The organism is Corynebacterium sp. NML 120412, assembly GCF_002285155.1.
Lineage (GTDB): Bacteria > Actinomycetota > Actinomycetes > Mycobacteriales > Mycobacteriaceae > Corynebacterium > Corynebacterium gottingense.
In genome coordinates this window covers 1-56,108 of the sequence record NZ_NSGL01000008.1, presented here as the reverse complement: position 1 = coordinate 56,108, position 56,108 = coordinate 1, and the positions used below count along the sequence as shown (strand labels likewise).

The window sequence follows — 56,108 nt, the reverse complement described above, 5'->3', positions numbered from 1 at the left end:
GTGCCGGTGGAGCGCATGGTGTTCAACGAGATCACCGAGTCCGCGATCCGCGAGGCCGCCGAAAACACCCGCGAGCTGGACATGGACTTGGTGGAGGCACAGGAGACCCGCCGCATCCTGGACCGCCTGTACGGCTACGAGGTCTCGCCGGTGCTGTGGAAGAAGGTCATGCCGCGCCTGTCCGCCGGCCGTGTCCAGTCCGTGGCCACCCGCGTCATCGTGGAGCGCGAGCGCGAGCGCATGGCGTTCATCGCCGCCGAGTACTGGGACATCACCGCGTCGCTCCTGCCGCAGCAGGGCGAGAAGACCGAGTTTGACGCGAAGCTGGCCACGCTCGACGGCCAGCGCGTGGCGCAGGGCCGCGATTTTGATGATCGGGGGCGGCTGAAGGGCGAGGCGGTGGTCGTCGATAAGCAAAAGGCCAATTCGCTTGCCGACGGCCTCCGTGACCGCCCCATGCGCGTCACCGCAGTGGAGGAAAAGCCGTACACCCGGCGTCCGCACGCGCCGTTTATGACCTCGACCCTGCAGCAAGAGGCGGGGCGCAAGCTGCACTTCACGTCCGCGCGCACCATGCGTATTGCGCAGCGGCTGTACGAAAACGGCCACATTACGTATATGCGTACGGACTCGACCTCCCTGTCCAAGCAAGGCCTGCAGGCCGCGCGCTCCGCGGCCACCGAACTGTACGGCGACAGCTTCGTGTCCAAGTCCCCGCGCACCTACGACCGCAAGGTGAAGAACTCGCAGGAGGCGCACGAGGCGATCCGCCCCGCCGGCGAGCGCTTCGCCACCCCCGGCCAGCTCGGCGGGTCGCTGGACGCGGAGGAGTTCAAGCTCTACGAGATGATCTGGCAGCGCACCGTGGCCTCGCAGATGGCGGACGCGCGCGGCAACTCCACCAAGGTCACCGTCGCCGGCGAGGCGGCAAGTGGCGAGCGCGCCGAGTTCACCGCCACCGGCCGCACCATTACCTTCCCGGGCTGGCTGCGCGCGTACTCCGACACCAACGACAAGGAGACGCACCTGCCGCAGCTGGCCAAGGGCGACGCGCTGGACGCGACGAAGCTGAGTGCCGACGAGCACACCACCAACCCGCCGTCGCGCTACAACGAGGCCAGCCTGGTCAAAAAGATGGAGGACCTGGGCATCGGCCGCCCGTCTACCTACGCCAGCATCATCAAGACCATCCAGGACCGCGGTTACGTGGTCACCCGTGGCAACGCGCTCGTGCCCACCTGGGTGGCGTTCTCCGTCATCGGGCTCATGGAGAACAACTTCGACGCGCTGGTGGACTACGACTTCACCTCCTCCATGGAGGACGAGCTGGACGAGATCGCGCACGGCAACGAGGACCGCACCGAGTGGCTCACCGGCTTCTACTTCGGCGATGCCGATGCGGACGAGAACATGGCCGAGGCAGTCGCGCGCCGCGGCGGGCTCAAGCACATCATCGAGGCCAACCTGGAAAGCATCGACGCACGCCAGGTCAACTCGCTGAAACTCTTCGAGGACGCCGAGGGACGCGACATTAACGTGCGCGTCGGCCGCTACGGCCCCTACATTGAGCGCCAGGTGGGCGTGACCGCCGACGGCGAGCCGGACTACCAGCGCGCCAACCTGCCGGAGGCCTCCACCCCGGACGGCATCACGCTCGAGATGGCCGAGAAGCTCTTCGCCACCCCACAGTCCGGCCGCGAGCTGGGGGAGAACCCGGCGAACGGCCGCACCGTGGTGGCCAAGGAGGGCCGCTACGGCCCGTACGTCACCGAGCTCGTGCGTGATGACGAACGCGCCACCGCCGAGGCCCACGCCGAGGAAGTCATCGCGGCCGAGCGCGCCGAGGAGGACGCCCAGCGCGCCGAGGAGGGCAAGCGCAAGAAGAACTGGGAGACCAAGACGGCGGCGAAGCAGAAGGAAAAGCGCCTGGCCGAGTTGGTGGACGAGCAGCTCAAGCCGGCCACGGCGTCCCTGTTCCAGGACATGGAGCCGGCCTCGGTCACGCTCGAGGACGCGCTGAAGCTGCTGAGCCTCCCTCGCGAGGTGGGCACCGACCCGGCCGACGGCGAGGTCATTACCGCGCAGAACGGTCGCTACGGCCCGTACCTGAAGAAGGGGACGGATTCGCGTTCCCTGGCCAGCGAGGACCAGATCTTCAACATCACGCTCGACGAGGCCCGCCGCATATACGCGGAGCCGAAGCGTCGCGGTCGCGCCGCCGCGAAGCCGCCGCTGAAGATGCTGGGCGACAACGATGTCTCCGGCAAGCCGATGACCATCAAGGACGGTCGCTTCGGCCCGTACGTCACCGACGGTGAGACCAACGCGTCGCTGCAGCGTGGCGATACTCCGGAGACAGTCACCGACCAGCGCGCGAACGAGCTGCTCTCCGCCCGTCGCGCCCGCGAGGCCGAGGAGGGCCCGAAGAAGGCCACCAAGAAGAAGGCCACGAAGAAAAAGGCGACCAAGAAGAAGGCGACTAAGCGCGCGAAGAAGACGGTGAAGAAACCCACGCAGACCACCAAGCGCGTGGTCAAGGCCGGCTCCAGGAAGAAGTAGATGCTCACCCGCACGCTCCGGGGCGCCGAGGCGCTTATCGACGCCCTGCTTCCCCACTCCAACCCCACCCCAGCCCGCCTCGCGTGGGCCGGGTGCGCGGACGCCGCCGGCATCGCCCACCTCGCCGATTCGCGGGCCTCCCGGCGTGGCTTGGCGAGCGCGGCACGCGCGCCGCGGTCTCCTGGGCGGGGTCGATCGGCCAGCTGCTGCTCGTCCACGGGCTCACTGCGCCGGACCGACAGTGACAGATTTCCTTGGCGCGGGGGTGCCGGGAGGGCGCGACCTGGGTGAATAGGGTTGGGCGCGGGAAATTTTACGCACTCTCGTCATTTGGGAGGCCACGGAGGCCCCAAGCAACAACCTGCCTAGTACCGGTCCGCCATGGTGGAGCGCACTGGGCGCGCCAGCTGCGTCATCTTGTTACGGCCGCGCAGCTCGACCGACTTCATGAGGGTCCAGCGCTGCTGCTCGACCTCGTTGGCGGCGCGCAGGGTCGATGCGTTGGTGAGCACCCGGCCCTGGACGCCCTTGGCTAGCTCGGTGAGGCGGGCGGCGGCGTTGACGGCGTCGCCGATCACGGTGTACTCGAAGCGGTCGTGGCCGCCGATGTGGCCCGCCACGACGTGCCCGGAGGCGACGCCCACGCCGGCTTCGAGCTCCAGCCCGCCGAGCTCCTGGCGGAGTTCCCGGGCTGCTTGGAGGGCGTGCGAGGTGGCGTCGTGAAGCGAAACTGGGGCCCCGAAGACGGCGAGCGCCGCATCGCCCTGAAACTTGTTGATCACGCCCTTGTTGCGGTGGACGACCTCGACGACGATTTCGAAGAACTTGTTCAGCGCCGCGACGACCTCCTCCGGGGTGTGGTCGACGGCGAAGGTGGTGGAGCCGACGACGTCGACAAACACGACGGCAACCTTGCGGTCCTCGCCGCCTAGTTCCGGCTTTTCCTCGAGCGCCTTCTGGGCGACCTCGCTGCCCACGTAGCGGCCGAAGATGTCGCGGACGCGCTGGCGTTCGCGCAGGCCGCGCATCATTTCGTTGAACCCGGCCTGGAGAACGCCGATTTCGGAGCCGTCGTAGATGTCCACCTGCGTATTTGTCTCGCCGCGGCGCACGCGGTTGATGGCGTCCTGCAGCTCCTTGATCGGGTCGACCACGCTCATGATCACAAACGCGGTGCCGAACGCACCCGTGACCAGGGCGGAGATGGCGAGCGCGAAGACGGCTGGCCCGAGCTCGCCCGGGGTATCGGTGAAGAAGCCGCGCGCCTGCGCGACAAAGAGCAGCACGATGCCCAGGATTGGCACCGCGGAGGTGGTGAACCACGTCATGTACAGGCGCTGCTTGATCGGCGGCTCCAGCGTGGAGTCCTCGAAGCGGCGCGCGAGCGCGGTGGCGGCGATCGGCCGCACGAGGCGCTCAGCCTGCAGGTAGGTGAGCACGGCGGTCACGAAGCAGGCCATGGAGGTCGCGATGAAAATGACCAGCGCAAACGGGCCACTCGTGCGCGCGGTGATTACGGCGAGGATGGCGATACCGATGAGCCACACCACCACCACGATCATCGTCTGCAACACCGGCAGACGAAGCACCAGGTGGCGCACCATGTTGGGGTCGTGGTCCTCGGGGCTTCGCTGCCACTCCAGCACGGGCCGGAAGAGGAAGAACGTGACCACCATGCCCACGATCACGGCGAACACCACGTACAACAGCCCGATCAGGCCGAGCGTGGAGCTGTGCAGCGCCAGTTCATCGGTCTCCGGCATGGGGATGAAGTACCTGATGAACAGCATGATTGCGGCGGCGCCGAGCACGTTGGTGCCAAGCACGGTTGCGGCGTACAGGGGCCATGAGGTGCCCCACACCCAACGCAGTCCGTGCCAGAATCTCTCCATGACCTATCACCTTAGCGTTCATCGTGGTTGTGGGGGCGAACTAGTAGGCTAGAGCAGCGTGACTCAGCCAGCCAATCCACGCAGTGTCGCAGAGCGCCTCGCCGACGCACCCCACGTGCGCGACGTCATCTTGTCCGCCGCGGCGTCTGCGCGCGAGCAGTTGCTTATCGACGCCCCCGCGGACCAATACGCAATGACCCACTCCTGGCTGTTCACGGGCCCGCCGGGCTCAGGGCGCTCGCAGGCCGCGATGGCGTTCGCCGCGGCACTGGTGTGTACGGACCCGCACGAGGTGGGCTGCGGCCGCTGCGCCGGGTGCCGCGACGCGCTGGCGGACCAGCACGCCGACGTGGTGCACGTGGTGCCCAAGGAACTGATCATCAAAACCGAGTACATCCGGGACATCGTCGCGCAGGCGGCCCGGATGCCCACGGTGGCCGCGCACCGCGTCCTGATCATTGAGAACGCGGATCGCCTCCACCCGGCCGCCGCGGACGCCCTGCTCAAGACGGTGGAGGAGCCGCCGGAGCGCACCGTGATCATCATGCTCGCGCCGTCGACGGACCCCGAGGACTTCTCGCAAACCCTGCGCTCTCGTTGCAGGCACCTCTATATCCCGTCGCCGTCCGAGTCGGAGCTCGTGCGCATCCTTATGGACGAGGAGGGCGCGAGCGAGCACGACGCGCGCCTGGCCGCGGCGACCTCGCTGCGCCACGTGGGCCGCGCGCGCCTGCTGGTGCGCAACCCGGACATCCAGCAGCGCCGCGCCCGCGCGATCAACCTGGCCGAGCTGATTTTCCACGGTGCGCAGGCGTTCCAAGCGGTGGGGGCGCTGGTCAAGGCGACGGAGAAAGAGGCTGTCGACGCTTACGCGGAGGAAGATGCCGCCGAGCGCGCCAAACTCGAGCAGGCCCTGGGCATGGGCGCGAAAGGGAAGGGCGCGGCGAAGGCGCTGCGCGGGGCGGCCAGCTCCATCAAGGAGCTTGAGTCGCGGCAAAAAGCGCGCGGTACCCGGCGTAAGCGCGACGTCTTCGACCTGGTCCTGGTGGACCTCGCCGGCGTGTACCGGGATGCGCTGGTGGTGCAGTCGGGTGCCGACGTCCCGCTGACGCACCCCGACTTCGAGCCACTTGCCCGCGCGGTAGCGGACCGCGTGCCCGCCGCCGGCTTGGTCGCCTGCCAGGACGCGATCGCGCAGTGTCGCGCCCGCCTGCACCAGTCGGTGACGCCGACCGTGGCGTTCAACGGCATGATCGGTCACCTGCGCATCGCCTGCGGCGTGCGCTGACCTGCTGGTTTATTATTTGCTGGTTTCTGCACTACAATCGTGTTCCGGTACAGCGTCGCTATGTGCGTTGTCCGGCCGCCTTAGCTCAGTCGGCAGAGCGTTTCACTCGTAATGAAAAGGTCGCGAGTTCGATTCTCGCAGGCGGCTCCACCAAAAGCCCAGCTAGAACACCGTTTTGGCTGGGGTTTCGGCGTGGGTCTGGCGCGCCGAGTTGTCCCAGGTTATGGTGGACACCCCCGGGATGAATTCAGGGAGAAATATGATCTATGTGGTCTTTGGCGCAGCGGTCGCGCTATTCATCTCCTTATGCATCATGGCAATGGGGTACCTCGTCCACCTTTCAGTGAAGCGAAAGGTGCTTTCTCCATTCCGTTTCTTAGTCGTGATGGTTTTACTAGCCCCGGTTTTCCTGATCTACGACATACTCAACGATGAGATGTGTAGCGGACTTTTCAATTATGCGGTCAGCGGTTACTTAGTTACCGCAGTCGTTATCGGATCTCTAGGGCGCATCATCGCGGATGGCTCCAGTGAAGCGCGGGAATAGGAGCGACTCCTGGGCAAGAGAACGCCTGCAGTACCGGATACACGGAACTACGGTGTGGCCATGACAGTCTCGGTTGAATGCGTCGTGGACTCACCTGACCCCAAACGTCTCATCAACACCTAACTCGGCAGGAACAACATGAGTTCATATAAAGACATCACGACCTTCTCTGCCTCCATGCTTGTCAAGTCTTTGAATGTGTTGCAGATTTCTGCGGGAGAGGACAACGGCGAGTGGGGTGCCCAATTTCCGCAAGGTGTTGCCATCTTCGTTCCCGAGGGTGAATATTTCAGTGTCCGCATTGAGTCCTCTCGAACAATCCCGTCAGACGAACAGCTAGTGGCAATGAACGCCATCAATGCGACGAACGACAACCTCGCTTTCGGCAAAGTGGTTCCTAATCTCATCGAGGGACGCAGGACGGTTGTCTTTCGCAATCACTTCAACTTCACCCAAGGTGTGTCCCAATTCCAGCTGGACACGCTTATCGACGCCAGCTTGCAGGTCGGGTTCGACGCGCTGGGAAAGATCGAAGCTCTTTTTGAAGGAGCGGAGTAAGGCCATGGGATTGTTTGGAAAGAAGAAGCCGGCGTTGCGTGAAGCATCCGTCGAATCTATTGGGGAGGCACTCTCCTCTCAGGGGCTTAGCTGCTCGCAGCTGTCGACTGGTGGGTTGCTTACTAAAGTCAATGGGGTTCCTATCTACATCGTTGATCAGGACACGAACATTGGTATTGGTGGGATGGTCCAGGCGCGTCAGCCTAAAGCAGCGGACCTCAATTGGATCAGCGACTTTAATAATCGTGCGCTGTGGCCGGTTGTCTTCCGCGTAGACCAGGAGACTGCGAGTGTTATCCACGCTGAGCATCGAATCATCAAGGGCGTTGAGTACTCCGAAGCACAGCTGCGTGACGAAGCTGAGCTTGGAGTCTTGATTGTTGCGGATACTTTGCTGCGTTACAGCGAGGAGCATCCGCAGTAGGCCACTACCCAATAAGACTCTCGGTATGCGCAAGCGAGTTCGGACAGGCACCCACGGTATCCTACGCAGTCGATTTGAATGATCCGCAGGAACAGGAACGCGTCAATCCATATGGATTGTTTCCGTAGACATTCAGATTCAAAGCTCGTTCCGACCGCCCGCATATTTCTACATCTGAAGGACCTAGGGCTGCCAGTGTCCACGGATGGTGGGATCAGGTTTCTGGCCCCGCAAGAACTGCTACGGTACGTATTGAGCTTTGGGCGAAAGGACCCCATGACCAGGGGTTCCGAAGCGTAGGGACGGGTACAAAAAATCCAATCCTGGTGGGGGCGGTCGCGGAAATAGGGCTACCGCACGTGCTGTCTGCAAGAATCACGATCAAACGGTATTTCGAGGCAACGTCGATGTGGACATCAATGATTACGCTGATGCCCCTGGCATGGTTCGGGGCGTAGAAGTGACGCTACCCTGCTTCAGTGTGACCTACACCGTGTACGAGGACAATTACATCATTCTTGAGGCTTCTGCCCCAGCCGGCGCGGAAGTAGATTTAGACCTACTTTTTGATCGCTTTAGGTGGGCAGAGTTATCGCTTGGCTTCGCCAGCACCGGGAGTTCCTTGAACGAGGAGGTCTCTTCGGGTCTCTGGGAACTCAATGACGTCACACGCAACATGAACAAAGAGCTACAAGCTATCCAAGTACATGTGAATGTCCGCTCTGTGGAGGGCCGATTGCCCCTTCGACAGCTCTTCGCTGTGTGGGACTTGGCGCTCCCCGTAGCTATCATTTCGAACCTTCGGTCGGTCGCCATGAAGAGAGTTTCACGTCCTGGAATCTCTCCAGTACAGAGGGATCCCTTTCCTGACTTCTATTCGCGGCATTGCCTTGAAGATATGGGCAAGGAATCATGGGCAAGCGCTGTAGCCCTAATCGATCATGTCGTAGTTCGGCACCGCACACCTGAGCAAGGGAAAATCGCGTTGAGTGTTGGAGGGGAGAAGACTAAAGAAGCAACGTTCTATGCAGAAGGATTCCGCCCCACAGTAGTTTCCAGCGATTTTGAATCGATCTTAGGTGGTCTTTCTCTGGAGGGAGAATGGTCTATCGCAGCTCAGCTATCCGGATATGAGTAGGGGTAATGATTCTCGGCACTAGCGACGCGATTCATCACACGCGAATCCGTGGGACTGCATTGTCCAAACGTAGCTAGCTCCATTTGCATCCAGTCACGCTGTAAAACCCCGGGTCGCCGTCTCCCGCATCGGCCAAACGGAGCTAGCTCCATCTAGGACGTCACGCCCAGGACACCACACCGACGAAACCTCAACTCCCAACAACCCCGCGCACCAGGTACCCGCGGCGAATCTGCGCGGCGCGGATGAGCGCGGAGCACCCGGCCAGCGCGGCGAGCACCACGAACGGCAGGCTCGGCCCGACGCGCGGCGTGATCCACGCGATCAGCGGCGAGATCCCAAACCCGATGTAGGTGGCCACGTAGTACAGCCCGATGACGCGGCCGCGTTTTTCGGGTGGGGTGTACTCGTCGACGTCGAGAAGCCCCTCGCGCAGGCACAGCCCGTACGCCAGCCCGAGCAGCGCGGTCGCCGCCACAAACACCCAAGCAGACGGCCGTGCCCCACCAACCGCGATGAGCGCCATGCCGCCGGTCGCGCCGAGTGCCCCGACCACACCCGCGCGCGGTCCCCACTGCCCGCGCCTGGCGAGCGCCTGCACGGCCAGCGCCACGCTAAAGCCCAGTACCGCGGCCACACCAGGCATGAACGCGGCGCCGATGGCAAAGTCGGTGCGCCCAGCCAGCACCACCATCGCGGTCGTGATCGAGGCGAAGACCCATATCCCCATCGGCACCGCAGTCGCGAGCGCCTTGACCTCGCTGTGGCCCGGGCGAGTCTCAGCAGTCTTCGTCACCGTTGGCGCGCCATCGTCGCGCATGCGTATCGACGCCACCATCACCCCCACAGCCATCACAATCGGCACCACGAACGGGACCTTCACCGCGTCGGCGGCCAGGTGGGCGACCACACCGGAGGAGACCGGGCCGAGCATGAACCCGGTGGTCAGCGCGATGCCCGCGAGCGTGGACCCGCCCGCGCCGCGGAGCCTGCCCGCCCAGGTAGTACCGGCGCTGACCACCAGCCCCACCCCGAGCCCGACGACGAAGCGGCCGAGGAGCAACCCGTGCCCGGGGATACCCAGCATGAGGTAGACATTGCCCGCGGCCGCGATGACTGTGCCCGCAACGACGGCGGGGCGCGAACCGAAGCGGTCGGCGACCCACCCGCCGATGAGCAGGCTGGGGAAGAGCCCAACCGCGTAGATGCCGTAAGCGCTGTTGGCTAACACTGCGGAGATGTCGTGGTCGCGGCGCAGGAGAACCAGCACCGACGCGAAGTGGTTCGCCGACCACCCGGCGGTGATGAGGAACGCGAGGGCGAGGAGGAATGGCGCGCGGGCGTTGTCGCGTGTGCCGGGGGCAGCGGCTCCCATGGGGTTCCTTCCTCCCGGGGATAAGAGCTGGCGCCCTGGTCCTCGGGACTTATGTGTCGCGGCGGCTTTCCGGCAGGAGGCGGGGGACAACCTTGCCCGTCGCGTTGCGCGGAAGCTTGTCCACGAAGTTTACGTCGCGGGGGATGGAGTGGTCAGCCAAATGGGCTCGGACCCAGTCGCGAATTGCCTGGGGAGTCAGGCGAGCGCCGGCGTCGGAGCGTTCGCGCACGACCCACACCGCGATGCGCTTGAAGGTGTCGGGGTCATCGACGCCGCCGGAGTGGAGCTCGTCCACTCCGGGCATCTTCTCCAGGACCTCGGTGACGGACTGCGGGTGCACGTTCTCGCCGCCGACGATGATCATGTCGTCGTTGCGGCTTAAGACGTGGAGGTAGCCGTGCTCGTCGAAGTAGCCGAGGTCGCCCATCTCGACGAGGCCGTCGATGGTGACCAGCGGGGTGTCCGGGTTGGTGTAGCCGCGCAGGGCCGTTTCGTTGTTGAGGAAGATGCGGCCGACTTCGCCTTGGGGGACTTCCTGGTCGTTGGCGTCGTAAAGCTTGAGCACCGTGCCCGGCGGGACGCGGCCGGCGACGGAGAAGTCGCTGGCCAGCAGTTCCGGGTCGGCGGCCGCGGCGAGGGCGAGTTCGGTGGAGCCGTAGATATTGGCCAGGATGGGGCCGAAGCGGTCGTGCATGCGCTCAATGATGGCGGGGGTGAGCGCGTTGCCGGCCGAGCCGATGAACTTCAGGTGCGAGGTGTCGTAGCGCTCGTTGCCGGGGACGTCCAGCATCTGTTTGAAGAAGACGGGGGAGGAGACGAGCCCGTCACAGCGGAAGTTCTGGATCTGGCGGAACACGTTCTCGGGATCGAAGACGCGCTGGGTCACTACGGTGCCGCGCACGCCGAGCGTGATGTTGAGTGCGGACCACCCCCAGGTGTGGAAGATGGACGCCGTCATCTGGATGGTGTGGCCGGAGCGGAACGGCATGGCTTCGAGGTAGCCGGCTGCCACGATCGGCAGCTTCGGCTCGGGGCGGAGGATGCCTTTGGGGATGCCGGAGGTGCCCGATGACATGAGCACCATGTCGCCGTGCGCGGGGAAGGTGGGGAGTGCGGGGAGGTCGCGGGTGCCGCGGGCGATGATGCCGGCCTGGGTCAGCTCGTCGCCGTGGTCGCGGGAAGTGTGCGCCCACACCGTGGTGACGTGGTCGATCCCCTCGGGGATGCGGTCGGCGAACTCGTCGTCGATGAACAGGATGTTGATGTCGTTTTCCGCGATGATGCCGGCCAGCTGCTCGGGGGAGGAACCGATGTTGAGCAGGAAGATCGTGCCGCCGGTGTAGCCCTTCGCCGCGAGGGGCAGGATGATGCCACGGCCGTTGCGCGCCATCACGCCGATGCGCAGCGCGTCGAGGGCCTGCGTGCGCTGGACGTCAAGCATCCAGCGGCCGAGGGCGCGCGAGTGGTCGCGGAGCTGGCGGTAGGTGAGGAGGCCGTCGTCGTCGATAAGCGCGGTGCGCTCGGGCACTGCCGCGGCGCCCTGCTCGACCTCGCGCGCGGTGGTGAAGTGGTAGCGCGCGAGCGCGGGCGCGAGGGTGAACAGGGCTTTCGGCCCGCCTTCGGCGCTGATGAAGCCGGCGCGGGTGGCGGCGCGGAGGAAGCGGACCGCGGAGCGCGCGGTGAACGCGGCGCGGCCCACGGGAGAGAGTGCGGGGTGCGGCATGGCGCGAGGTCCTTCTTTCCCTGAAAAGCTGGCAGACACAGCATATCTGCTTAGTTACACAAAAAGAGTTGGGATGTTAATTCAGTAAACGTATGTGACTTATGTTGTGGTGAAAGTATGGCACGGGTAACGTTTGTCCACGACTTGGGGATACACATCCTGTACATAATGCCGCCACAAGGAGCATACGGAACATGACGCGCACTTCACTTCGTACCAAGGTTGCCGCCACCTGCGCAGCGGTCCTGGCCACCATCGGCTCCGTCGGGGCTGCCGGCACGGCCGTCGCACCGGCCGCGCAGGCGCAGGAGCGAAACCTGGTCATCCTCGGCGACTCCGTTATCGCGGACCCGAGCGGCCCGCAGTGGGCGGCGGGCAAGCTCGGGCTGGACCCGCGCGGTTCCTCTTCCGTGACCACGTGGTGCCCGACCTCGCCAACCAGCTGGGGCAAGCAGGCGGCCGGCCGACTCGGGCTGCCCGCCTGGGACTACTCCTGCACGGGCACGGTTTCCATCCAGAAGGGGCCGCAGTTCGCCTCCCAGGTCACCCGCGCCGTCAACGAGGGCGGCCTGACCCCCAGCACGGCCCGCGTGATCATCTCCACCGGTTTCAACGACACTTACCACAACGACGGGCGCGATCGAGCCGCTTTTCGACGCGACTTTGTCGCCGCCATGGTGCCGCAGATCAACCGCATTCGCGCCGCCGCCCCTAATGCGCGCATCCAGATCGTCGGCTACCCCAAGATCACGCAGGGTGATCGCGTCTGCCTCTTCCATGTAGCGCCGAACGTGTCGGACTACACCCCGTTCGCGGCGGTGCAGGAGTGGGAGGACTCCGCGCAGTGGGCGCAGGTTGACCTTGCGCGCGCGACCGGTGTGGAGTTCCTGGACATGAAGCCGTCCACCTGGAACAACAACATGTGCTCGCCGGATAACCAGCGCATGTGGGCCGGCCTGGTGGACTTCTACGGCGGGCCGGGCAACCTGCCCATCCACGTCAACCAGCGTGGCCATGCCCACGTCGCGGCTAGGATCGCCGCATCTTAAACCACAATTGGATCGCCGCGGCGCCGGAGCATAACGCGGCAAATCCGAACAAACCGACGCCGACCATGTTTGGCCCGTCCTCGCTGGAGTAGTTGAGCGCCATGTTGGCGAGCGTGAGCAAGAATACGCCGGCGTTGATGTTGGCTGCGCGCTGCAGCTTGCGCTTCGGGCGCGACGGGAGGCTGTGCGCATAGCGCTTCGCGTCACCGAATTCTTCCTCCACCGTCGTGCCGTTTTCCTCGGCGAACGCGTGGGCCTCCGCAAGCACTTCGCGGATCTCGCGCTCGCGGTACTCACCACGGGCGCGTAACTCCCCGGCGACCGTGCTGTCCCAATCGCCGGCGGCAGGAGTGGTGTATGTGGCGTCGTCGGGCGTCTGCTTCTTTCACGGCAAGAAGAACGCCGCGGCCGACATGATAAGCGCGAGGATCAGGCTCCACCCGTTGCCAAACGGCAGCGAGATCGCGTCCAGCGCCATGATGGCCCACGCGCCGAGGAGGCTGAGCGCCACGAGCGGGACGGTCGCGATGGCAGCAGCTTTCCACTTCGCCATGCGGGTATAGAGCCTCCAGTAGGTGGCGAGCGTGAAGCTCAGCCCGAGCGCGAGGACCGCCGGGGTGATCGCCATGCCAAGGGTGACGTCTTCGTTCCAGGTGGCGACGGTGAGTCCGATGGCGAAGCCTGCCGTGGCGACGAAGAAGATCCAGGCCAGGCGCGGTGGGCGCGCCAGTCCCTGACTCATGAATGGGTCCGTGCCACCGTGTGCCAGGTCGTCGCGGACCTCGGCGGCGTGGGATTCTGCCCACTCGTCGGCCTTGCCAAAGGCGGCCTCGGGCGTGAGCCCGTCGGCGTCTGCGTGCGCTGCGGCATCGGCGGCGGCTTGCTCGGCCGCGTCGCGGGAAAAGCCGTGGTTGAGGGTGAGGACGAGGGTTGCGCGGTCGGTCCAGAAGCTCATTTCGTGTCCTTTCGGGGGGTAGTGGGGTTCGCGGAATTGGTGGGGTCGGTGCGCGCCGGGCCGTCGCGTAGCGCCGTTCTGAGCTGATCGAGCTGGGTGCCGTAGTCGAAGAGCTCGGCCTTGCCCTTGCTGGTGATGGAGTAGGTCTTGCGGCCGGGCCCGCTTTCGCTGGGGGCCCAGTGGGCTTCGATGAGGTCGGCGTCCTCGAGCTTGCCCAGGACGGGGTAGAGGGAGCCGCCCTTTGGTCTGCCGAAGCCGAGGGGCTCGAGCGATTGCGCAATGGCGTAGCCGTGCGCGGGCCCGTCGGCGAGGCATCGGAGGACCGCAGCCGGCATGAACGCGCGTATCCAAGGTTGGGGGAATGTCATGTACCTAAGTATGAAACGTATCTAGGTATGTGTCAAGATTTTGGTTGGTGTGAGGGGTGCAGTGCTTGGATCAATGCTCGGATAAGTGACAGATCTCCAAAATCCGGTACGGTAGGGCCCTATGAGTATTCAAAAGGTCCAAGGTGTCATCGCCCGCGAAAAAGGTGCAGACGTTGAAGTCACCACCATCGTCATCCCGGAGCCGGGCCCCAACGATGTCGTGGTGAAAGTCCAGGCCACCGGTGTGTGCCACACCGACCTGGCATACCGTGACGGCGACATCGAGGACGCCTTCCCCTTCCTCCTCGGCCACGAGACCGCTGGCGTGGTCGACACTGTCGGCGAGGACGTCACCCACGTGGCGCCCGGCGATTTTGTCGTGCTGAACTGGCGCGCAGTCTGTGGCGAGTGCCGCGCCTGCCGCAAGGGCGACACGAAGAACTGCTTTAACACCCACAACGCCTCCAAGGGCATGACCTTGGAGGACGGCACCGAGCTCACCCCGGCGCTGGGCATCGGCTCGTTCGCGGAGAAGACCCTGGTCCACGAGCTGCAGTGCACCAAGGTGAACCCGGACGAGGATCCGGCGGCCGCGGGCCTGCTCGGCTGCGGCATCATGGCCGGCCTCGGTGCGGCCGTGAACACCGGCGACATCCAGCGCGGCGATTCCGTCGCCGTCTTCGGCCTGGGCGGCGTTGGCCTGGCCGCAGTGGCGGGTGCTGCACTCGCGGGCGCATCGAAGATCATCGCGGTGGACATTGACCAGCGCAAGTGCGACGCCGCCACAGAGACCTTCGGCGCCACCCACGCCGTGTGCGCGAAGGACCTCAGCGAGCAGGAGGTCATTGATAAGGTCCGCGAGCTCACCGACGGCTTCGGCACCGACGTCGCCATCGACGCCGTGGGTATCCAGCCCACCTGGCGCCAGGCCTTCTACTCGCGCGACCTGGCCGGCCGCATGGTCATGGTGGGCGTGCCCAACCAGACCGACCACATCGACGTGCCGGCTATCGACGTCTACGGTCGCGGCGGCTCCATCAAGCCGGCCTGGTACGGCGACTGCCTGCCGGAGCGCGACTTCCCCACCTACGTGGACCTGCACCTGCAGGGCCGCTTCCCGCTCGGCGAGTTCGTCTCCGAGCGTATCGGCGTAGGCGACGTGGAGGACGCCCTTGCCAAGATGAAGCGTGGCGACGTGCTGCGCAGCGTCGTCGAGTTCTAGTCAGACCGAGCCCGAAAGGACCACCATGACATTCCGCGTAGAAAACGTTGTCACCTCCGGCCTGTTCAAGCTGGACGGCGGCGAGTGGGAGGTGGACAACAACGTCTGGATCGTCGGCGACGACAGTGAGGTCTACATCATCGACGCCGCCCACGACGCCAACGCCATCGCCGCCGCGGTGGGCGACCGCCGCGTCAAGGGCATCATCGCCACCCACGGGCACTCGGACCACATCGACGCCGCACCAGAGCTCTCTCGCCTGGTCAACGCGCCGGTGTACCTGCACCCCACCGACGGTTTCCTGTGGCAGCGCGAGAACCCCAACGCGCAGTATGAGCAGCTTGTCGACGGCACCACGTTCCAGATCGCCGGCACCGACCTCAAGGTGCTGTCCACCCCGGGCCACTCGCCCGGCTCCGTGGTCGTCTACGCGCAGGAGGCCGGCGAGCTGTTCTCGGGCGACACCCTGTTCCAGGGCGGCCCGGGCGCTACAGGTCGCTCGTTCTCGTCCTTTGACACCATCATCCACTCCCTGCAGACGTCCGTACTGGACCTGCCCGCGGAGACGGTGGTGCGCACCGGCCACGGCGACCACACCACCATCGGTGCGGAGGCCCCGCACCTGGAGGAGTGGATCCGCCGCGGCTTCTAGCCCGGCGAGCCCGGGTTAGGCGTCGGCCTTCTCCAGCTCGGCGTCGATGACCTCGGCGAACTTCTCAAAAGGTAGCGCGCCCTCGAGCACCTGGCCGTTGATGATAAAGGTCGGGGTGGCGGTGACCTCGGACTGCTGGGCGAGCGTGTTCGCCTCCGAAAGCGCCTGGTCGTACTTGTCACTTTCCGCGTCCGAGCGGAACTGCTCAAGGTCCGGCACGCCGGCCTCCTTGGCAAAGCCGGCGAGCTCGTCGAGGGAGAAGTCCGGGTGGCCCTCTACCTTGGAGGCAGCCGCGACGTAGGCCTCCTGGAACTCGAAGAACTTGCCCTGGTCCGCGGCGGCGCGGCCGGCGCGCGCCCCGTTGAGGGCGCCTTGTCCGTTGATGACAAAGTCGTTCATCTCGAAGCGGACCTTGCCGGTGTCCACGTACTGCTTCACAATCTCCGGCATCGTTTGCGCGGCGAAGCGCATGCAGTAGGGGCAGGCCCAGTCGGAGAACTCGGAGATGACGACGGGGGCGTCGACGTCGCCAAGCGCCATGGCGTCGTCGGACTCGCGGCGAGCAACATCCACCTTCGGGGCCTCTGCCTGGGTAGACTGCTGAGCGGTCTCCGTCGCGGCGGGCGGCGTCGCGGTCTGGTTGCCAATGAGATATCCGCCCACGCCGGTGCCGATGGCGAGCACGGCCGTAAAGGCCCACATCAGGGGTGGGATCTTCGTATCGCTCACGGTAAAAATACTCCTATTCAGGTTGCGATGCTTGAGTCGCTGCGCCGTACGGATCTTCCGGGCGCACCGCATTCTGTAAGGCTACCGCGCGGGCCAAGCGGGCATAACGCAGCTCCTGTTCGCGGAACCGGGTCCACGTGGAGATGGTGGTGAAGAAGAACGCGAAGATGAGCGCGTACAGCATGAGATCTGTGCCGCGAGACACCCCGAGCCAGTTGGCCAGCACCGTGACGTCGTCGGGGCGCAGGATCGCCCAGATTGCCGCGAAGACGAGCACCACGAAACCGAGTTTGACCCACGCCTTCGCGTTCGCCTTCTTGCGGTGAGTGAAGAAGTAGATGACCAGCACCAGGGTCGCCAGGATGAGGAACAGCTGGATCATGGGAGCCTCCTTGCCACAATGCCGTCCGCGAGGATGTTCACACCGTTGATCAGGGACTGGCCCTTGCTCATGGAGTACTCGGTGTACAGGATGTCCACCGGCTCCTCAGCCACGCGCCACCCCTGCGCATCAATCATGCTGACAATTTCGGAGGCGTGCGACATCCCATTCATACGGATGTTCATCTCGTGTGCCACTTTGGCATTGAAGGCGCGCAGGCCGTTGTGCGCGTCGGTCAGCCCAAGTCTGCGGGTGCGAGGAGAGAGGAGCACCACCGTTCTCAGCACGAGGCGCTTGATCCACGGCACCTGCGTCTCCTCCTGGCCTGCGAAGCGGGTGCCCACGACGATGTCAATCGGCTCGGTGCGCAGCCGGTGGATCATGCGCTTCACGTCTTTGACCTGGTGCTGGCCGTCGGCGTCGAAGGTAACAAAGTACTTCGCGCCAGGCTGAGTACGCGCGTACTCAACACCCGTCTGGATCGCGGCGCCCTGGCCAAGATTCACCGGGTGGTTGACCAGGTGCGCGCCCGCGGCGTGGATCGACTCGGCGGAGTTGTCGTGCGAGCCGTCATTGACCGCCACGATATTGGGAAACGTTTCCCGCGCGTGCTCCAACACGTCCTGGATGACCTGACCCTCGTTGTAGCAGGGGACGATGAGCCAGGTGTCGGTGAAAGACTCGTGCGCGCCCTGTTCGCGCCCTAGGTATTGCGCCGAATGCTTATCGACGCCGCGAGATTGGTTCATAGCGCTCAATACGTTACCGGTCTCGATGGAAAAGTAGGGCGTACACGCGCGTGAGCAGTCTGTGAGGAATAGTCAGCGAAAACGGTGTTCACTTACTTCGATGGAACAGCACGCCATATGCGCGCTGCATGAGGTGTAGTGGGAGCGCGCGGTAGAGGTTTCGGAGGACGAAGTTGAGGCGCGCGCGCACCGGCGAGACTAGGCCATACTGAACCAGCGCGGTTTGAAGTTCTCTTTCAGCCTCGCGTACGTTGTTCGCGGAACGGCGTCTGAACTGGTCTTGATCCACTCGAAAATATGTTAGAGGTTCTGGGAGATTATAAAGTTTCTTCCCCTGCGAGATCATGCGTGCCCATAAATCGTAGTCCTCCATGCCACGTAGATCGCGGTAACCTCCTACGGCAAGTACGTCGGCGGTGCGAAACATTACCGAAGGGTGGTTCATTGGGGAGTTGAGTCGGACGTATTTTGCAATCGCCGAGGGAGATTCCGGCAGTTTTCTAATATTGCCGTGACCCGCTTCGTTGAACTCCCTCATCGAGGAGCCGACTACCGAGATGTCAGGGTGCTTATTGAGGAAACTGAGCTGAGTCTCAATGCGGTGTGGGAAAGCGGCATCGTCCGAGTCAAGGCGTGCGACAAATTCGGTGTCGACTGCACGAAGTCCAGCTGCCAGAGCTTTCCCGAGGCCAACATTTTCTTCCAACGGTAGCGTATCGACGTTGTTGAGAAGCGAATGGACGTCCTGGGCGATTGGGCCGTCGAGAACTACGAGAATGCGTTCGGGCGGCCGAGTCTGTGCTTGTAGGCTCTTCAGGGCGAAGGCGAGATCTTCAGCTTTCGTATTTGCGTATACGGACATGAGTACTGTGACTTCGCCTACGCGCAATGACTTGACCTGCTTTTCTTCGAATTGTGAACGTGTGATCTCAGGGCAAATTTCTCTGAAGCCCTGAGATTTCACATCTGGCTAGTTCAAGGTTTTTAAAATACCATTCCCCGACCATGTGTGGCGGAATTGAACTAATTTTGTAGCACAAAGTAGGGTAAAAAAGTATATTGCGGAGTGTCTCCTAGTCCCGCGCTGCGTCCAACAAGTAGCGCCCGTAACCCGATTTCAGCGTGGCGCGGCCGAGGGCCTCGAGCGCGTCGCGGGAGATGAATCCCTCCCGGTAGGCGGCCACCTCGGGCGAGCCGATGATGGTACCGGTGCGCTTCTGCATGACCTCCACGTACGCGCTGGCCTCGCTCATGGAATCAATGGTGCCGGTGTCTAGCCACACGTCCCCGCGGTGCAGCCGGTGGACCTTCAGCGCGCCCTCGCGCAGGTAGGCCTCATTCACGCTGGTGATTTCCAGCTCGCCGCGCGCGCTCGGAGTGATCTGTTTGGCAATCTCCACCACCTTGCTGTCGTAGAAGTACAGGCCCACGACGGCGAAGTTGGACTTCGGTGTTTCCGGCTTTTCCTCGATGGACAGGGCGGTGCCTGCCGCATCGAACTCGACGACACCGTAGCGCTGCGGGTCCGAGACCTCGTAGGCGAAGATGGCACCGCCGTCCACGTCGCGGGTCTCGCCAAGAATCCGGGTGAGCTGCGTGCCCTCGAAAATGTTGTCCCCCAACACGAGTGCGACCGAGTCCTCGCCGATGAAGTCTTCCCCGATGATGAAGGCCTGCGCGAGCCCATCCGGGGAGGGTTGGACTGCGTAGTTGAGCATGACTCCGAAGCGTGAGCCGTCGCCAAGCAAACGCTTGAACGCGCCCGCGTCCTCCGGGGTGGTGATGATGAGGATGTCGCGGATGCCTGCGCTGATCAGCGTGGTCAGCGGGTAGTAGATCATCGGCTTGTCATAAATGGGCATGAGCTGCTTCGAAATGCCCTGCGTGATCGGGTACAGGCGCGTGCCGGACCCGCCGGCCAGAATGATGCCTCGCATGCGTCCCAGACTAGCCGGTCACACGACGCCCGCCCGCGCTGATGCCGCGCTTACTCCTGTGCCATTTCCTTCATGAAGTCTTCGAAGGTGTAGCGGCCGGCGGCGATCTCGCGCACATCAAACTTCACTGCCAGGCCCAGCACCGTGGTGAGCACGCCCAGCACGAGCAGCGCGATCTGCGGCTTGCTGATCTTGGAGAAATCGCCGCTGGACATCGCTTGCAGGATGTCCGGGGCGGAGGGCGCGGCCGACGACGTGGTGGTGGTCGGCGTGACCGTGGGGGTGGTGGTGACCGTGACCGTCGGGGTTGTCACGGCGGTGGGACTCGGGGTGGCGGTCGGCGTTGCCGTTGCAGTGGTGGTCCCGGTTGCCGTGGCCGTCGGAGTGGCAGACGTCGTCCCCGTCTGCCCTGTCTGCCCCGTCTGCGCAGCGTGCGCCGGGACCACGAGGCCTGCGGCCCCTAGGACGGCGACGGTGGCTAACGCGACGGACTGCGTGCGAGGCATCTGCGTGCGAGACATGGTGGAGCTCCTTTTACGGTTTCCTCAGGCAAAGCAAGTTCAGCGTCTAAACCTACTGCATCGCAAGGTACAGGGCGAGTGCTGCTCGCCAATTGGTTGGCGTGAATCCGGTCGCCTTGATTTTGTCCAGGCTCAGGGTGGACTCCGCCGGGCGCAGCGCCTCCGGTCCGTTGAGCTCGGCGTACTGCGCTGTGGTCACCGGGTGTACCTCGGAGGGGTCGTGCCCCACGCCGATGAACACGGCCATGGCGATCTCGTCGCGGCCCACCGCGTCCCCGTCCGAGGTCAGGTTGTATACCCCGTACTCAGCTCGGGTGCGAAGCAGGTGCGCGATGCCCTTGGCCAGGTCCTCGGCGTACGTGGGGCGGCCGCGCTGGTCCATGATCACCTTCGGCTCCACACCGCGCGCAGCCAGCCCTGCCATGGTGGACATGAAGTTGTTGCCGTCGCCAAAGACCCAGGCGGTGCGCACCACGTAGTGCTTGCGCGCCACCTGCGCCGCGGTATCGCCCGCGGCCTTCGACGCCCCGTAGGCCGACAGCGGGGAGGGGGTCTCCGCCTCGTCGTGGACCTCGCGGGTGCCGTCGAAGATGTAGTCGCTGGACACGTGCACCAGCGTCAGATCGTGGGCATTGCTTATCCGCGCCAACTGTGCCGGCGCCTCAGCGTTGACCGTCCAGGCGGTGGCACGGTCGTCCTCGGCACCGTTGACGTCGTTGTATGCGGCGCAGTTGATCACGGCCCAGTACTGGGAGAAGTCCAGGTCGGGCATGTCGGTGAGGTCGAACTCGTCGTGGGTGAAAAAGTCGGCCTCATCTTCGCCGTACACCTGCCTGAGCGCCCGGCCTAGCTGGCCGTTCGCGCCGGTGACGAGGATTTTGCGGGGTGGGACTGGCGTGGCGTCGGCAAGCATCGGGTGCTTCGTGTCTGCCTCCGAAAGCTCGGTGGGCTCGAGCGGCCACTCGACCTCCTTGTACGAGCAAAACGCGTACGCTCCGTCCGGGGTGTAGCGCTGATTGACCAGGTAGATGTAGGTCGTGGCGTCCTCGAGCGCCTGGAAGCCGTTGGCCACGCCGCGCGGGACAAACACCGCGATGTCCGGGGTGATCTCCAACCCAAACGTTTTGCCGTAGGTGAGCGAGCCCTCGCGCATGTCCACCCACGCGGCGTAGACGCGGCCCGTGGCCACCGAGATCCACTTGTCCCACGGCTCGGCGTGCATCCCGCGGGTGGCGCCGCGCCGGGCGTTGAAGCTCACGTTCTGCTGCGCGGGCACGAGCGCCTGGCCGGCCCAATTCTCCTTGAACCAGCCGCGATTGTCCTTGTGGACGGTCAGCCGTTCAATCTGCAGGCCTTGAATCGGGGTCTCACACATGCTGGCCAGTCTAGAGCCTGCCTATTGGCCGCGCGCCGCGTAGCCCGCCTCCACCGCGTCCTTGCCCGCGGCCCACCAGGACTCGTGATCGCGGTACCAGGCAATCGTCTGCTCCAGGCCCGCGCGCAGATCCGTGTAGCGCGGCTGCCAGCCCAGCTCGCGGCGCAGCTTCGTCGCGTCCATGGTGTAGCGCTGGTCGTGGCCGGGGCGGTCCGCGACGTGCTCGTAGGTGCCGCCCATCAGCTCGCAGATGTCCTCGATGACCTGCTTGTTGGTCACGTGCGCGCCGCCGGCCCCGATGTTGTAGGTCTGGCCCAGCTCGCCGCGCTCCAGGATGGTGAGCACCGCGTCGTTGTGGTCGTCCACGTGGATCCAGTCGCGCACCTGCGCGCCCGTTCCGTACAGTTTCGCGGGCTCGCCGCGCAACAGGTTGGTGATCTGCCGGGGGATGAACTTCTCCACGTGCTGGTAGGGGCCGTAATTGTTAGAGCAGTTGGAGATGGTCGCCGGGATGCCAAAGGAGCGGACCCACGCGCGCACCAGGTGGTCCGATCCCGCTTTTGTTGCCGAGTAGGGCGAGGACGGGTTGTACGGCGTTGTCTCCGTAAACGCGTCCGTGCCGCCGAGGGCGAGGTCGCCGAAGACCTCGTCGGTGGAAATGTGGTGCAGCCGCGCGCCGTGCTCGCGCACCGCCTCGAGCAGCGTGTACGTGCCCACCAGGTTCGTCTGGATGAACGCCGAGGGGTCGCGCAGCGAGTTGTCGTTGTGCGATTCCGCGGCGAAGTGCACCACGGTGTCGGCGCGTGCGACGAGGCGGTTGACCAGTGGGGCGTCGGCGACGTCGCCACGCACGAGCTCCACGTCGCACCCGGCGAGGCTGTCCCGATTGCCCGCGTAGGTGAGCTTGTCCAGCACCACAATCTTGTCCACCCTGCTGAGCGCCGTGCGCACGAAGTTGGACCCGATGAACCCGGCACCGCCGGTGACCAGCATTGTTCCCATAGGGAACTACCTTAGCGCGCGCCGCAGCCCCGCCACATGCACCAGCGCGCCGGCCAGGGGGCCTGCGAAGAGGGCAATGCTTATCGACGCCACCGTGCCCCCACCCTCAGCACCCACCGGCGCCGCGAACAAAATCCCAAACGCCACCGCCGTGGCCGTGAGCCACCCGGCGACGTACCAGCCGTGGCGCTCCAGGGCGAGCACCGCAACACCGGTGATCATGAGCGCGCCCACGAACGCGGACGCGAAGGTGAGCACGCCGAGCGACACCCCGCCCATCGCGTACTCCGGCGAGAACGCGACGCGCAGGATGAGCGGGCCGACCGCCCACGCGGCGACGAACCCCACCGCGCCGAGCCCCAGGACCGCGCCAATCGGCATGGCCAGTGCCGTGTAGATCCGGTCGCGGTGCTCCACAAACCGGACCACCAGGGCCGACTGGAAACGCTGCAGCGGCACGAGCACGGGCGCCCTGGTAAGGATCACGGCGTTGATCACCGCCGCCACCGGCGCGCCGGGAAACGCCGCGTTGATCACGGCAGGGAAGCCGGTGATCAGCGCCGCCGACGCCCCGGAGGCCACCATGGCGGTGACCATGCGGCGTACGAACAGGCCGCGGTCCACGTCCACCGGTACCCGCAGGTGCTCCCGGCGCAGCAGGGTGAGCCAGCTCGCCGCGCCGATCACGGTGATGAGCAGGAAGACCGGCAGGCCCCACCCGGCGGCCCACGCCACCACGGCGAGGACCAGGCGCACGCCCGAGTCCAGGGCGAAGAGTGCGGCGTAGCGGTCCCACAGGTGCGAGCCGGACAGGACGCCCGCCAGTACGGCCTGGAACACGTAGCTGATCAGGCCGATGGTGAGCAGGGCAGTGGCGGTGCCCGGGGACTGCGGTACGACGGTGCCCATGAGCAGGGCGCCGCCGACCGCGACGACGACGAGGACCAGCGCCGCGAGCCGGGCGCCGATGCGCCACGGGTTGGCCGCGCCGCGCTTGCCGGTCTCGGCGGCGGAGGCGACGGCGCGGGTGGTTTCGTGCGTGATGCCGTCGACAAGCCCGGCGCCCGCGAAGAAGACGCTCCAGAACGCGGCGAAGTACCGGTAGCCCGTCTCCGGGTCCAGGGCGCGGGCGGCGACCCAGAGCACGACGAAGCCGCTGATGGCCGCGAAGATGGTGGCCAGCGTCAGGTTCTTCACTGCGTGCGCTCCGCCGTTGCTGTGTCGCCGATCTGGCGTTCCAGCCAGGTGTAGATCATGGCCTCCACGCGCGCCACCTGCTCGTTGTCGGCCGCGCCCGCGTGCCCGCCGGCGGTGTTTTCAAAGTAGTCGACCGGCTGGCCGGCTTCCCACAGCGCGAGCGCGAAGGTGCGCGCGTGGGCGGGGTGGACGCGGTCGTCGCGGGTGGACGTGGTCACCAGGGCCGGCGGGTAGGCGGGGGCGCTGGCCACGTTGTGCAGCGGCGACCACGTCTCAATAAAGGCGCGCTCGGCAGGGTCGTCCGGGTCCCCGTACTCCGCCATCCACGACGCCCCGGCGGAGAGCGTGTGGTAGCGCAGCATGTCCGTGAGCGGGACCTGCACCACGGCGGCGCCGAAGCGGTCCGGGTACTGGGTGAGCGCACCGGAGGTGAGCAGCCCGCCGTTCGAGCCGCCGCGGATGGCAATGCGCTCGGGCGTGGCGTAGCCGCGAGCGACGATGTCTTCCAGCACCGCGCGGTGGTCCTCCCACACCTTGTGGCGGTTCGCCTTCACCGCCTGCGAGTGCCAGCTGGGGCCGAACTCGCCGCCGCCGCGCAGGTTGGGCTGTACGTAGAAGTTGCCCTTGGACAGCCAGGCGATGCCGCGCACGTTGGAAAACGACGGCGTAAGCGAGACCTCGAAGCCGCCGTAGCCGCCCACCAGCGTCGGGCGCGGGCCGCGCGAGAAGTCGCCGGTGATGTAGTAGGGGATCCGGGTGCCGTCGGCGGAGGTCGCCCAGTGCTGGCGGGTTTCCAGCCCTGCGGTGTCCGAAAGGTCAAAGAGGGCGGGGGCGTGCTTGGCCGCGTTGGGGTGATCGGGCGCGGTGGCGTCGAGAAGCGAAAGCGTGCTCGGCGTGGTGAAGCTGGAGGTGTTGAGCCATACCTCATCGCCGTCGAGCGGGCTGGTGGCCACGATGTGCGCGGCCGAGGCCGGCGGGAGCGGGACGTCGGTGCGCTCCCAGGTGCCGAGGGCGATGCGCTCGATGCGGGTGGACACGTTGTCGAGCGTGGTGACGAAGGCGTAGTTGGCGGTCAGCGAGAGGTCTTCAACCGCGCCTGAGTCGGACAAGTCGGACAGGACGCGGAAGTCGCGCTCGCCCGCGAGGAAGCGCTCCAGGTCGGTGACGGCGAGCGCGCCGGCCGGGATTGTTTCGCTTGCTGGCTGGTAGTCGGTGCGCGGGATGATGAACAGCCACTGCTTGTAGGGCACCGCGCTGCAGTCCAGCGGCAGGTCCAGCTCGTGGCCGTCGACCCAGGTCCGGGACGTGTAGAAATCCAGGGCGCGGGTGATCACGGTGCGCTCGTAGCCGGGAGTGGGGTCGTAGGAGGCGCCGACGGCGACGTCGCTCGCCTCGCCGCGGAAGATCTCCTCCGCCTGCGCGAGCAGCGTGCCGCGGTGCCAGCGGCGAACCTGCGCGGGGTAGCCGGAGTGGGTGAGCGAGTCCTCACCCAGGTCCGTGCCCACCAGGAGCGTGTCGCGGTCGACCCAGCTCACATCGGTCTTGGCCTCATCGATGCGGAAACCGTCGGCGACAAAGGCGCGGGTGTGCAGGTCAAACTCGCGGATGGTCACCGCGTCGGCGCCGCCCCGCGACAGCCGCAGCAGCGCTCGGTCCTGCGTCAGCGGCAGCACGGTCGCGCCCTTCCAGACCCAGTCCTCGCCCTCTGCGCGGGCAAGCGTATCCACGCTCACCAGTTCCTCCCACTCCGTTTCCGGAGCCAGGAACTCGGGCAAGGTGGTGCGGCGCCACACGCCGCGGGGGCGCGAGGCGTCGCGCCAGAAGTTGTAGAGGAAATCGCCGCGGCGCAGCACGTAGGGGATGCGCGCGTCGGTGTCCAGGGCGGCGCGGATGTCGCTGCGGAGGCGCGCAGCCTCCTCGGTGAGCGGGCTGCCGGGCGCGGTCAGCGAGGCCTCGGTGTCGGCGGACCACGCGTTGGCCCACGCCAGCGCCTCATCTCCGGTGATCTGGTCGAGCAGCGCCGGGTCGATCGCTCTGCTGCGGGGCTGATTGCTCTGCTTGCTCTGCGGGTGCATCTACTACATCCCAAACGCAGGGGCGATGGTGGTGAACCATGCCTGCTGGATGTCGTCCTGCCAGTATCCCCAGGAGTGCGTGCCAGCGTTGCGGAACTCGTAGTGCGCCGGGATGTTCAGCCCGTCGAGCTTTGCGCGCAGGTCGTGGTTGCACTGGTTGATGGCGGCCTCGATCGCGCCACCCTCGACCTGCAACGTGGTGGCGGCGACACCCGCCGCGATCTCCGGCACGCCGGCCTCGCCCACCAGGTAGCTGACCTGGTCCTTCCGGCCAGCCAGGCCGGTGGAGGAGGAGATGTAGAGCTTGGTGCCGCGCAGGCGCTCGGCGTTGGCCAGCCCGTCGTTCCACACATTGTTCGGGCTGCCCATCGGGCCCCACATTTGCTCCGGGGTGATCTCCTGGAAGTTCGGGATGTTCGCCGCGCGGTTGACGGTCACGCGCCCGTAGTTGTATCCGTGCGGGGAGGCGGTGGCGGCGCAGCCGGAGAACGAGGCGGCGGCGTCGTAAAAGCCAGGGCGGTGCTCCGGCAGCACGAGCGCGCTCGTGCCGGACATTGAGAAGCCGACGATGGCGCGGCGGTTGTCCGCGTTGAGCGTGCGCTCCATCGGGCCGGGCAGCTCCTGGGTGAGGAACGTCTCCCACTTCTGCGGCCCGCGGACGTATCGCCCCTGCGGGTTTTGGTCTACCCAGTCGGTGTAGTACGAGAACGCGCCCGCCTGCGGGATGACCACGTTGACGCCCTTGCCTGCAAAGAACTCGCGGCTGGTAAAGGACTTCAGCCAATCCTGATCCTGCTCCGCGCCCCCTGCGCCGTTGAGCAGGTAAATGATCGGTGCGTTGGGCACGCGCTGCCCGGCGGAATTGGTTGCCGGGATCACCGCGACCGGGATGTCACGCCGCATGGAAGGCGAGTACACCTGGTACGACAGCACGTTCTTGTGGTCTACCTGCTGGGTCCACGACTGCGGGCGGTTGGTGTTCAGCGCCAGCGGCGGGTTGGACCGCGCGTCCCACGCCTTCACAGTGCCCACCGGGGTTTGCCCCGCGACCTGGGCGGCGGTGACGGTGGCGGCGTCCGCCGCCGGGGTCATACCGCAGGCCAGAGCGATTGTCGACGCCGCGGCAACCACGGCTCCCTTCAAGTTCATCAGTCCTGCATTCCTTTTCCAGGTTGTCTTGGGAGTAACAGAGAGAAGCGGGAGTGCCCACTGTTTCAGATATTGCCGAGTGCTCATCTTACGTTACTCATGGGGCAATTGAGGTTACAGTGTGCGACAATAGGCCGCACAGTTTGTAACAGCGGTGACAGAAAACGAGGTTTTTCACATGAACGGATTGGAAACCATCCAGGTCCAGATCAACGAGGCGCTCGGCCAGATCCTCAACTTTGGCTCGTCGACCTCCTCCACCATCGCCTACGGTCTGGGGCTGTTCTAAGCCGCACGTTTGTGGCCCAATAGTTTGAGGGCTGGCTTGCACTCGGTGCAAGCCAGCCCTCGAGGCGTTTCCGGCGGGCGACTAGTTGGCGTCGGCCGCGGTGGTCTCCGTCGGCGCTGTGGTTTCAGTGGTTTCCGTGGTTTCCGTTGCCTCATCCGTCGCGGTGGCGGCGGCGGACTCGGAAGACTCGGCGGCAGTGGTCGTTTCAGTCGGCTCGGTTGGGAGCGTCGGCAGGGCCGGTGCTTCCGGTGCGGCGGTCCCGGTCGGCTTCTCGGGGGCCGCCGGGGTATCCTTCTCGGTCGTGGTCTCCGGCTCGTCCGGGAGCAGCGCCGGGCGGATCACGGTTGCCCAGGACTCGCGCATGTCCTCCAGCCAGGACGGCCAGGAGTGGGTGCCGGTGGCGCGGAAGTTGTAGTGCGCCGGGATGCCCTTGGCGTCCAGCTTGGCGCGCAGGTCGTGGGTGCAGGCGTTCATCGCGCCCTCGATCACGCCGCCCTCGACCAGGAGGGTGAGGTGGTTAGAAAAGGCGCGGCTGGATTCCAGGTTGCGCTGGTTCTTCAGGTAGCCGATGGTGTCGGTCTCGCTGACCAGGCCGGTGCCGCTAGAAATGTACAGGTCAGTGCCCTTGAGGTACTCCGCCATGACGAGCGCGTCGTTGTAGCGGTTGTACTCGGAGCCCATCGGGCCCCACAGCTCATCCGGGGTCAGGCCGCCGCCGCGGTTCACCGTCAGGCCGACGAAGAACCAAGGGAGCGGGCGGGAGGTCGCGGCGCAGCCGGAGAAGGAGCCGACCGCCTTGTAGAAGCCCGGGTTGTGCTCAGCGAGCAGGAGCGAGGAGGTGGCGGACATGGAGAAACCGGAGACCGCGCGGCGGTCGTTGGTGGTGTCCATGTACGGCTCGATTGCCTGCGGCAGTTCCTTGGCTAGGAAGGTGGACCACAGCTGCTTGCCGTTCATGTAACGGTTCTTGTCCGGCTCGGTGAGCCAGTCCACGTAGTAGGAGAAGGCTCCCTCCATCGGGATGACCACGTTGACGGGCTCGTGGCCCAGGGTGCGGTCGAGGGTGCCGCCGGCCTGGGCGATCCAGTCCGTGTCCTGCTCGGAGCCGCCGGCGCCGTTGAGCAGGTAGTAGGTCGGCGCGTCTTTGATGTAGTTGCCCTGGTCGTCGGTCGCGCGGATGATCGCGACCGGGATGTCGCGCTCCATGGAGGGGGAGTAGACCTCGACGGCCTCGCCACCGTCGAAAAGCTTGATCTTGTCCACCCATTCCTGCGTGCCGCCGGTGGCGGCGGGCAGGGAGCGGGTGAGCGGCTTGACGGTACCGGCGGAAGTAGCGCGCTCCTCCTGCATGTTGTTCAGCTTGTCGGGGTCGGTTTCGGGGCCGGACAGGACATCGTCGATAAGCGCGCCGACCTCGCCCTCGTCCCCGGTCGGGTTGGAAGCGCCGCCGCCGTTGGCGTCGGTGAGCTCGCTGTCGGAGTCCTCGGCGTCCGAAGTTGGCTCGCTCGGCGCAGAGGACGCAGACGACTCAGAAGACTCAGTGGTCTCTGCCGGCTCAGAAGATGCGGTGGATTCCGTCGTCTCCGGCACGGTCGCGGAGGTGGTGGATTGTGCGGCGGCGATCTGCGCGGGCTGGGTGCCTTCCTCGCTGTCGGCGCTGAGGTGGATACCTGCCGGGACCGCGGCTGCGGCGATGGCAACTGCGGCGACGGCGGCGAGTGCGGGGCGCGTGAACTTCACGGTGGCTCGCTTTCCTAGTTAGCTGTGTAAACGGTGTGAACAAACGGGAGGGCTCGTCGTTGCTTCCGTATATATTGCCAGACGGCCGTCACGTTACAGGAGCGAAACCGGAGTACAGGGTGTTTCGGGGTGCTCGGTACCCACATTCGGGCGCTGTACGGCACTCGCGGAAGCGCGATGTGGGGGAATGCATACCCAAAGTTGGGGAATGCACGTATCCTGTGTGGCGTGAGTAAAGAACATTTTGACGTTGTTGTCCTCGGCGCGGGCCCCGGTGGGTACGTTGCCGCCATCCGTGCAGCTCAGCTGGGTAAGAAGGTTGCAGTTGTAGAGAAGCAGTACTGGGGCGGTGTCTGCCTCAACGTGGGCTGCATCCCGTCCAAGGCGTTGATTAAGAACGCTGAGGTTGCAGAGATTTTCAACCACGATGCCAAGACGTTCGGCATTAAGGGTGACGTGGAGTTCGATTACTCGGACGCCCACAAGCGCTCCCGCCAGGTCTCGAAGAAGATCGTTGGTGGCGTGCACTACCTGATGAAGAAGAACAAGATCACCGAGATCAATGGCCTTGGTTCCTTCACCGACGCGAACACGATCGAGATCACCGAGGGCGACGACAAGGGCACGACCGTCACCTTCGACGACTGCATTATCGCCACTGGCTCCGTTGTGCGCACGCTCCCGGGCATTGAGCTGTCCGAGAATGTTGTCTCCTACGAGGAGCAGATCCTCAACCCCGAGGCCCCGAAGAAGATGGTCATCGTGGGCGCCGGCGCGATCGGCATGGAGTTCGCCTACGTGCTGTCCAACTACGGCGTCGACGTGACGGTTGTGGAGTACATGGACCGCGTCCTGCCCAACGAGGACAAGGACGTGTCCAAGGAGATTGCGAAGAAGTACAAGAAGCTCGGCGTGAAGCTGCTGACCGGCCACGCCACCACCGCTGTGCGCGACAACGGCTCCGAGGTCGAGGTGGACATTCAGAAGAATGGCACCGACAAGACTGAGACGCTCACCGTGGATCGCGTGATGATCTCCGTCGGCTTCGCCCCGCGCACCGAGGGCTACGGCCTGGAGAACACGGGTGTCGAGCTGACCGAGCGTGGCGCCATTGCTATCGACGATCGCATGCGCACCAACGTCGAGCACATCTACGCCATCGGCGACGTCACCGCGAAGCTGCAGCTTGCCCACGTCGCGGAGGCTCAGGGCATCATCGCCGCGGAGACGATCGCTGGCGCGGAGACCCTGGAGATCGAGGACTACATGATGACCCCGCGCGCGACCTTCTGTAACCCGCAGGTCGCGTCCATGGGCTACACCGAGGAGCAGGCGAAGGAGAAGTGGCCGGACCGCGAGATCAAGGTTGCGACTTTCCCGTTCTCCGCGAACGGCAAGGCTGTCGGCCTGGCCGAGACCGCCGGCTTTGGCAAGCTCATCGCCGACGCCGAGTTCGGCGAGATCCTCGGCGCGCACCTGGTCGGCCCGCACGTCTCCGAGCTCCTGCCGGAGATCACTCTGGCCCAGCGCTTCGACCTCACCGCCGGTGAGATCGCCCGCAGCATCCACATTCACCCGACGCTGTCCGAGGTGCTCAAGGAAGTTGCCCACGGCGTCGAAGGTCACATGATCAACCTGTAGGCAGTTGCTTGTCGACGCCACCGTCGACCCACCCCAAGCGCTCCGGTTATCGCCGGGGCGCTTTTTGCGTGCCACGGGGGGGCGTCGAAAAGCGAAGGCTCAACCTGGAGTTGAAACTAAGGGCGAACTTACCAACGAAAGGTTGACACATTAAGGGGTGCGGGCAGGGGGATCATGAACAAAATGCGGCGAGAGTGTGCAAGGTCACAAATTACCGTAGGGTGGGCTGGGAACGTTGAAAGTTGCTGGGAGCGGGCGCGCTCTGGGGGTCAAGCGAGAAAGGTATTCCCATTATTCGAGGTGGGAGGGGGTGTGGGAGCGCGGAAGTGGCGCGAATAAATAGGTGGGGTGCCCAAAGGTTGCCTACAGTAGTAGCGACACTGGAGGTGCCATGACTGTACAAAACGCAGACCGTGAAGCCATTCGTCACGGTAAAATCACTGAAAAGCCGCTGCGCGAGCGGCCGTCCTACCCAACGTGGGCTTTGAAGCTGACCATGGCCGTCACCGGCCTCATTTTCGGTCTTTTTGTGCTCGGCCACATGGTGGGCAACCTGAAGATCTTTATGCCGCTCCACGCCAACGGGCAAGCGCCGATTGATGAATACGGCCGCTTCCTGCGCGAGATCGGCGAGCCGCTGCTCCCGCACGAGGGCTTCCTCTGGATCGCCCGCATCGTGCTGCTCGTCTGCCTGGTGCTGCACGTCTGGGGTGCGTTCACGCTGAAGGCGCGCTCGTCCCAGTCGCGCGGCAAGTTCAAGCGCACGGGCCTGATGGGTGGTTGGCAGTCCACCGCGACCCGCTGGATGCTCATCACCGGCGTAATCCTGCTGCTCTTCGTCATCTTCCACCTGCTGGATCTGACCACGGGCCAGGTCGTCGCCTCTGACCAGTTCGTCCACGGCGAGGTGCGCAACAACATGCTCGCCACCTTCGCGCCGGGCCGCTGGTGGGTCACCCTGATCTACGTCGTGGCCAACCTCGCGCTGCTGATGCACCTGACCCACGGCATCTACCTCGCTGTCTCCGACCTCGGTTGGCTCGGCGAGCGCGGCCGCGGCCTGATGGTCCTGCTGGCGTACGTCCTCCCGTTCATCGTGGTCATCGGCAACGTCGTGATGCCGATTGCCATCGCGTGCGGCTTCGTCCCCGACTTTTCCCGGTAACGGCTGATAGAGGAGAAACACACTATGACTACCGCATACAACCCCAATAAGGGTGCTCAGGGCGGCGCAGCCGACACCACCGCTACCGGCGCAGTGGGCGCCCAGGGTGCTGCCGGCCAGGAGACGTCCGGCGGCTTCCGCCAGCCCGAGTCCGCCGCTCCCGGCGTGACCCCGGGGCACATTCTGGACGCCGCGGAGCCCAACCGCGACGAGGTCCGCATGAAGGACATGTGGGGCTACCAGAAGGACCACATGAACCTGGTCTCCCCGCTGAACCGCCGCAAGTTCACCGTCCTCGTGGTGGGCACCGGCCTGTCCGGCGGCGCTGCCGCCGCGGCGCTGGGCGAGCTGGGCTACAACGTGAAGGCCTTCACCTACCACGACGCACCGCGCCGTGCGCACTCCATCGCCGCGCAGGGTGGCGTGAACTCCGCCCGCGGCAAGAAGGTGGACAACGACAGCGCGTACCGCCACACCAAGGACACCGTCAAGGGCGGCGACTACCGCTGCCGCGAGTCCGACTGCTGGCGCCTGGCTATCGAGTCCGTCCGCGTCATCGACCACATGAACGCCATCGGCGCCCCGTTCGCCCGCGAGTACGGCGGCACCCTGGCCACCCGCTCCTTTGGTGGCGTGCAGGTCTCCCGCACCTACTACACCCGTGGCCAAACGGGCCAGCAGCTGCAGCTGTCCACCGCGTCGGCGCTGCAGCGCCAGATCCACCTGGGTAACGTGGAAATCTTCACCCACAACGACCTGATGGACCTGGTCATCACGGAAAAGGATGGCAAGAAGCACTGCGAGGGTATTGTCACCCGCAACCTGATCACCGGCGAGATCGTGCCGTTCACCGGCCACGCCGTGATCCTGGCCACCGGCGGCTACGGCAACGTCTACCACAAGACGACGCTGGCCAAGAACTCCAACTCGTCTGCCATGATGCGCGCGTACGAGCACGGCGCGTACCTCGCCTCCCCGGCGTTCATCCAGTTCCACCCGACGGGCCTCCCGGTCAACGCGAAGTGGCAGGCGAAGACGACGCTGATGTCCGAGTCGCTGCGTAATGACGGCCGCATCTGGACCCCGAAGGAAAAGGGCGACGACCGCGACCCGAAGGACATCCCGGAGGAGGAGCGCGACTACTTCCTCGAGCGCCGCTACCCGGCGTTTGGCAACCTGGTGCCGCGCGACGTGGCCTCCCGCGCCATCTCCCAGCAGCTCAACGCCGGCTACGGCGTTGGCCCGCTGCACAACTCCGCGTACCTGGACTTCACCGACGCCATCGAGCGCCTCGGCGAGGACACCATCCGCGAGCGCTACTCCAACCTGTTCGAGATGTACGAGGATTCCATCGGCGATGACCCGTACAAGGTCCCGATGCGCATCGCTCCGACCGTCCACTTCACCATGGGCGGCCTGTGGACCGACTTCAACGAGATGACCTCCATCGACGGCCTCTTCGCCGCCGGCGAGTGCTCCTGGACCTACCACGGTGCGAACCGCCTGGGTGCGAACTCGCTGCTCTCCGCGTCCGTTGACGGCTGGTTCACCCTCCCGTTCACCGTGCCGAACTACCTGGCCAACCACCTCGGCGAGGAAGTGCTGCCGGAGGACGCGCCGGAGGTCACCGAGGCCGTCAACCGCGCCAAGGACACCATCGAGCAGATCATGTCCGTTAACGGCACCGAACCGCACGGCCCGGAGTTCTACCACGAGCAGCTCGGCGACATCCTCTACGAGCACTGCGGCGTCTCCCGCACGGTCGAGGGCCTGCAGGAAGGCATCCAGAAGATCCGCGCGCTTCGCGACGATTTCCGTGCCAACATCTCTATTCCGGGTTCCCCGAACGAGATGAACCAGACCCTCGAGGCGGCACTGCGCCTGGCCGACTACATCAACCTCGGCGAGCTCATGTGCATCGACGCCCTGGACCGCGACGAGTCGTGCGGTGCGCACTACCGCATGGACCACCTCACCGAGGACGGCGAGGCAGAGCGAGACGACGAGAACTGGTGCTTCGTCTCCGCGTGGGAGCCGGCCGGCGAGGGCGAGTTCATCCGCCACGCAGAACCCCTGTACTTTGATTCGATCCCGCTGATGACAAGGAACTACAAGTAATGAAACTGACACTTGAGATCTGGCGTCAGGCCGGACCCGACACTGAAGGGCACTTCGAGACCGTCCAGGTGGACGACGCCGTCGAGCAGATGTCCATCCTGGAGCTCCTTGACCACGTGAACAACAACCTGGTCGAGGAAGGCAAGGAGCCGTTCGTCTTCGCCTCCGACTGCCGCGAGGGCATCTGCGGCACCTGTGGCCTGAACGTGAACGGCCGCCCGCACGGCGCGGACACCAACACCACCGCCTGCCTGCAGCGCCTGTACAACTACAAGGACGGCGACACCCTGAAGATTGAGCCGTTCCGCTCCGGCGCGTTCCCGGTGATCAAGGACCTCGCCGTGGACCGCTCCGCGCTGGACCGCGTGATGCAGCAGGGTGGCTACGTCTCCATCAACGCCGGTACCGCACCGGACGCCGACACCCTCGCCGTGAACCACCACGACGCGGAGACCGCGCTGGACTACGCGGCCTGCATCGGCTGCGGCGCCTGCGTCGCCGCCTGCCCGAACGGTGCTGCGCACCTGTTCACCGGCGCGAAGCTCAAGCACCTGAAGCTGCTGCCGCTGGGCAAGCAGGAGCGCGGCCGCCGCGCCCGCAACATGGTCGACGAGCTGGAGACCAACTTCGGCCACTGCTCGCTCTACGGCGAGTGCGCGGACGTCTGCCCGGCGGGTATCCCGCTGGACGCGGTCGGTGCAATCAACGCCGAGCGCGCACGTGCAGCCTTCCGTGGTGGCGACGACTAGGCCGCCGTATACTATCTACCGAGTATTTGAAGCAGGACGAGAGAAAAGAGTCATCATGGCTTCCGAGCACGCAGTTGCAGACATCAGCAGCGAGTCTTTCCCGACGTACAAGTCGGCACTCGCGGACACCTACATCGAGGGCTACGACCCGGTTTCCCTGGGTGCTCCGCACTCCTCGCTGAACCGATTCTCCACCTGGATCGCGATGGCCCTGATCCTGGCGTCCCTCTCCGGCTTCGGCTTCGCCGTCTGGGGCGGCTCCGCCATGATCGCCGGCTTCGGCGCACAAGAGAATGACTACAGCCAGATCCTGCTCATCCTCGGCCTGATCGTCGTCGCCGCGACCCTGATTCTCGGCGCGATTCTGATCGCCGTAGGCCGCAAGGACTACAAGGCGTACAGCAAGGCCACCGGCCGCGTGAACTAGCGCCGCACGCCCTGCGCCACTTCCCCCGACTGCGGAATTTTCCCGCGGTCGGGGGATTTTTGGTGCACGGGGGCGTCGCTAAGCAACTCGAACTGCGCGGGGCCGGGCTGCCATAATCAAGGTATGTCTCAGCACGCGATGATGCCCGCGCCCTCGAACGAGGCAGAGCGGCGGCGGATCCTCCGGAATCACAAGATCTTTGTCACGAGCCTGCTCGGGCTCATGGCGGTGATCTTCCTGTCCTGCTCGTGGTGGCAATCGCACGGCGCGCCCACCTGGGTGGGCTATGTGCGTGCCGCGGCGGAAGCCGGCATGGTGGGCGGGCTGGCGGACTGGTTCGCCGTCACCGCGCTGTTCCGCTATCCCATGGGCCTGCCAATCCCGCACACGGCGATTATCCCCAACAAGAAGGACCAGGTCGCCGACGCGCTCAGCGAGTTCGTCAGCGAGAACTTCCTCAACGCCCGCACCATCACGCAGAAGGTGATGGAGGCGAACCTGCCGCAGCGCGTCGGCACGTGGCTCACCCGCCCCGCCAGCGCCGAGCGGGTCAGCCAGGAGGTCGGCGACTTTACGGTCCGCGTCGTGCGCGGCATCGATCCTGCCGACGCAGAGGCGTTCATCAACACCCAGCTCATCGACCGACTCGCTGAGCCCACGTGGGGCCCGCCCGTCGGCCGCGCGCTCGAGGGCTTCATCGCCGACGGCAAAGCGGAGCCCATCGTCGAGGACATCCTCGCCTGGTCGCGCGCGAAGCTGGAAGGGATGGAGCAGAGCATCGTCACGCTTATCGATGACCGCATGCCCCGCTGGGCACCGAAGTTTGCCAAGGACCTGGTGGGGGAGAAGGTGTATACCGAGCTGGTGAAGTTCATGGCGGAGGTGGACCGCGACCCGAACCACGAGGCGCGCCGCGCCATCCGCCGGCAGCTGTCCCAGTTCGCGCAGGACCTGCAGTTTGATAGCCAGATGATTACGCGCGTCGAGGCGCTCAAGGGCGACGTGATGGGCTCCACCGCCGTCACCTCCGCGGCAAGCAGCATGTGGGAGCAGCTCGCGGACACGGTCGTGGCCAACGCCACCGACCCGCAGAGCATGCTGCGCCGCAAGGTGGCGGACGCTGCGGCGGAGTGGGGCAGGAAGCTGGCGAACGACCCGGAGGTGCGCGCGTCGGCGGAGCAGAAGCTGGAAAAGGTGGTGCACTTCGCCGCTGAGAACGGCGCGGACCAGATCGTGGGCATCATCGCGGAGACCATCCAGCGCTGGGACGGGGCGGAGGCCTCGGACAAGATCGAGCTTATGGTGGGCAAGGATCTGCAGTTCATCCGCCTCAACGGCACGATCGTGGGTGCACTCGCCGGGCTGGTTATTTACACTGTGTCTCAGCTGCTCTTCTACTAGCTCACGCAACCACCACCCAGCAAGACACTGCAAGACACTGCAAGACACTGCAAGACACTGAAAGGTTTTCTAACATGGCTGACAATTCTTTCGACTCCGCATCCAACCCCTCCGAGTCCGGCGATCTGCGGGCCAACCTGCGCGACGCGGGCCAGGCGATCGTTGCCGCCGGCTCCTCCCTCGGCGCGATGATCAGCAAGCACGCCGGCAAGTACACGGAGGACCTGCCGGAGAAGCTGAAGTCCGCTACCGCCAGCGCCCGCGAGCGCCTGGACCAGGCCGATAGCGAGGGCGAGATCCGCGCGGCGGCCTCCAACTTCGTCGCTGAGGCAGAGAAGCAGTTTAAGGCGTTTCAGCAGCGCGACCTGGAGTTCTCCGACGACGTGAAGGGCTCGCTGCAGAAGGCCGTGGAAGACGCGCGCGGCCTGTTCAACGAGAAGATCGGCGAGCTGCGCGGTGGCGGTGCCGGCACCGCCACGGGCCAAGACGCGGACAGCGTGTTCGATGACGTGCGCGAGCGACTCGAGTCCCTGTTTGCCCGCGTGCAGGAGCAGTTTGGCGGCGCGAACCAGCGCCCCGATATTATCGATGGCGAAATTGTCGCCGACGAGGATAAGTAACGTATGACCCCGACTCTTGCGAACCTGAGCACCGTCACGATCATCATGAGCATCCCGACGATGCTCAGCGCCCTCTTCTTCTTCGCGGTGGCGATCGCGGGCTTCGCCGGGGTGTACTTTGCGCTGTCCACCCGCGCGGATGCGTTTGACGCGGCGGACCGGCAGAACAAGAACACGTGGGCGCTCATCCTGGGTGGCTCCGCCCTGGTCTGCCTGCTCCACCTGCCGTTCATCATGTGGTTCGGCGCGGTGGCGATCGGCGTGTACTGGCTGGACGTGAAGCCCCAGCTGGATAACATTCTGCGCGGCAACTACGGGTACTAGCGGCGCATGGACGACTACGAGTGGCTGGCCACCCGCCGGGGCACGTTCCTGGCCGGTGGCCCGTTTGCTGCCCCGGATGACCGGGGGAGCGCGGGCCTTGTCGTCGAGCCGACCCAGATCCCGCAGGTGCTCCGCCGCAGTCTTCCCGCCATCGCCGTCGTGGGCTGGCCCACCGGCCGCCACCACAGCGTGATCAAGGCGGCGGAGGCGCGCCTGGCGGCCGAGTCAGGCGCCGACGAGATCTGGCTCGCGCTCGACCCCGATGCCGCGCAGGGTGCCGCGCTTGCCGACGCCATCGCGGTCCACCAGTCACTCACCGTCCCAGTGGGCATCGTCTGCCCCGCAGGCGCGACGGATACCGTGCTGCGGGTCGCGGAGCAGCTCGGCGCGTCCTGCCTAGCTGTCCCGGCCGCCGCCGGAGTGCCCGACACGTCTGTCGACGTCGCCGTCTACGGCGCCGATCCGGGCGAGGAGGCCGCGATCACGTGGCTGGAAGTCGGCGCGACCCGGGTCTTCGCCCGTTCCGGAGCACAGTCGGACTAGGCCGCGGCGCCGTACTGGCCCTGCGCGTTCTGCATCTCTGCAAAGTTCACGTTCTCGCCGGTCATGGTGACGCGCACGCCGCCGGGCACGACGCTGAACTCCTGGATGTTCATGCCGCCGGCGCTCTGTTCCTCCATGCCCTGGCTCATGGCGTCGCTCAGCGCGCTCGCGGCCTCCTCGGGCAGGTCCATGCCGAACAGCTGGGTGCCGGTGGCCTCGAAGCGCATCTGGCCCTGCTCGGTGATGGGCTTGAGGTCCAGCGCGGCCACCCCGCCGGTGAACTCGATGTGGACGGTGCCGGCGTCGGGGTCGGTGTTCACGTCGGAGACGTTGATCAGGCCGCTGAGGAAGGAGTCCTCGCCCATCTGCTGCTGCAACTGCTGGTTGAGCATCGCACGGATGAGGTCATTGGTGAGCTCGGTGTCTACGCGGAAGGACTCGGCGACGGGGTCGCCGGAGTCGTAGCGGATGTTGTCCATGACGATGTGCGAGGCGGGGTCGCCGGTCACCTGGTCGCCGTTGACCACCAGGGTGGAGGGGGTGTCCAGGTCGATGTGGGGCAGCTTGCCAGACACCAGGCCGAAGATTACCGGTTGCGGGCCGAAGGAGACGTCGGGCTCCGCGTCGTCACCGCCGCCCTGGGCGGACGAGGTCTCGGCGTTCTTGTTGAACTCCGAGGTGATCTGGTTTGCCATGAACATGCGGATCCCGCCCTCGGCGATAAGGAGCAGGACAAGCAGTGCGGCAAGGATGCCAACGATGACTTTCCACGCTGTTTTCATGCGGCCTAGTGTACGGCAGGGTCCACCGCCGCCCAGTCCACGGTGAGCACGTTGTCGCGCAGGGGTCGCCGCACCGGGTGGATGGGCCACCCCTTGGACACGAGTTCTTTGCGGGCCTCGCGCCAGCGCACGCGGGGCCCGTATGGGTCGAAGGGGGCGGCGTGGGCGTAGGCCGCGTTGGCGTCGGCAAGCAGCGCGTGGATCTTCTCGCCAGGGACGTTGCGGTGGATGAGGGCCTTGGGCAGGCGCTCGGCCACGTCACCCGGTTCGGCGACGTCGAAGGGGTCCCAAGCGAGGGTGAGGGAGCGGGGGCCGGTGGCGTCGAGAAGCACCCAGGTGGCGCGGCGGCCGATCTCGTCGCAGGTGCCTTCGATGAACATGCCGCCGAGGGCGAGGCGCTCGCAGACGGTCCGCCAGGCCTCATCCACCTCGGCGACGTCGTATTGGCGCAGCACGTTGAAGGCGCGCACGAGGTGGGGGCGGTAGCCGGCGAGCTCGAAACCGCCAAGCTCGAAGCGAACGCCGTCGCGTGGCGGCAGCACCCGGTCGGGGTGGATCTCCAGACCCACGACCTGGGTAGACGGATTGACGCGCCGCAGCCAGCGGGACCACTCGACGGTGGTGGTGTGCGAGGCGCCGTAGCCCACGTCCAGCGCGAGCGGCTCCCGCGCGCCGCGCAGCAGGGAGCGGATCGCGGGGTTGTAAAAGGCCCAGCGATCACAACGGCGCAGGCGGTTGTACCCGGTGGTGCCGCGGGTGATTACTCCGTACGGCTTGCCGGGGCCGGCCTGCGCCCTGAGGTTGTGGTGGTGCGGGGAGATTTACAGGTTCTCCGCGATCCACTGTTCGGTGAGCTTGGCTTCGTTTTCCACGATCTCCTCGAGCGCCTCGGCCACCTTCGGCTCGAGCGCTGCGCCCATGAACGGGATGTCTACCTTGGCCTCGTTGTCGTAGGCGAGGGTGGTGGTGTCGCCCTCGCCGGTCATGGTGATCTCGCCGGAGAAGTCGACCGGGGTGCCCTTCACGTCACCGGTGAAGGTGTGGTTGGCGGTTGCGCCGTCGAGCTTGCCAATGTTGACCACGCGCTTGAGCTTGAGGTCCTGGCTGATCATGGCCTGCGCGGCCTCGGGCAGGATGGACTTGGGCAGCACCTCAAACAGGGTGGCGGTCTCACCGGTGAACTCGTGCAGCTGGCCCGGCTCCGGGGAGAGCTTCTCCGCGATGAACTCCCAGTACGCCTGGGTGGCGTAGGCCTCGGCGACCTTCTCGGCCGGCTGGTTGATGGTGACGGTGGTTTCACTACGTGCAGTCATGCCCAACAGACTACCGTTGGTGGGGTGTCTGATTCATCTTTCGCCTCCCTGACCACGCTGCGCGTCGGCGGCACCCCCGCTGACCTGATCCGTTGCACGACCGCCGAGGAGCTCGCGGCCACCGTCGCGCGCCTGGACGCCGCGGGCACGCCACTGCTGCTCGTGGGTGGCGGTTCGAACCTGCTCGTTGCCGAAGGAGAGCTGGACCTCGTTGCGGTGGTTGCGGCGAACGAGGGCATCACGCTTGTCGACGCCCCCTCGTCCCCCTCCTCCCGCACCACCCTGCGCATCGGCGCGGGCACGGTGTGGGACGACGTGGTGGCCTACGCGGTCGAGCGCGGCCTGGGCGGTATCGAGGCCCTCTCCGGGATCCCGGGCTCCGCGGGCGCCACCCCGGTGCAAAACGTCGGCGCGTACGGCGCGGAGATCGCCGAGGTGCTCACCCGCGTGCGCCTGTGGAACCGCGAGACCAACAACGATGAGTGGGTGCCCGCAAGCGACCTGGACCTGGCCTACCGGTACTCCAACCTGAAGTTCACGCACCGCGCGGTCGTGCTCGAGCTGGAGATCGAGCTGGAGCGCCGCGAGCTCTCCGCCCCGCTGCGCCACCTGGGCGGCGAGCAGGTCCCGCTGGCGCAGGCGCGCGCCTCCGTGCTGGCCACGCGCCGGAAGAAGGGCATGGTGCTGGACCCGGAGGATCATGACACGTGGTCGGCCGGCTCCTTCTTTACCAACCCCGTCGTGGACCCGTCGGTTGCGGACACGATCGAGCGCGAGGTCGGCGAGGAGGGCATGCCGCGCTTCCCGCAGCCTGATGGCAAGGAGAAACTGTCGGCGGCCTGGCTCATCGAGCGCGCCGGGTTCCCGCGCGGTTTCCCGGGCGAGGAGGCGCCGGCCCGCTTGTCCACGAAGCACACGCTGGCCCTCACGAACCGCGGCCATGCGAGCGCGGATGATATTGCGGAGTTGGCTCGGCGGGTGCAGCGTGGCGTCGAGAAGCGCTTTGGCGTGGCCCTGGTGCCCGAGCCTGTGTGGGTCGGGCTCTCACCGCTTAGCTGAGCATGTTGAGCAAGTCGTCGCGCACCTCGCGGCGGCGGATCTTGCCCATCTGGTCGCGGGCGAGCTCCTCGAAGTGGTAGAAGGTGCGCGGCACCTTGTAGCGGGTGAGGTTCTCGCGGGCGAAGTCCTTGAGCCCCTCCGGGTCGAGCGCGGCGCCGTCGCGCAGCGTGACGCAGGCGACGACGTCCTCGGAGCCGTCCTCGCGGGGGCGCCCCACCACCGCAACATCGATAACGTCGCGGTGCTTGCGCATGACTTCCTCGACCTCGGCCGGGTAGACGTTAAAGCCGCCGGTGATGATGAGCTCCTTGATGCGCGAGACCAGCTTGATAAAGCCGTCTTCCTCCATCACGCCCATGTCGCCGGTGCGGAACCAGCCGTTGTGGAAGGCCTTCTCGGTGGCTTCCTCATTGTTGAAGTAGCCGCCGAAGACCTGCGGGCCCTTCACCAGGATCTCGCCGGGTTCACCAAAGGGCATGTCCTCGTCCAGGTTGTCCTCGTTGGCGATGCGGATCTGCGTATCCGGGAACGGGATGCCGATGTAGCCCGGGCGGCGGTCCTTGGTGCGCGGGTTGCCCACGATGATCGGGGAGGTTTCGGTGAGCCCGTAGCCCTCGACCAGGTGGCCGCCGGTGAGCGACTCCCATTCCTCGATGACCTCGACGGGCAGCGAGGATGCGCCGGAGAAACCGACCTGCACCTTGGACATGTCGACGTGCTTCTCGCGGGCCGTCTTCACAATGCGTTCGAAGACGGTGGGCACGCCCGGAATGAATGTCGGCGGGCGCTTCTTCAGAGAGTTCATGATGAGGTTCATCTTCGGCGCCGGCAGCAGGTTGAGCTCGCTGCCCACCAGCATCATGAGGGTGAGGGAGAAGGTGAGGCCGTAGGCGTGGAAGAAGGGGAGGGTGGCCAGCATGCGCTGGCCCGGCTCCTGCAGCTCCTTGACCCAGGCGCGACCCTGCACCGGGTTGGCGTGCAGGTTTTTGTGCGAGAGCACCGCGCCCTTCGGCGCGCCGGTGGTGCCGGAGGTGTACAGGATCACGGCCGGCGAGTCCGGGGTGAGCGCCTCCGGGATGTCAATGTCCGCGCCCTCGCCGCCGATGGCGGAGCCGGTGAGCGCCTCGAAGGGGACGGTGTTGGTGCACGGACCGGTGAGCTGTGCGCGCGCCTCGCGCACCTTGGGCAGTGGGATGCGCAGCGCCAGGCGCGTCTTGCGCGGCATCGCGCGCGTCATGTCCACGCTGATCACCGTCTCCAGCGGCGTGTCCGGGCGTAGCTTCTCCAGCGTGTCCGCGGTCTTGTCCCACACGATGGCGATGCGCGCGCCGTGGTCGGCGAACTGCGGGCGCAGCTCGTTGGCGGTGTAGAGCGGGTTGTGCTCAACGACGACCGCGCCAAGCAGCTGCACCGCGTAGAAGGCGACGATGTGCTGCGGGCAGTTGGGCAGCATGATGGCCACGCGGTCGCCCTCGCGCACGCCGAAGGCTTTGAGCCCGGCGGCGGCGCGGCGGACGTCGCGGTCCAGCTCCGCGAAGGTGAGCGTGCGGCCGAAGAAGGTGGCCGCCGGCTTGTTCGCGTTTTTCTCCAGGTTCTGCAGGTACATCTCCGGCAGGGTCGTGGTGCCGTATTCCAGGGAGTGGTCGGTCCACTCCGGGTAGTACTGCAGCCAGGGCTTTTCCTGGTTCGGGTCAAAGGCGGAACCGGAGTTGCCGGCGGCGGAGGTATGCACTGTGGAAGACATGCCCCACACCTTACGCTTCCGTAGCTTTCTCTACCGTAGCGGGCGATGTGGGGCTTCTGTGAACTTCTGCGCCTCGTTGCTGCCTCGTTGCTGCCCGATATGCGCCGTCCTCTTCCAACATCCGGATGAGCGTGCGCTGCACGTCCCGGCGCCGGATCTTGCCGGTCTGGTCTCGGTCCAACTCTTCGAAGTGGTAGAAGGTGCGCGGCACCTTGTACCGGGTGAGGCGCTCGCGCGCGAACTTTTTCAGCCCCTCCGGGTCGAGCGCCGCGCCGTCGCGAAGGGTGACGCAGGCGACGACGTCCTCGGATCCGTCCGCGCGGGGCCGGCCCACCGCGGCGATGTCGGTGACGTCCGGGTGCTGCCGGATCGCCTGTTCGACCTCGTCGGGGTAGACGTTGAAGCCGCCGGTGATAATGAGCTCCTTGATGCGCGCGACCAGCTTGATCCACCCGTCCGGCTCCATCACGGCCATGTCGCCGGTGCGGAACCAGTCCAGGTAGAAGGTCTTCTCGGTGGCCTCGGGGTTGTTGAGGTAGCCGGAGAACACCTGGGGGCCGCGCGCGAGGAGCTCGCCGGGCTCGCCGTCCGGCACGGTCTCCGCCGGGTTGTCCGGGTTGGCAATGCGGATCTCCGTGTTGGGGAAGGGGAGGCCGATGTAGCCGGGGCGGCGGGTGCCGTCGAGCGTGTTGCCCGCCAGAATTGGCGAGGTCTCCGTGAGCCCGTAGCCCTCGATGAGCCGGCCGCCGGTGGCCTGCTCCCACCGTTCGATGGTGTGGGCCGGGAGTGTGGACGCGCCGGAGATGGAGGTGTGGATAGAGGAGAGGTCCGCGTGGGATTCGACGGCCCAGTCGATGATCCGGTCGTACAGGGTGGGCACGCCCGGCAGGACGGTGGGCCGCGTCTTCAGGATGGCCTTCTGGTACAGCTCCGGCTTGGGCGCCGGCAGCAGCACCATCTGCGCGCCGCAGGTGAGCGGCAGCGCGTAGTTCAGCGTAAGGCCGTAGACGTGGAACATGGGCAGGATGCCCAGCACTTTTTCCTCTACCGCGCCCCAGTTTTCCAGCCAGGACACGCCCGCGGTGAGCACGGAAGTGATGTTGCGGTGGGTGAGCGGCACGCCCTTCGGCGCGCCGGTCGTGCCTGAGGTGTACAGGATCACCGCCGGGTCGTCGGCGCTGATCGGCGGCTCGCCGGCCGGTACCCCGCCGCGGCTGGCAACGTGCGCGCCGCCGCGCCCCTCCAGGAGGTCCTTCATATCGATCGTGCCGGGCGCCGGGCCGGTGAGCTGCGCGCGCTTGTCTCGGATTGGGCCGACTGGCACGGAGAGCGCGGCGCGCGTGGCCCAGGGCATCTCGTCGATCATGTTCACGGAGACGACGGTCTCAAGCGGGGTGTCTTCGGTGAGTGTGGTGAAGGTGTCCGCCTGCTTGTCAAAGACGATGGCCACCTTCGCCCCGTGGTCGATGAACTGGTCGCGCAGCTCGTAGGCGGTGTAGAGCGGGTTGTGTTCCACCACGGTTGCGCCCAGCCGTAGTACGGCGGTCAGCGCCACGACGTGCTGCGGGCAGTTCGGCAGCGCGAGCGCGACGCGGTCGCCGCGGCGCACGCCGAGCCCGGCAAGCGCGTTGGCCAGCCGGGTGACCTTCTCGTTGAGCTGCGCGTACGTCAGTGCCTTGCCCATGAACCACGTGGCGTCGCGTTGCGGGGTGGCGGCCACGTTGGCATTGAACATGCTGACCAGGGTGTCGCTGCCCAGCCTAGGGTGCGGGTCCGTCCACTCCGCGTACTGCTGGATCCAGGCCTTCTCGTCGGATGCGCTCACCGTCACTCCTTAGTTATAGTGAAATAAGTAGATGCGAGTATAACCTACGCAACCGTAACTTTGGAAAGTTTTTCGCTTGGAACATCCTCCGAAACGCATTCGCGTTGCACGCTTCCCCCAGCTGCCTTAGGCTTGGTGCCCACACGTTCAGGGGGAACAATTCAAGGGGGATTTCTGTGACCACGCTCAGTGACGGCCCAATCGAGCTCGTCCCGCCACAAGCGCTCGACCACTCCAACCTGGTCGATCCCGTCAAAGCGCCGCCAAAACGCGGCTGGCGCAAACTCGTCCACACCGCCACGCGCGGCCGGATCAACCCCGGCGGCTCGCACAAGGAGCTCGAGCACGAGCAGCTTATCGACGCCATCCGCGCACCCCTCCGCGGCGACTACCGCATCGCCGTGATGAGCCTCAAGGGCGGCGTGGGCAAGACCACGACGACCGTGGCCCTCGGCGGCATCTTCGCCGAGACCCGCGGCGACCGCGTCATTGCCATCGACGCCAACCCGGACCTGGGCACGCTCGCCCAGCGCGCCGCGGCGACCACCCCGGCGACCATCCGCGACCTGCTCGCCGCGCCCGACACCTCGCGCTACCCGCAGGTGCGCGCTTACACCAACCAGTCCAGCTCCCGGCTCGAGGTGATCGGCTCCGAGCGCGACCCCGCCGTCTCCGAGGCGTTCTCCGAGCTGGACTACCGCCGCTCCATCGACATCCTGCAACACCACTACAACGTCATCCTCACCGACTGCGGCACCGGCCTGATGCACTCCGCCATGGCGGGCGTGCTGGACCTGGCCAACGCGCTCGTGCTGGTCACCTCGCCGGCGCTCGACGGCGCCCAGTCCGCCGCCGCCACGCTGGACTGGCTCAATCTCCACGGCTACGACCAACTCGCGGCCAACTCCACCGTGGTCATCTCCGCGGCCGCGCCGGGCAAGCCCACCATTGATACGGACAAGCTCGCTGCGCACTTCGCGTCGCGCACCCGCGCCGTGCATGCAATCCCGTACGACCGGCACCTCGCCGAGGGGGCAGTGGTGGACCTGGACCGACTGGCGGCGCCCACCAAGCGCGCCTACCAGTACCTCGCGGCCGACGTGGCCAGCGACTTCAGCGCCTGGCACAAGCACGCCGCCTACTAGGTACGCGCGCTGCATTACCCTGGGGCGCTATGGATGCAGATGCACTGCGCGTGGGAATGATCTCCATGCACACCTCGCCCCTGGAACAGCCCGGCGTGGGCGATGCCGGCGGCATGAACGTGTACACCTTTAACGTGGCAAAGGGGCTCGCGCGCCAGGGCGTCCAGGTGGACGTGTACACCCGCGCGACCCGCCCCAGCCAGGGGGAGGTGGTGCAGGTGTGCGAGAACTTCCGGGTGATCAACATCGTCGCCGGCCCCTACGAGGGGTTGCACAAGGAGGAACTGCCCACCCAGCTCGCCGCGTTCGCGGGCGGTGTCGTCCAGTTCACGCGCGCCCACGACCTGCGCTACGACCTCATCCATTCCCATTACTGGCTCTCGGGCCAGGTCGGCTGGCTGCTCGCAGACTTGGCCGGCATCCCGCTCGTGCACACGGGGCACACGTGGGCGGCGGTGAAAAACGCGGCGTCGAATAGCAGCTCCGAGGGCGAGGCCCGGCGCATCTGCGAGCAGCAGCTCGTGGACAACGCGGACACCCTCGTGGTGAACACCCGCGACGAGATTGACGAGCTCTCCCGGCACTACGACGTGGACCCCTGCAAAATCAGCGTGGTCACCCCGGGCGCGGATACCGAACTGTTCACGCCGGGCACGAACCGCAACACGGAGCTGGCGCGCCGCCAGCTGGGCATCCCGCTGCACGCCAAGGTCGTCGCGTTCGTGGGGCGCCTGCAGGACTTCAAGGGGCCGCAGGTGCTCATCCGGGCGCTGGGCCAGCTCCACCGCGAGCAGCCGGGCCTGCCGGTGCGCGCGATTGTGTGCGGCGGGGCGTCGGGAAGCGGTGCGAGCGTGGACCACTACCGGCAGCTCGCGCGCGACGAGGGCGTTGGACACCTCGTGCGCTTCCTGGGGCCCAGGCCGCCGGAGGAGCTGGTGTCCATCTACCAGGCGGCAGACGTCGTCGCCGTGCCCAGCTACAACGAGTCGTTCGGCCTGGTCGCGGTCGAGGCGCAGGCCACCGGCACTCCCGTCGTCGCCGCGCGCGTGGGCGGGCTGCCGCTCGCGGTGGCGGAGGGGGAGACCGGGGTGCTCGTGGATGGTCACGAGCCCGCCAGCTGGGCCGAGGCGCTCGGGGCATTGCTTGACGACGACCCCCTGCGCATCCCTATGGGCGAAGCCGCCGTCGCGCACGCCGCCACCTTTAGCTGGCAGGAGAGCGCGAAGGCGCTGGTCGGCGTCTACGAGCGGACGATCGCCGAGTTTGAGCCCGGGCTGGACGACCGCCGCGCCATCGGCGGCTAGTGCGGGCTAGTGCGGGCGGCCCTGCCCGAGGACGTCGTTGAGCAGGTAGTTCGCCCCAGTGACCGCGAGCTGCTGGGAGTGGTGGTCAGCCGCCGCGCCGGCCATGTTTGCCACTTCCTGCGCGCCCTCCACGGAGTTCACCTGGCTCGCGCGCTGCGCCAGGGTGTTGGCGTCCTGCTGCGCGACGGCGACCGACTTGTCCCAGGCCTCCTTCGGCGTGGAGATCTCCACCTCCGGGTTCTCCTCTTGGATTGTGTTCATGACCTGGTCGAACTCCTGATTCAGCGAGGTGTACTCCGCGTGCGGGGCCGTCGACTGCTCCAGCGTGAACTCCTCGTTGACGTGTCCGTCGGGCACGCCGTAGGCGTCCTCGATGATGCGGTCCGCCGGCTGGGCCTTGCCCAGCGGGCCGATGCCCATGGAGGTGACGCCGATGACGGCGCCGTCGTTCGGGTCGTAGTTGATGCCGCCGGAGTCGCCGCCCTGGTAGTTCAGGCCCCAGGAGTAGACGCCGTTGCGGCTGCGGCCGATCTGCGTCCCGCAGGAGCGGCCGGACGTCGCGCCGTCCTTACAGATGGGCTGGCCGAAGTTGTCCGTGCTGAACTGGTTCACCGGCAGGGTGGGGTAGTCGCGGATGCTGCGCAGCTGCACGGGGGCACTCACCGGGGCGCCGGCCGCGTTGCTGGACTGGGAGATGCTGGTGGCGGGCACGGAATCGTCGATAAGCACGACGCCCCAGTCGTCGGTGTTGACGGTGTCCCAGAAGAACTCGTGCGGCCAGAAGGTGTGCTCGTACTCGGTGGGCTTGTGGGCGGCTTTGCGCTCGCCGATGCGCGGGTATTTGCCGGCGACGGGGACGGTGGCCTCGGTGCTAAACGTCGGGGTTTCGTTGTCCTGGAGCACGCAGTGGCCGGCGATAAGGAGGACGCGCTCGCCGCGGATCGTGCCGCTCGGGCCCTGGGAGCAGGACGCCACGCTGGCCTCAGGTGGGATGGTGATGTGCCCGTTGGCCGCACCCTCGAGGGGCATCTCGGTCTGCGGCTCCTGCGGGAAGACGCGGAACGCGCCGCCGGGGGCTACCAGCGCGGGCTCCTGCGCCGTGGCGGGGGTGGCGAAAGTTGCGGCGAGTGCTGCGGCGGAAAGCGCTACGGCCACGACTTTACGGGTGCGGGCGAGCTTCACAAGTCCTCCTCGAATGGTGGTTTAAAAGGTCTGCCTATGAGAGTACGTGAACGCATGCTGAACGGAATCGTGGCATGCTGGGAACCATGAGCAACGGAAAGCTAATTCTTGTCCGTCACGGGCAAAGCGAGTGGAACAAGTCCAATCAATTCACCGGCTGGGTCGACGTGAACCTGACCGAGCAGGGTGAGCAGGAAGCAATTAATGCAGGCAAGCTCATGGCCGAGCAGAGCGTGCTGCCCGACATGGTGTTCACCTCTCTGTTGCGCCGCGCGATCCGCACCGCAAACCTGGCGCTCAACGCGGCTGACCGTCACTGGATCCCGGTGGAGCGCAACTGGCGCCTCAACGAGCGCCACTACGGCAAGCTGCAGGGCCTGAACAAGGCGGAGATCCGCGACGAGTACGGCGAGGAGCAGTTCATGACCTGGCGCCGCTCCTACGGCACCCCGCCGCCGGAGATCGACCCGGAGAACGAGTACTCCCAGACCCACGACCCGCGCTACGCCTTCCTCCCGGAGGTGCCGCGCACCGAGTGCCTCAAGGACGTTGTCGAGCGCTTCCTGCCGTACTACGTCGACGTCATCCTGCCGCAGGTGCTCGAAGGTAAGACCGTGATGATCGCCGCGCACGGCAACTCCCTGCGCGCGCTGGTCAAGTACCTGGACAACATTTCGGACGACGACATTGCCGGGCTAAACATCCCGACCGGCATGCCGCTGGTCTACGAGATTGACGCGGACGGCAAGGTCCTGAACCCGGGCGGCACATACCTGGACCCGGAGGCCGCCGCTGCCGGCGCCGCTGCCGTGGCAAACCAGGGGCAGAAGTAAGACCCTAAAGTTGTCTGCATGACCCCACTTATCGCCTTTTTCCTGGGCATCGCAGTCGCCGCGCTCGCCGCTCCAATCCTGCGGCGGGCGCTGCGTTGGCGCGAGCGCAACCGGGAGTACACGGCGGAGTCGGAGCCGCAGGCAAGCTCGATCAGCCAGATGTATCACCTGGCTATTCAGGGCTCCCCCACGGGTATCGCCGTCATGGAGCGCTCGGGACACGTCACGCTTTCCAACGCTCGCGCCCACGACATGTCCGTCGTGCACGACGGCACCGTGAACCCCGAGGTGTGGGCGGTGGCCGAGGAGGTCTTCGACGACCAAGAGGAGCACATCCTCGCCCTCGCCCTCCCGCAGCGCGCAACGGGCAGCCGGATTCGGAACGTGCGCGCCGTGATTAAGCCGCTCACGCTCACCCAGAACTCGTACGCCGTGGTCTACGTCACCGACGAATCCGAGAACGTGCGGATGGAAAACGCGCGCCGCGACTTCGTGGCCAACGTCTCCCACGAGCTGAAAACGCCGGTCGGCGGCATGGCGCTGCTTGCAGAGGCGCTCATGGAAGACCCCACGGACGCGGACATGGTCACCTACTTTGGCGCGAAGCTGCAAAAGGAAGCCCACCGGATGGGGGAGATGATCACAGACCTGATCTCCCTGTCCAAGCTGCAGGGCGCGGAGGCGCTCCCGGACATGAGCCCGGTGCGGGTGGACGAGATTATTGATGACGCAATCGAGCGCAACCACGTCGGCGCGGAAAACCGCTCGATCGAGCTCATCCGCGGGGAACGCACCGGGCTGCGCGTGATGGGGGACCGCCCCCTGCTCACCGCGGCCGTGTCCAACCTCGTTTCCAACGCGGTGAACTACTCGCCCGACGGCAAGCCGGTGAGCATCACCCAGAAGGTGGTGCGCGGCAACGTCCTGTACCTGCGCGTGACCGACCGCGGTATCGGCATCGCCCCCGAGGACCAGAAGCGCGTCTTCGAGCGCTTTTACCGGGTGGACAAGGCCCGTTCGCGCTCCACGGGCGGGACCGGCCTGGGCTTGGCCATTGTGAAGCACGTGGTGGCAAACCACGGGGGTAACATCAAACTATGGTCCCGGCCCGGAACGGGGTCGACGTTCACCATAGAGCTGCCGATCTTCGACCCGGAGCAGGCCGCGGAGCGCGCGGAGCTCGAGCGCGCGGCCGCCGAATCGGAAGCGGCGGGCGAGCCAGCAGTGACGGCCAAGGGGCAGCCGAAGTCGGGCACGAACACCCCGGTGCGTAACGTCATGCGCCGAGTGAAAGCCAATAAGTAGGAAAGGGAAGACCTGTGACAACCATCCTGATCGTTGAAGACGAAGAATCTTTGGCTGATCCCCTGGCCTACCTCCTGCAAAAGGAAGGCTTTGACACGCTCGTGGCACAGGACGGGCCCAGCGCACTCGACCAGTTCGGCGACAACGACGTGGACCTGGTCCTCCTGGACCTCATGCTGCCGGGCATGTCCGGCACCGAGGTGTGCAAGTCGCTGCGCTCCGTCTCCTCGGTCCCGATCATCATGGTCACCGCCCGCGACACGGAGATTGACAAGGTCGTGGGCCTGGAGCTCGGCGCCGACGACTACGTGACCAAGCCGTACTCAACCCGCGAGCTCATCGCCCGCATCCGCGCCGTGCTGCGCCGCGGTGGCGAGACGGAGGAGGCGAAGCCGGCCGAGCAGGAGGTCCTCGTTGGCGGCCGCGTCAAGATGGACATTGAGCGGCACACAGTGCTTATCGACGGCACGCCCGTCCCCATGCCACTCAAGGAGTTCGACCTCCTGGAGTACCTGATGCGTAACGCCGGCCGCGTCCTCACTCGCGGCCAGCTCATCGACCGGATCTGGGGCGCGGACTACGTCGGCGACACGAAGACGCTCGACGTCCACGTCAAGCGCCTGCGCACCAAGATCGAGGCGGAGCCGTCCAAGCCGAAGCTGCTGGTCACGGTCCGCGGCCTGGGCTACAAGTTCGAGGGCTAAGCCTGCTTCCGGGCCGCCGGGTGAACCGCTTTCGCCTCGGCGGGTAGCGCCGCGCGCGCCGCGCAGTGCGCCGCCACGATCTCGTAGGGCTTCTCGCCGATCAGCGCGGTGAGCTCGTCCTTCATGGACTGCCACACCGGCGTCGCCGAGCCGCTGCCGGTGGGGGTGTGGCAGCTGGGGGCGCTGGTGCACCACCAGTCGAAGTCCTCGCCGCCCCCGCCCCACTGGCGCCGGTCGTACTCGCCGATGGTGGTGCGTAGAATCTCCTCGCCGTCGGAGCGCTCTTCGTACTCGTCCTCGCGCGAAAACGGCACCTGCCAGCACACTTCCGGTTTGGAGCCGATGATGTTGCGGCCCTCCGCCATCGCCCACTGGTGCAGGGCGCACCCCGGCCCCGTCCCCTCCTTTGAACGGTTGGCAAAGATGCACGCGCCGTCGACCACGCGGGTCTTAATGTGCGGCCCGTCGTCCTCTTCCTCAGTGTCGTCCCATTCCAGCCACGGCTCCAGGATGGTCGGGTCGGCGTTGGCGATGTAGGAGTCGGTCTCAGCGGGCCGCAGCTGCCAGTACTTCGCCGGCATTTCCGCAACGGCGTTGTAGAGGTCGTCGCGGTCCGACTCGTCCGAGAGGTACGCGCCGTGGATGCAGCAGCCGACCACGGGGAAGCTCTCATCAATACCCAGGCACTCGGGCGTGCCAAAGCGGCACGACCAGGTGGATTCCAGCCAGGTCAGGTCGAGGCTGAAGTAGTGGGTGGGGTCGTCGGGGTGGACGAACTCGAACCATTCGTGCGGGAAGTCTGGGCGGGTTTCGCGCCCGGCCAGGATGGACTTTCCGGCCGGCGAGTCTGCGGGGAAACCGAGAAAAACTTGGTTCGAAGCTGGCTGATTCACACCTCAACACGGTAGACCCATTACCCTAGTGGTGTGCGATTAGGTGTATTAGATGTTGGCAGCAATACCGTCCACCTCGTGGCGGTAGATGCCCACTCCGGCGGCCGCCCGACCCCGATGAGCGATTGGAAGCAGCCCCTGCGACTTGTGGAGCAGCTGGACGCGGACGGCAATATCGAGGACAAGGGCGTGAGCAAGCTTATCGACGCCGTGCAAGAGGCCAAGGACCTCTCCGACAAGCTCAAGTGCGATGAGTTGCTCGCGTTTGCCACCTCGGCGGTGCGTTCGGCGACGAACTCAGACGCGGTGCTGAAGAAGGTGGAGAAGAAGACCGGCGTGCAGCTGCGGGTCATCTCCGGCGAGGAAGAGGCGCGTTCCACCTTCCAGGCGGTCCGCCGCTGGTACGGCTGGTCCGCCGGTCGCATCACCAACCTGGACATCGGCGGCGGCTCCCTTGAGCTGTCCACCGGCACCGAAGAGGTGCCGGACTTGGCCGTGTCGCTCAACCTGGGTGCCGGCCGCCTGACCCACGAGTGGTTCGACACCGACCCGCCGGAGCGCAAGAAGATTAATGCGCTGCGCGATTTTATCGACGCCGAGCTCGCCGGCCCGGCCGATGAGTTCCGCGCGCTTGGCGAGGCCGGCCTGGCCGTCGGCACCTCCAAGACGTTCCGCTCCCTGGCCCGCCTCACGGGCGCCGCGCCCTCCTCGGCCGGGCCGTACGTGCAGCGCACACTCACCGCCCCGGGGCTGCGCCAGCTCATTGCCTTTATTTCCCGCATGACCGCGGCGGACCGCGCGGAGCTCGAGGGCATCAACTCGGACCGCTCCCACCAGATCGTCGCGGGTGCCCTGGTGGCCGAAGCCGCGATGCGTGCACTTAATCTTGATAAGTTAGAGATCTGTCCTTGGGCGTTGCGCGAAGGCGTCATTCTGAAGCGGATTGACCAGGGACTTGCCCCAGGAGATGACGAAGGAGACAACGCCTAATGTCTGAGGAACGGCAGCTGACCGTTGCGGAGCTTCTTGCCCGGGCCCAGCAGGACAACCCCGAGGCAGGCAAGCGCCGTCGGCGTCGCCGCAGCTTGGAAGACGGCGGCGTGTCTGTCGCGGAGCTCACCGGGTCCCTGAAGAAGGTCGAGGCGCGCCCGCCGGAGTCGAAGCACTCCAACGTGCCTATCGACGCACCCCCGCAGCCCCCCAAGGACGCGAAGCCGACCGGCGCTTCCGCCCCCGTCGAGGTGGTGAAGGTTTCGCCGGAGCCGGCGGAGCCGAAGCAGCCTGCGGAGCCGAAGCAGCCCGCGGAGCCGAAGGCGCCGTCCGCGGGCGACACCGCCGTCCTGCGGAAGGTCCCCGACGCGTCCGCCCCGAAGGCTGCGCCCAGGGCTGAGCCGAAAACTGAGTCTCAGACTGCTGGCGCGTCGCGTCCGGTGCGTACCGAAGACACGTCGCAGATCCCGGTCGTCGCGCCGGAGCCGTCGGCAACCGCGCCCGTCGAGCCGCGCGAGGAGCGCCCCGTCGAGCCGGCAGCGCCTGTCCAGCCGCCGGAAGCAGCGGAGGCAGCGGAGATGGACGAGCCGGTTGACGAGGGCGTCAACCCCATCGTCCTGGTCCTGCTGGTGTTCGTCGGCGTCCTGCTCGGCGTGCTCGGCTTCCTCGCCTTCCAGTGGATCTGGGCGCACATGTCCACCATCGTCGCCGCGATCCTGGGCGTGGTCGCCGTCCTCGCCGTCATCTTCGGCGTGCGCGCGATGCGCACCGGCAAGGACGCGCTGACCGTCACGATGGCGGGCATCGCCGCCGTGGTCATGGCATTTGGGCCGGCGCTGATCTAAACGCCCCCGCAGTACAAACCCTCCACTGAGCCCTCCACTGAGCGCAATTGCCGGTGGAGGGTTTAGTCTGTCCACCATGGAATCCACGACTGCACCCACGTTCCAGGGCAAGATTGCCATCCTCGGCGCCGGCAGCATCGGCGAGGCCCTGCTGTCCGGCCTGGTGGCCAGCGGCATCGACCCCAAACAGATCACGGCCACGAACCGCACGGCGGCGCGCCGCGACGAGCTCGCCGACCGCTACGGCGTCAACGTCACCGACGACAACAACGGCGCCGTCTCCGAATCGCAGGTGGCGTTCCTGTGCGTGAAGCCGGGCCAGATCCTCGGCCTCATCGAGGACATCAGCACCGACATCGCCGATTCCGACTCCGCTACGGTGCTGGTCTCCATGGCCGCGGGCATCTCGCTGCAGGCGATGGAGGAGGCCGTCTCGGCCGCGGGCACCCCGATCGTGCGCGTGATGCCCAACACCCCGATGCTGGTGGGCAAGGGCGTGCTCGCCGCGGCGTTCGGCCGCTTCGTTGATGACGAGCAGCACGCCGCGATCAGCGAGCTGCTCTCCGCGGCCGGCAAGCTCGTCGAGGTCAAGGAGAAGCAAATGGATGCGGTCACCGCGCTCTCGGGCTCCGGCCCCGCCTATTTCTTCCTGGTCGCAGAGGCGCTTGTCGACGCCGGCGTGTCCCTCGGCCTGCCCCGCGACCTCGCCACCGAGCTCGCCTCCGCCACGGCCGCCGGCGCCGGCGCGATGCTGGAGGGGGAGCAGACGCCGACCGAGCTGCGGGCCGGGGTGTCCTCGCCGGCCGGGACGACGGTGGCGGCGATCCGGGAGCTCGAGGAGTCCGGGCTGCGCGGCGCGTTCTACCGGGCGACGGAGGCCTGCGCGAACCGTTCCGCGGAGATCGGGTGATGGTGTGTGGGGGTGGGTGTGGCGTCGATAGGCACTCTGCGCCCCACTCTTCACATCAATGATGCGGTGTCTCTGGGGACTCACAGAAAAATTTTGGCACTCAGGTCGCATTCGGCCCTGGTTTCACGATAGTCTGGTTCAGGCACGTGCGTGTTCGTCCTGTGGGAGGGGAAGCCTACAGCGCGACCGTGCTGAAGGGTTAAGTATTTTATGGCAAACGAAGACAAAGGTAAGTTCCTGACAGTCGCAGAGGTCGCAGAGATCATGCGCGTCTCCAAGATGACGGTGTACCGCCTCGTGCACTCCGGCGAGCTGCCGGCCGTGCGCGTGGGTCGGTCGTTCCGTGTGAACGAGGGCGCGGTGAATGAGTACCTGGAGTCCTCCGTCTACGACGTGGGATAACGCCCTTGCGTTGCAACCGGCGCCGCTCGCTTCCAGTCAAGGCGGGTGGCGCCGGATTTTTTGGTCGGACACGCGGCGGGCTGTATGCTGTCAACCATTGATGTCGGCGCACGCCCTGCGGAGTGTGCACCTCACGCCGGCCCGTTCGCCCCGCTTGGCGGGGTGGCGGTCGCGCTGACAGGCACTGTACGTACACCAAGGAAACGAGGAAGCCCCATGGGTTCTGTGATCAAGAAGCGCCGCAAGCGCATGTCCAAGAAGAAGCACCGCAAGATGCTGCGCCGCACCCGCGTTCAGCGTCGTAAGCTGGGCAAGTAGGCCCTGTCGGCCCGCACCCGTTCCCGTTGGGGCGGGTGCTTTTTCGTGCCCGCGCACCTGTGCCGGGTGGGGTGCGGCCTAGCTGACGAAGACCGGATGACGAAGATGCGAGAGGCTGGGACCGCGGACAAATAGTTGGAGTGTCCCCGGGGGCGGAGAGGGTTTCTGATGTCCGCGCATTTTCCCCGTGAGATCCGGGAGCAAGCAGTTGATAAGTTTCTTGAAGGCATGCCGTACAAGCGCATCGGCGATTGGCTGGAAGAAAGCTATGGCCAACGCCCTTCTCGGTCAACGGTCGGGTTATGGGTCAGGCAAAGACGTCACGGTCGCCCTCTTAGCCCGCAGCCGGGTATGCATGCCCCGGAAACAGTCGCTGATGCGGTTGCACGTCGTGTGACCTCAACACAGTCGTTTGCAATTATCGGCGACCAAGTTGGCGTCGCCAGTGGGTCAGTGCGGAAATGGACTTCGCGGTACTGGCCCGACGCGCAAGAGGTTGCCGCTGCCGCGTCGCTGCCGTTCGACGAGGTCTACGCGATCACAATGGAACGTGTGAGCAAAGATCGCAGAAACAAACGCACCAAACAGCAACAGCGCATCGCTGATAAGCACAACGCCGCAACCCGTCCGGCACCGGTAGATTCCTGGTTGCCAGGCCCAGGTCCTGTCCC

At 66.0% G+C, this 56,108-nt stretch carries 56 protein-coding genes and 1 tRNA gene (1 of these 57 running past the window's edge); 32 read left to right on the top strand and 25 right to left on the bottom strand.

The features are described 5' to 3' along the window. Both topA and CKJ84_RS12275 read left to right on the top strand, forming a co-directional pair. Positions 1-2,559 carry the 3' portion of a type I DNA topoisomerase gene (topA, locus tag CKJ84_RS11285; protein ID WP_095547011.1) on the top strand. 366 nt of this gene lie to the left of the window's left edge, so 2,559 of the gene's 2,925 nt are visible here — the last part of the coding sequence; the start codon falls outside the window, past its left edge; its stop codon occupies positions 2,557-2,559. A 92-nt stretch (positions 2,560-2,651) separates the two neighbouring features. After that, positions 2,652-2,804 (top strand): hypothetical protein, encoded by a 153-nt coding sequence (locus CKJ84_RS12275; protein ID WP_158221704.1) that lies wholly within the window; start codon positions 2,652-2,654, stop codon positions 2,802-2,804. A 120-nt stretch (positions 2,805-2,924) separates the two neighbouring features. On the opposite strand, the gene CKJ84_RS11280 is transcribed toward CKJ84_RS12275, so the two are convergent. After that, a complete protein-coding gene (locus tag CKJ84_RS11280) occupies positions 2,925-4,451 on the bottom strand; it encodes an adenylate/guanylate cyclase domain-containing protein (protein WP_095547010.1) in 1,527 nt (508 codons plus the stop codon). 58 nt (positions 4,452-4,509) lie between these two features. Between CKJ84_RS11280 and CKJ84_RS11275 the strand changes: the two genes are divergently transcribed. The 6 genes from CKJ84_RS11275 to CKJ84_RS12120 all read left to right on the top strand — a co-directional run bounded on the left by CKJ84_RS11275 (position 4,510) and on the right by CKJ84_RS12120 (position 8,406). Then, positions 4,510-5,739, top strand: a complete 1,230-nt coding sequence (locus tag CKJ84_RS11275) for a DNA polymerase III subunit delta' (RefSeq protein ID WP_095547009.1) — start codon at positions 4,510-4,512, stop codon at positions 5,737-5,739. A 74-nt stretch (positions 5,740-5,813) separates the two neighbouring features. Next, positions 5,814-5,889, top strand: a tRNA-Thr gene (locus tag CKJ84_RS11270). 109 nt (positions 5,890-5,998) lie between these two features. After that, positions 5,999-6,286 carry a hypothetical protein gene (locus tag CKJ84_RS11265; RefSeq protein WP_095547008.1) on the top strand — a complete coding sequence of 96 codons (288 nt, stop codon included), beginning with the start codon at positions 5,999-6,001 and terminating at the stop codon, positions 6,284-6,286. Positions 6,287-6,424: 138 nt separating this feature from the next. After that, a complete protein-coding gene (locus tag CKJ84_RS11260) occupies positions 6,425-6,844 on the top strand; it encodes a hypothetical protein (protein ID WP_095547007.1) in 420 nt (139 codons plus the stop codon). 4 nt (positions 6,845-6,848) lie between these two features. Further along, entirely contained in the window at positions 6,849-7,268 is a 420-nt protein-coding gene (locus CKJ84_RS11255; protein ID WP_095547006.1) for a hypothetical protein, read from the top strand. A 481-nt stretch (positions 7,269-7,749) separates the two neighbouring features. After that, on the top strand, positions 7,750-8,406 hold the full coding sequence (locus tag CKJ84_RS12120) for a hypothetical protein (protein WP_143340367.1): 657 nt from the start codon (positions 7,750-7,752) through the stop codon (positions 8,404-8,406). A gap of 190 nt (positions 8,407-8,596) precedes the next feature. Here the strand turns inward: CKJ84_RS12120 and CKJ84_RS11250 are convergent, their stop codons facing one another. Together CKJ84_RS11250 and CKJ84_RS11245 are read right to left on the bottom strand one after the other, a co-directional pair. Then, complete coding sequence (locus tag CKJ84_RS11250; protein WP_095275175.1) at positions 8,597-9,781, bottom strand: MFS transporter; 1,185 nt, start codon at positions 9,779-9,781, stop codon at positions 8,597-8,599. A gap of 49 nt (positions 9,782-9,830) precedes the next feature. Then, on the bottom strand, positions 9,831-11,504 hold the full coding sequence (locus CKJ84_RS11245; RefSeq protein ID WP_095547005.1) for an AMP-binding protein: 1,674 nt from the start codon (positions 11,502-11,504) through the stop codon (positions 9,831-9,833). A gap of 194 nt (positions 11,505-11,698) precedes the next feature. Between CKJ84_RS11245 and CKJ84_RS11240 the strand changes: the two genes are divergently transcribed. Then, complete coding sequence (locus CKJ84_RS11240) at positions 11,699-12,553, top strand: GDSL-type esterase/lipase family protein (RefSeq protein WP_095547004.1); 855 nt, start codon at positions 11,699-11,701, stop codon at positions 12,551-12,553. Here the strand turns inward: CKJ84_RS11240 and CKJ84_RS11235 are convergent. From CKJ84_RS11235 to CKJ84_RS11225, 3 genes are all read right to left on the bottom strand, one after another. Then, the gene (locus tag CKJ84_RS11235; protein WP_095547003.1) at positions 12,534-12,821 is read right to left on the bottom strand and encodes a hypothetical protein; all 288 of its coding nucleotides are present in this window, start codon (positions 12,819-12,821) and stop codon (positions 12,534-12,536) included. The two genes, CKJ84_RS11240 and CKJ84_RS11235, sit on opposite strands and share 20 nt — an antisense overlap. Positions 12,822-12,938: 117 nt before the next feature. Beyond that, positions 12,939-13,508, bottom strand: coding sequence for a hypothetical protein (locus CKJ84_RS11230; protein ID WP_095547002.1), 570 nt, complete (start codon positions 13,506-13,508; stop codon positions 12,939-12,941). Next, positions 13,505-13,876, bottom strand: coding sequence for a PadR family transcriptional regulator (locus CKJ84_RS11225; protein WP_095275171.1), 372 nt, complete (start codon positions 13,874-13,876; stop codon positions 13,505-13,507). Before CKJ84_RS11225 ends, CKJ84_RS11230 begins: the two co-directional genes overlap by 4 nt. Before the next feature lie 121 nt (positions 13,877-13,997). Here CKJ84_RS11225 and CKJ84_RS11220 point away from each other — a divergent pair, with 121 nt between their 5' ends. Both CKJ84_RS11220 and CKJ84_RS11215 read left to right on the top strand, forming a co-directional pair. After that, a complete protein-coding gene (locus tag CKJ84_RS11220; RefSeq protein WP_095275170.1) occupies positions 13,998-15,098 on the top strand; it encodes an S-(hydroxymethyl)mycothiol dehydrogenase in 1,101 nt (366 codons plus the stop codon). A gap of 25 nt (positions 15,099-15,123) precedes the next feature. Next, a complete protein-coding gene (locus tag CKJ84_RS11215; RefSeq protein ID WP_095275169.1) occupies positions 15,124-15,750 on the top strand; it encodes an MBL fold metallo-hydrolase in 627 nt (208 codons plus the stop codon). A 15-nt stretch (positions 15,751-15,765) separates the two neighbouring features. Here the strand turns inward: CKJ84_RS11215 and CKJ84_RS11210 are convergent, their stop codons facing one another. The 12 genes from CKJ84_RS11210 to CKJ84_RS11155 form a co-directional block, all read right to left on the bottom strand. Beyond that, on the bottom strand, positions 15,766-16,479 hold the full coding sequence (locus tag CKJ84_RS11210; RefSeq protein WP_158221703.1) for a thioredoxin domain-containing protein: 714 nt from the start codon (positions 16,477-16,479) through the stop codon (positions 15,766-15,768). A gap of 13 nt (positions 16,480-16,492) precedes the next feature. Continuing rightward, positions 16,493-16,861 (bottom strand): DUF2304 domain-containing protein, encoded by a 369-nt coding sequence (locus CKJ84_RS11205; RefSeq protein ID WP_095275334.1) that lies wholly within the window; start codon positions 16,859-16,861, stop codon positions 16,493-16,495. Beyond that, complete coding sequence (locus CKJ84_RS11200) at positions 16,858-17,610, bottom strand: glycosyltransferase family 2 protein (RefSeq protein WP_095275167.1); 753 nt, start codon at positions 17,608-17,610, stop codon at positions 16,858-16,860. The genes CKJ84_RS11205 and CKJ84_RS11200 overlap by 4 nt, the downstream gene beginning before the upstream one ends. An 88-nt stretch (positions 17,611-17,698) precedes the next feature. Continuing rightward, complete coding sequence (locus CKJ84_RS11195; RefSeq protein WP_095275166.1) at positions 17,699-18,472, bottom strand: glycosyltransferase; 774 nt, start codon at positions 18,470-18,472, stop codon at positions 17,699-17,701. A 211-nt stretch (positions 18,473-18,683) separates the two neighbouring features. Then, entirely contained in the window at positions 18,684-19,547 is an 864-nt protein-coding gene (rfbA, locus tag CKJ84_RS11190) for a glucose-1-phosphate thymidylyltransferase RfbA (protein ID WP_095547000.1), read from the bottom strand. A 50-nt stretch (positions 19,548-19,597) separates the two neighbouring features. Continuing rightward, positions 19,598-20,068, bottom strand: a complete 471-nt coding sequence (locus CKJ84_RS12270) for a hypothetical protein (protein ID WP_095546999.1) — start codon at positions 20,066-20,068, stop codon at positions 19,598-19,600. A 52-nt stretch (positions 20,069-20,120) separates the two neighbouring features. Then, entirely contained in the window at positions 20,121-21,443 is a 1,323-nt protein-coding gene (locus CKJ84_RS11180) for a sugar nucleotide-binding protein (RefSeq protein ID WP_095546998.1), read from the bottom strand. A 21-nt stretch (positions 21,444-21,464) separates the two neighbouring features. After that, entirely contained in the window at positions 21,465-22,445 is a 981-nt protein-coding gene (gene rfbB, locus CKJ84_RS11175; protein ID WP_095546997.1) for a dTDP-glucose 4,6-dehydratase, read from the bottom strand. Positions 22,446-22,451: 6 nt separating this feature from the next. Next, positions 22,452-23,642 (bottom strand): hypothetical protein, encoded by a 1,191-nt coding sequence (locus CKJ84_RS11170; protein WP_095546996.1) that lies wholly within the window; start codon positions 23,640-23,642, stop codon positions 22,452-22,454. Then, entirely contained in the window at positions 23,639-25,717 is a 2,079-nt protein-coding gene (locus CKJ84_RS11165; protein ID WP_095546995.1) for a prolyl oligopeptidase family protein, read from the bottom strand. The genes CKJ84_RS11170 and CKJ84_RS11165 overlap by 4 nt, the downstream gene beginning before the upstream one ends. Before the next feature lie 3 nt (positions 25,718-25,720). Then, on the bottom strand, positions 25,721-26,866 hold the full coding sequence (locus tag CKJ84_RS11160) for an alpha/beta hydrolase family protein (RefSeq protein ID WP_095546994.1): 1,146 nt from the start codon (positions 26,864-26,866) through the stop codon (positions 25,721-25,723). A 370-nt stretch (positions 26,867-27,236) separates the two neighbouring features. After that, positions 27,237-28,895: an alpha/beta hydrolase family protein gene (locus tag CKJ84_RS11155; protein ID WP_233125690.1), complete on the bottom strand. Its 1,659-nt coding sequence runs from the start codon at positions 28,893-28,895 to the stop codon at positions 27,237-27,239. A gap of 177 nt (positions 28,896-29,072) precedes the next feature. Between CKJ84_RS11155 and lpdA the strand changes: the two genes are divergently transcribed. The 9 genes from lpdA to CKJ84_RS11110 all read left to right on the top strand — a co-directional run bounded on the left by lpdA (position 29,073) and on the right by CKJ84_RS11110 (position 37,883). Beyond that, positions 29,073-30,536 (top strand): dihydrolipoyl dehydrogenase, encoded by a 1,464-nt coding sequence (lpdA, locus tag CKJ84_RS11150; protein ID WP_095546993.1) that lies wholly within the window; start codon positions 29,073-29,075, stop codon positions 30,534-30,536. A gap of 391 nt (positions 30,537-30,927) precedes the next feature. Further along, positions 30,928-31,701, top strand: a complete 774-nt coding sequence (locus CKJ84_RS11145) for a succinate dehydrogenase cytochrome b subunit (RefSeq protein ID WP_095275158.1) — start codon at positions 30,928-30,930, stop codon at positions 31,699-31,701. 24 nt (positions 31,702-31,725) lie between these two features. Further along, complete coding sequence (locus CKJ84_RS11140) at positions 31,726-33,819, top strand: fumarate reductase/succinate dehydrogenase flavoprotein subunit (protein ID WP_095546992.1); 2,094 nt, start codon at positions 31,726-31,728, stop codon at positions 33,817-33,819. After that, the gene (locus CKJ84_RS11135; RefSeq protein ID WP_095535209.1) at positions 33,819-34,568 is read left to right on the top strand and encodes a succinate dehydrogenase/fumarate reductase iron-sulfur subunit; all 750 of its coding nucleotides are present in this window, start codon (positions 33,819-33,821) and stop codon (positions 34,566-34,568) included. The genes CKJ84_RS11140 and CKJ84_RS11135 overlap by 1 nt, the downstream gene beginning before the upstream one ends. Positions 34,569-34,623: 55 nt before the next feature. After that, on the top strand, positions 34,624-34,995 hold the full coding sequence (locus tag CKJ84_RS11130; protein ID WP_095275155.1) for a hypothetical protein: 372 nt from the start codon (positions 34,624-34,626) through the stop codon (positions 34,993-34,995). A 123-nt stretch (positions 34,996-35,118) separates the two neighbouring features. Beyond that, positions 35,119-36,396 (top strand): DUF445 domain-containing protein, encoded by a 1,278-nt coding sequence (locus CKJ84_RS11125; RefSeq protein ID WP_095546991.1) that lies wholly within the window; start codon positions 35,119-35,121, stop codon positions 36,394-36,396. 74 nt (positions 36,397-36,470) lie between these two features. Continuing rightward, positions 36,471-37,016, top strand: coding sequence for a CGLAU_01105 family protein (locus CKJ84_RS11120; RefSeq protein ID WP_095546990.1), 546 nt, complete (start codon positions 36,471-36,473; stop codon positions 37,014-37,016). A gap of 3 nt (positions 37,017-37,019) precedes the next feature. Continuing rightward, positions 37,020-37,340 carry a DUF2516 family protein gene (locus CKJ84_RS11115; protein WP_233125689.1) on the top strand — a complete coding sequence of 107 codons (321 nt, stop codon included), beginning with the start codon at positions 37,020-37,022 and terminating at the stop codon, positions 37,338-37,340. Between the two features lie 6 nt (positions 37,341-37,346). Beyond that, positions 37,347-37,883 (top strand): hypothetical protein, encoded by a 537-nt coding sequence (locus tag CKJ84_RS11110; RefSeq protein ID WP_095546989.1) that lies wholly within the window; start codon positions 37,347-37,349, stop codon positions 37,881-37,883. Here CKJ84_RS11110 and CKJ84_RS11105 read toward each other — a convergent pair. From CKJ84_RS11105 to CKJ84_RS11095, 3 genes are read right to left on the bottom strand one after another with little or no spacing between them, the layout of a single operon-like run. Beyond that, positions 37,880-38,665: a DUF2993 domain-containing protein gene (locus tag CKJ84_RS11105; RefSeq protein ID WP_095546988.1), complete on the bottom strand. Its 786-nt coding sequence runs from the start codon at positions 38,663-38,665 to the stop codon at positions 37,880-37,882. The genes CKJ84_RS11110 and CKJ84_RS11105 overlap by 4 nt on opposite strands. Before the next feature lie 5 nt (positions 38,666-38,670). Then, on the bottom strand, positions 38,671-39,486 hold the full coding sequence (locus tag CKJ84_RS11100; RefSeq protein WP_095546987.1) for an SAM-dependent methyltransferase: 816 nt from the start codon (positions 39,484-39,486) through the stop codon (positions 38,671-38,673). After that, entirely contained in the window at positions 39,487-39,978 is a 492-nt protein-coding gene (locus CKJ84_RS11095; protein WP_095547013.1) for a DUF2505 domain-containing protein, read from the bottom strand. Here CKJ84_RS11095 and CKJ84_RS11090 point away from each other — a divergent pair. Next, positions 39,940-41,037, top strand: a complete 1,098-nt coding sequence (locus CKJ84_RS11090; RefSeq protein WP_095547012.1) for a UDP-N-acetylmuramate dehydrogenase — start codon at positions 39,940-39,942, stop codon at positions 41,035-41,037. The genes CKJ84_RS11095 and CKJ84_RS11090 overlap by 39 nt on opposite strands. On the opposite strand, the gene CKJ84_RS11085 is transcribed toward CKJ84_RS11090, so the two are convergent. Together CKJ84_RS11085 and CKJ84_RS11080 are read right to left on the bottom strand one after the other, a co-directional pair. Then, on the bottom strand, positions 41,030-42,781 hold the full coding sequence (locus tag CKJ84_RS11085; RefSeq protein WP_095546986.1) for a long-chain-fatty-acid--CoA ligase: 1,752 nt from the start codon (positions 42,779-42,781) through the stop codon (positions 41,030-41,032). The two genes, CKJ84_RS11090 and CKJ84_RS11085, sit on opposite strands and share 8 nt — an antisense overlap. A gap of 10 nt (positions 42,782-42,791) precedes the next feature. Further along, complete coding sequence (locus CKJ84_RS11080; protein ID WP_095546985.1) at positions 42,792-44,606, bottom strand: long-chain-fatty-acid--CoA ligase; 1,815 nt, start codon at positions 44,604-44,606, stop codon at positions 42,792-42,794. Between the two features lie 176 nt (positions 44,607-44,782). On the opposite strand from CKJ84_RS11080, the gene CKJ84_RS11075 reads away from it, so the two are divergent. Both CKJ84_RS11075 and mshA read left to right on the top strand, forming a co-directional pair. Beyond that, positions 44,783-45,751: a MinD/ParA family protein gene (locus tag CKJ84_RS11075; protein ID WP_233125686.1), complete on the top strand. Its 969-nt coding sequence runs from the start codon at positions 44,783-44,785 to the stop codon at positions 45,749-45,751. 29 nt (positions 45,752-45,780) lie between these two features. Beyond that, entirely contained in the window at positions 45,781-47,055 is a 1,275-nt protein-coding gene (gene mshA / locus CKJ84_RS11070; RefSeq protein WP_095546983.1) for a D-inositol-3-phosphate glycosyltransferase, read from the top strand. 6 nt (positions 47,056-47,061) lie between these two features. Here mshA and CKJ84_RS11065 read toward each other — a convergent pair whose 3' ends face one another. Next, on the bottom strand, positions 47,062-48,237 hold the full coding sequence (locus CKJ84_RS11065) for a hypothetical protein (RefSeq protein WP_095546982.1): 1,176 nt from the start codon (positions 48,235-48,237) through the stop codon (positions 47,062-47,064). A gap of 86 nt (positions 48,238-48,323) precedes the next feature. On the opposite strand from CKJ84_RS11065, the gene CKJ84_RS11060 reads away from it, so the two are divergent. From CKJ84_RS11060 to CKJ84_RS11050, 3 genes are read left to right on the top strand one after another with little or no spacing between them, the layout of a single operon-like run. Further along, positions 48,324-49,070, top strand: a complete 747-nt coding sequence (locus tag CKJ84_RS11060; protein ID WP_198949278.1) for a phosphoglyceromutase — start codon at positions 48,324-48,326, stop codon at positions 49,068-49,070. Positions 49,071-49,088: 18 nt separating this feature from the next. Then, positions 49,089-50,375, top strand: coding sequence for a cell wall metabolism sensor histidine kinase WalK (locus tag CKJ84_RS11055; protein WP_095546980.1), 1,287 nt, complete (start codon positions 49,089-49,091; stop codon positions 50,373-50,375). A gap of 14 nt (positions 50,376-50,389) precedes the next feature. Beyond that, positions 50,390-51,079: a response regulator transcription factor gene (locus tag CKJ84_RS11050; protein ID WP_095275143.1), complete on the top strand. Its 690-nt coding sequence runs from the start codon at positions 50,390-50,392 to the stop codon at positions 51,077-51,079. Here the strand turns inward: CKJ84_RS11050 and CKJ84_RS11045 are convergent. Continuing rightward, positions 51,076-51,972: a hypothetical protein gene (locus CKJ84_RS11045; RefSeq protein WP_095275142.1), complete on the bottom strand. Its 897-nt coding sequence runs from the start codon at positions 51,970-51,972 to the stop codon at positions 51,076-51,078. The two genes, CKJ84_RS11050 and CKJ84_RS11045, sit on opposite strands and share 4 nt — an antisense overlap. Positions 51,973-52,005: 33 nt before the next feature. On the opposite strand from CKJ84_RS11045, the gene CKJ84_RS11040 reads away from it, so the two are divergent. The 6 genes from CKJ84_RS11040 to CKJ84_RS12265 form a co-directional block, all read left to right on the top strand. Continuing rightward, on the top strand, positions 52,006-52,962 hold the full coding sequence (locus CKJ84_RS11040; RefSeq protein WP_095537627.1) for a Ppx/GppA phosphatase family protein: 957 nt from the start codon (positions 52,006-52,008) through the stop codon (positions 52,960-52,962). Beyond that, the gene (locus CKJ84_RS12385; RefSeq protein WP_198949277.1) at positions 52,962-53,807 is read left to right on the top strand and encodes a hypothetical protein; all 846 of its coding nucleotides are present in this window, start codon (positions 52,962-52,964) and stop codon (positions 53,805-53,807) included. Before CKJ84_RS11040 ends, CKJ84_RS12385 begins: the two co-directional genes overlap by 1 nt. 76 nt (positions 53,808-53,883) lie before the next feature. After that, a complete protein-coding gene (gene proC, locus CKJ84_RS11030; RefSeq protein ID WP_095546979.1) occupies positions 53,884-54,717 on the top strand; it encodes a pyrroline-5-carboxylate reductase in 834 nt (277 codons plus the stop codon). A 210-nt stretch (positions 54,718-54,927) separates the two neighbouring features. Further along, a complete protein-coding gene (locus CKJ84_RS11025) occupies positions 54,928-55,119 on the top strand; it encodes a helix-turn-helix domain-containing protein (protein WP_095275138.1) in 192 nt (63 codons plus the stop codon). Positions 55,120-55,335: 216 nt separating this feature from the next. Continuing rightward, the gene (locus tag CKJ84_RS11020) at positions 55,336-55,437 is read left to right on the top strand and encodes a 30S ribosomal protein bS22 (RefSeq protein ID WP_003855542.1); all 102 of its coding nucleotides are present in this window, start codon (positions 55,336-55,338) and stop codon (positions 55,435-55,437) included. Positions 55,438-55,605: 168 nt separating this feature from the next. Further along, the coding region (locus CKJ84_RS12265) for a hypothetical protein (protein WP_158221696.1) at positions 55,606-56,108 on the top strand (503 nt) is incomplete at its 3' end.

Coding starts and splice junctions, on each gene's coding strand:
- CKJ84_RS11280 (WP_095547010.1), bottom strand. CDS start 4,451: ATGGAGAGATTCTGGCACGGACTGCGTTGGGTGTGGGGCACCTCATGG.
- CKJ84_RS11265 (WP_095547008.1), top strand. CDS start 5,999: ATGATCTATGTGGTCTTTGGCGCAGCGGTCGCGCTATTCATCTCCTTA.
- CKJ84_RS11260 (WP_095547007.1), top strand. CDS start 6,425: ATGAGTTCATATAAAGACATCACGACCTTCTCTGCCTCCATGCTTGTC.
- CKJ84_RS11255 (WP_095547006.1), top strand. CDS start 6,849: ATGGGATTGTTTGGAAAGAAGAAGCCGGCGTTGCGTGAAGCATCCGTC.
- CKJ84_RS11250 (WP_095275175.1), bottom strand. CDS start 9,781: ATGGGAGCCGCTGCCCCCGGCACACGCGACAACGCCCGCGCGCCATTC.
- CKJ84_RS11245 (WP_095547005.1), bottom strand. CDS start 11,504: ATGCCGCACCCCGCACTCTCTCCCGTGGGCCGCGCCGCGTTCACCGCG.
- CKJ84_RS11240 (WP_095547004.1), top strand. CDS start 11,699: ATGACGCGCACTTCACTTCGTACCAAGGTTGCCGCCACCTGCGCAGCG.
- CKJ84_RS11230 (WP_095547002.1), bottom strand. CDS start 13,508: ATGAGCTTCTGGACCGACCGCGCAACCCTCGTCCTCACCCTCAACCAC.
- CKJ84_RS11225 (WP_095275171.1), bottom strand. CDS start 13,876: ATGACATTCCCCCAACCTTGGATACGCGCGTTCATGCCGGCTGCGGTC.
- CKJ84_RS11220 (WP_095275170.1), top strand. CDS start 13,998: ATGAGTATTCAAAAGGTCCAAGGTGTCATCGCCCGCGAAAAAGGTGCA.
- CKJ84_RS11215 (WP_095275169.1), top strand. CDS start 15,124: ATGACATTCCGCGTAGAAAACGTTGTCACCTCCGGCCTGTTCAAGCTG.
- CKJ84_RS11205 (WP_095275334.1), bottom strand. CDS start 16,861: ATGATCCAGCTGTTCCTCATCCTGGCGACCCTGGTGCTGGTCATCTAC.
- CKJ84_RS11200 (WP_095275167.1), bottom strand. CDS start 17,610: ATGAACCAATCTCGCGGCGTCGATAAGCATTCGGCGCAATACCTAGGG.
- CKJ84_RS11195 (WP_095275166.1), bottom strand. CDS start 18,472: ATGTCCGTATACGCAAATACGAAAGCTGAAGATCTCGCCTTCGCCCTG.
- rfbA (WP_095547000.1), bottom strand. CDS start 19,547: ATGCGAGGCATCATTCTGGCCGGCGGGTCCGGCACGCGCCTGTACCCG.
- CKJ84_RS12270 (WP_095546999.1), bottom strand. CDS start 20,068: ATGTCTCGCACGCAGATGCCTCGCACGCAGTCCGTCGCGTTAGCCACC.
- CKJ84_RS11180 (WP_095546998.1), bottom strand. CDS start 21,443: ATGTGTGAGACCCCGATTCAAGGCCTGCAGATTGAACGGCTGACCGTC.
- rfbB (WP_095546997.1), bottom strand. CDS start 22,445: ATGGGAACAATGCTGGTCACCGGCGGTGCCGGGTTCATCGGGTCCAAC.
- CKJ84_RS11165 (WP_095546995.1), bottom strand. CDS start 25,717: ATGCACCCGCAGAGCAAGCAGAGCAATCAGCCCCGCAGCAGAGCGATC.
- CKJ84_RS11160 (WP_095546994.1), bottom strand. CDS start 26,866: ATGAACTTGAAGGGAGCCGTGGTTGCCGCGGCGTCGACAATCGCTCTG.
- lpdA (WP_095546993.1), top strand. CDS start 29,073: ATGTGGGGGAATGCATACCCAAAGTTGGGGAATGCACGTATCCTGTGT.
- CKJ84_RS11145 (WP_095275158.1), top strand. CDS start 30,928: ATGACTGTACAAAACGCAGACCGTGAAGCCATTCGTCACGGTAAAATC.
- CKJ84_RS11140 (WP_095546992.1), top strand. CDS start 31,726: ATGACTACCGCATACAACCCCAATAAGGGTGCTCAGGGCGGCGCAGCC.
- CKJ84_RS11135 (WP_095535209.1), top strand. CDS start 33,819: ATGAAACTGACACTTGAGATCTGGCGTCAGGCCGGACCCGACACTGAA.
- CKJ84_RS11130 (WP_095275155.1), top strand. CDS start 34,624: ATGGCTTCCGAGCACGCAGTTGCAGACATCAGCAGCGAGTCTTTCCCG.
- CKJ84_RS11125 (WP_095546991.1), top strand. CDS start 35,119: ATGTCTCAGCACGCGATGATGCCCGCGCCCTCGAACGAGGCAGAGCGG.
- CKJ84_RS11120 (WP_095546990.1), top strand. CDS start 36,471: ATGGCTGACAATTCTTTCGACTCCGCATCCAACCCCTCCGAGTCCGGC.
- CKJ84_RS11115 (WP_233125689.1), top strand. CDS start 37,020: ATGACCCCGACTCTTGCGAACCTGAGCACCGTCACGATCATCATGAGC.
- CKJ84_RS11110 (WP_095546989.1), top strand. CDS start 37,347: ATGGACGACTACGAGTGGCTGGCCACCCGCCGGGGCACGTTCCTGGCC.
- CKJ84_RS11105 (WP_095546988.1), bottom strand. CDS start 38,665: ATGAAAACAGCGTGGAAAGTCATCGTTGGCATCCTTGCCGCACTGCTT.
- CKJ84_RS11095 (WP_095547013.1), bottom strand. CDS start 39,978: ATGACTGCACGTAGTGAAACCACCGTCACCATCAACCAGCCGGCCGAG.
- CKJ84_RS11085 (WP_095546986.1), bottom strand. CDS start 42,781: ATGTCTTCCACAGTGCATACCTCCGCCGCCGGCAACTCCGGTTCCGCC.
- mshA (WP_095546983.1), top strand. CDS start 45,781: ATGGATGCAGATGCACTGCGCGTGGGAATGATCTCCATGCACACCTCG.
- CKJ84_RS11060 (WP_198949278.1), top strand. CDS start 48,324: ATGAGCAACGGAAAGCTAATTCTTGTCCGTCACGGGCAAAGCGAGTGG.
- CKJ84_RS11055 (WP_095546980.1), top strand. CDS start 49,089: ATGACCCCACTTATCGCCTTTTTCCTGGGCATCGCAGTCGCCGCGCTC.
- CKJ84_RS12385 (WP_198949277.1), top strand. CDS start 52,962: ATGTCTGAGGAACGGCAGCTGACCGTTGCGGAGCTTCTTGCCCGGGCC.
- proC (WP_095546979.1), top strand. CDS start 53,884: ATGGAATCCACGACTGCACCCACGTTCCAGGGCAAGATTGCCATCCTC.
- CKJ84_RS11025 (WP_095275138.1), top strand. CDS start 54,928: ATGGCAAACGAAGACAAAGGTAAGTTCCTGACAGTCGCAGAGGTCGCA.
- CKJ84_RS11020 (WP_003855542.1), top strand. CDS start 55,336: ATGGGTTCTGTGATCAAGAAGCGCCGCAAGCGCATGTCCAAGAAGAAG.